Origin of the sequence: Streptomyces rubellus, assembly GCF_036323805.1 — a bacterium.
Classification (GTDB): domain Bacteria; phylum Actinomycetota; class Actinomycetes; order Streptomycetales; family Streptomycetaceae; genus Streptomyces.
In genome coordinates, this window is sequence record NZ_JAZDCX010000003.1 from 286,214 (window position 1) to 343,366 (window position 57,153).

General features: G+C 73.6%; 50 protein-coding genes and 2 tRNA genes (1 of these 52 running past the window's edge). 17 read left to right on the top strand and 35 right to left on the bottom strand.

Annotation, left to right across the window (positions count from 1 at the left end):
• Positions 1–198: 198 nt before the first annotated feature.
• The 6 genes from V1L54_RS05335 to V1L54_RS05360 form a co-directional block, all read right to left on the bottom strand.
• Positions 199–1,707, bottom strand: a complete 1,509-nt coding sequence (locus V1L54_RS05335; RefSeq protein ID WP_330116743.1) for a GAF domain-containing sensor histidine kinase — start codon at positions 1,705–1,707, stop codon at positions 199–201.
• Between the two features lie 471 nt (positions 1,708–2,178).
• Positions 2,179–3,201: an SIS domain-containing protein gene (locus V1L54_RS05340; protein WP_330116744.1), complete on the bottom strand. Its 1,023-nt coding sequence runs from the start codon at positions 3,199–3,201 to the stop codon at positions 2,179–2,181.
• A gap of 193 nt (positions 3,202–3,394) precedes the next feature.
• The gene (locus V1L54_RS05345; RefSeq protein WP_330116679.1) at positions 3,395–4,945 is read right to left on the bottom strand and encodes a glycoside hydrolase family 3 protein; all 1,551 of its coding nucleotides are present in this window, start codon (positions 4,943–4,945) and stop codon (positions 3,395–3,397) included.
• A gap of 9 nt (positions 4,946–4,954) precedes the next feature.
• Positions 4,955–5,866 (bottom strand): carbohydrate ABC transporter permease, encoded by a 912-nt coding sequence (locus V1L54_RS05350; protein ID WP_443076486.1) that lies wholly within the window; start codon positions 5,864–5,866, stop codon positions 4,955–4,957.
• Positions 5,863–6,894: a carbohydrate ABC transporter permease gene (locus V1L54_RS05355; RefSeq protein ID WP_330116680.1), complete on the bottom strand. Its 1,032-nt coding sequence runs from the start codon at positions 6,892–6,894 to the stop codon at positions 5,863–5,865. Before V1L54_RS05355 ends, V1L54_RS05350 begins: the two co-directional genes overlap by 4 nt.
• A gap of 149 nt (positions 6,895–7,043) precedes the next feature.
• Entirely contained in the window at positions 7,044–8,342 is a 1,299-nt protein-coding gene (locus V1L54_RS05360) for a sugar ABC transporter substrate-binding protein (RefSeq protein ID WP_330116681.1), read from the bottom strand.
• Between the two features lie 404 nt (positions 8,343–8,746).
• Here V1L54_RS05360 and V1L54_RS05365 point away from each other — a divergent pair, with 404 nt between their 5' ends.
• From V1L54_RS05365 to V1L54_RS05380, 4 genes are all read left to right on the top strand, one after another.
• A complete protein-coding gene (locus V1L54_RS05365) occupies positions 8,747–9,553 on the top strand; it encodes a GntR family transcriptional regulator (protein WP_330116682.1) in 807 nt (268 codons plus the stop codon).
• Between the two features lie 208 nt (positions 9,554–9,761).
• Entirely contained in the window at positions 9,762–10,052 is a 291-nt protein-coding gene (locus V1L54_RS05370) for a DUF3311 domain-containing protein (RefSeq protein ID WP_330116683.1), read from the top strand.
• Positions 10,049–11,659 (top strand): monocarboxylate uptake permease MctP, encoded by a 1,611-nt coding sequence (gene mctP, locus V1L54_RS05375; RefSeq protein WP_330116684.1) that lies wholly within the window; start codon positions 10,049–10,051, stop codon positions 11,657–11,659. Before V1L54_RS05370 ends, mctP begins: the two co-directional genes overlap by 4 nt.
• 196 nt (positions 11,660–11,855) lie before the next feature.
• Positions 11,856–13,004: a site-2 protease family protein gene (locus V1L54_RS05380; RefSeq protein WP_330116685.1), complete on the top strand. Its 1,149-nt coding sequence runs from the start codon at positions 11,856–11,858 to the stop codon at positions 13,002–13,004.
• 101 nt (positions 13,005–13,105) lie between these two features.
• Here the strand turns inward: V1L54_RS05380 and def are convergent, their stop codons facing one another.
• The 6 genes from def to V1L54_RS05410 form a co-directional block, all read right to left on the bottom strand.
• Positions 13,106–13,738 carry a peptide deformylase gene (def, locus tag V1L54_RS05385; RefSeq protein WP_330116686.1) on the bottom strand — a complete coding sequence of 211 codons (633 nt, stop codon included), beginning with the start codon at positions 13,736–13,738 and terminating at the stop codon, positions 13,106–13,108.
• Between the two features lie 97 nt (positions 13,739–13,835).
• Positions 13,836–14,855 (bottom strand): tetratricopeptide repeat protein, encoded by a 1,020-nt coding sequence (locus V1L54_RS05390; RefSeq protein ID WP_330116687.1) that lies wholly within the window; start codon positions 14,853–14,855, stop codon positions 13,836–13,838.
• A 326-nt stretch (positions 14,856–15,181) separates the two neighbouring features.
• Complete coding sequence (gene rsrA, locus V1L54_RS05395; protein ID WP_330116688.1) at positions 15,182–15,532, bottom strand: mycothiol system anti-sigma-R factor; 351 nt, start codon at positions 15,530–15,532, stop codon at positions 15,182–15,184.
• The gene (locus V1L54_RS05400; RefSeq protein ID WP_330116746.1) at positions 15,529–16,206 is read right to left on the bottom strand and encodes a sigma-70 family RNA polymerase sigma factor; all 678 of its coding nucleotides are present in this window, start codon (positions 16,204–16,206) and stop codon (positions 15,529–15,531) included. Before V1L54_RS05400 ends, rsrA begins: the two co-directional genes overlap by 4 nt.
• A gap of 265 nt (positions 16,207–16,471) precedes the next feature.
• Positions 16,472–17,182, bottom strand: a complete 711-nt coding sequence (locus tag V1L54_RS05405) for an alpha/beta hydrolase family protein (protein ID WP_443076487.1) — start codon at positions 17,180–17,182, stop codon at positions 16,472–16,474.
• A gap of 4 nt (positions 17,183–17,186) precedes the next feature.
• Complete coding sequence (locus V1L54_RS05410) at positions 17,187–18,011, bottom strand: SOS response-associated peptidase (protein ID WP_330116689.1); 825 nt, start codon at positions 18,009–18,011, stop codon at positions 17,187–17,189.
• Between the two features lie 166 nt (positions 18,012–18,177).
• Between V1L54_RS05410 and V1L54_RS05415 the strand changes: the two genes are divergently transcribed.
• The 3 genes from V1L54_RS05415 to rsgA all read left to right on the top strand — a co-directional run bounded on the left by V1L54_RS05415 (position 18,178) and on the right by rsgA (position 21,385).
• On the top strand, positions 18,178–18,891 hold the full coding sequence (locus tag V1L54_RS05415) for a M50 family metallopeptidase (protein ID WP_330116690.1): 714 nt from the start codon (positions 18,178–18,180) through the stop codon (positions 18,889–18,891).
• Between the two features lie 97 nt (positions 18,892–18,988).
• Positions 18,989–20,341, top strand: a complete 1,353-nt coding sequence (gene aroA / locus V1L54_RS05420) for a 3-phosphoshikimate 1-carboxyvinyltransferase (protein ID WP_330116691.1) — start codon at positions 18,989–18,991, stop codon at positions 20,339–20,341.
• A gap of 12 nt (positions 20,342–20,353) precedes the next feature.
• On the top strand, positions 20,354–21,385 hold the full coding sequence (gene rsgA, locus V1L54_RS05425; RefSeq protein WP_330116692.1) for a ribosome small subunit-dependent GTPase A: 1,032 nt from the start codon (positions 20,354–20,356) through the stop codon (positions 21,383–21,385).
• 61 nt (positions 21,386–21,446) lie between these two features.
• On the opposite strand, the gene V1L54_RS05430 is transcribed toward rsgA, so the two are convergent.
• The gene (locus V1L54_RS05430) at positions 21,447–22,115 is read right to left on the bottom strand and encodes a TetR/AcrR family transcriptional regulator (RefSeq protein WP_443076496.1); all 669 of its coding nucleotides are present in this window, start codon (positions 22,113–22,115) and stop codon (positions 21,447–21,449) included.
• A gap of 190 nt (positions 22,116–22,305) precedes the next feature.
• Here V1L54_RS05430 and hisN point away from each other — a divergent pair, with 190 nt between their 5' ends.
• The 3 genes from hisN (at position 22,306) to V1L54_RS05445 (ending at position 24,386) form a co-directional block, all read left to right on the top strand.
• Positions 22,306–23,100, top strand: a complete 795-nt coding sequence (gene hisN, locus V1L54_RS05435; protein WP_330116693.1) for a histidinol-phosphatase — start codon at positions 22,306–22,308, stop codon at positions 23,098–23,100.
• A 194-nt stretch (positions 23,101–23,294) separates the two neighbouring features.
• On the top strand, positions 23,295–23,717 hold the full coding sequence (locus V1L54_RS05440) for a CBS domain-containing protein (protein ID WP_330116694.1): 423 nt from the start codon (positions 23,295–23,297) through the stop codon (positions 23,715–23,717).
• 252 nt (positions 23,718–23,969) lie between these two features.
• Positions 23,970–24,386, top strand: coding sequence for a Fur family transcriptional regulator (locus tag V1L54_RS05445; protein WP_330116695.1), 417 nt, complete (start codon positions 23,970–23,972; stop codon positions 24,384–24,386).
• Positions 24,387–24,518: 132 nt separating this feature from the next.
• Here V1L54_RS05445 and V1L54_RS05450 read toward each other — a convergent pair.
• From V1L54_RS05450 to V1L54_RS05465, 4 genes are all read right to left on the bottom strand, one after another.
• Positions 24,519–24,592 (bottom strand) — tRNA-Met (locus tag V1L54_RS05450).
• A gap of 96 nt (positions 24,593–24,688) precedes the next feature.
• Positions 24,689–26,437: a tetratricopeptide repeat protein gene (locus V1L54_RS05455; RefSeq protein ID WP_330116696.1), complete on the bottom strand. Its 1,749-nt coding sequence runs from the start codon at positions 26,435–26,437 to the stop codon at positions 24,689–24,691.
• 198 nt (positions 26,438–26,635) lie between these two features.
• Positions 26,636–26,709 (bottom strand) — tRNA-Met (locus V1L54_RS05460).
• A gap of 53 nt (positions 26,710–26,762) precedes the next feature.
• Entirely contained in the window at positions 26,763–29,699 is a 2,937-nt protein-coding gene (locus tag V1L54_RS05465) for a UPF0182 family membrane protein (RefSeq protein WP_330116697.1), read from the bottom strand.
• A gap of 114 nt (positions 29,700–29,813) precedes the next feature.
• Between V1L54_RS05465 and V1L54_RS05470 the strand changes: the two genes are divergently transcribed.
• Entirely contained in the window at positions 29,814–30,425 is a 612-nt protein-coding gene (locus V1L54_RS05470) for a PPA1309 family protein (protein WP_330116698.1), read from the top strand.
• 47 nt (positions 30,426–30,472) lie between these two features.
• On the opposite strand, the gene V1L54_RS05475 is transcribed toward V1L54_RS05470, so the two are convergent.
• From V1L54_RS05475 to V1L54_RS05490, 4 genes are all read right to left on the bottom strand, one after another.
• Entirely contained in the window at positions 30,473–31,561 is a 1,089-nt protein-coding gene (locus tag V1L54_RS05475) for a YlbL family protein (RefSeq protein ID WP_330116699.1), read from the bottom strand.
• A 25-nt stretch (positions 31,562–31,586) separates the two neighbouring features.
• Positions 31,587–31,817 (bottom strand): hypothetical protein, encoded by a 231-nt coding sequence (locus V1L54_RS05480; protein ID WP_330116700.1) that lies wholly within the window; start codon positions 31,815–31,817, stop codon positions 31,587–31,589.
• A 228-nt stretch (positions 31,818–32,045) separates the two neighbouring features.
• The gene (locus V1L54_RS05485) at positions 32,046–32,504 is read right to left on the bottom strand and encodes a molybdenum cofactor biosynthesis protein MoaE (RefSeq protein WP_330116701.1); all 459 of its coding nucleotides are present in this window, start codon (positions 32,502–32,504) and stop codon (positions 32,046–32,048) included.
• A gap of 95 nt (positions 32,505–32,599) precedes the next feature.
• A complete protein-coding gene (locus tag V1L54_RS05490) occupies positions 32,600–33,709 on the bottom strand; it encodes an SDR family oxidoreductase (RefSeq protein ID WP_330116702.1) in 1,110 nt (369 codons plus the stop codon).
• Positions 33,710–33,893: 184 nt separating this feature from the next.
• On the opposite strand from V1L54_RS05490, the gene V1L54_RS05495 reads away from it, so the two are divergent.
• Positions 33,894–35,378, top strand: a complete 1,485-nt coding sequence (locus V1L54_RS05495) for a zinc-dependent metalloprotease (protein ID WP_330116703.1) — start codon at positions 33,894–33,896, stop codon at positions 35,376–35,378.
• Complete coding sequence (locus V1L54_RS05500; RefSeq protein WP_330116704.1) at positions 35,375–35,902, top strand: NUDIX hydrolase; 528 nt, start codon at positions 35,375–35,377, stop codon at positions 35,900–35,902. Before V1L54_RS05495 ends, V1L54_RS05500 begins: the two co-directional genes overlap by 4 nt.
• Before the next feature lie 46 nt (positions 35,903–35,948).
• Here the strand turns inward: V1L54_RS05500 and V1L54_RS05505 are convergent, their stop codons facing one another.
• From V1L54_RS05505 to V1L54_RS05520, 4 genes are all read right to left on the bottom strand, one after another.
• Entirely contained in the window at positions 35,949–36,713 is a 765-nt protein-coding gene (locus tag V1L54_RS05505; protein ID WP_330116705.1) for an AIM24 family protein, read from the bottom strand.
• Between the two features lie 16 nt (positions 36,714–36,729).
• On the bottom strand, positions 36,730–37,422 hold the full coding sequence (locus V1L54_RS05510; RefSeq protein ID WP_330116706.1) for an AIM24 family protein: 693 nt from the start codon (positions 37,420–37,422) through the stop codon (positions 36,730–36,732).
• An 11-nt stretch (positions 37,423–37,433) separates the two neighbouring features.
• Positions 37,434–39,068 (bottom strand): TerD family protein, encoded by a 1,635-nt coding sequence (locus V1L54_RS05515; protein ID WP_330116707.1) that lies wholly within the window; start codon positions 39,066–39,068, stop codon positions 37,434–37,436.
• A 69-nt stretch (positions 39,069–39,137) separates the two neighbouring features.
• On the bottom strand, positions 39,138–39,749 hold the full coding sequence (locus V1L54_RS05520; protein WP_443076488.1) for a M48 metallopeptidase family protein: 612 nt from the start codon (positions 39,747–39,749) through the stop codon (positions 39,138–39,140).
• 326 nt (positions 39,750–40,075) lie between these two features.
• On the opposite strand from V1L54_RS05520, the gene V1L54_RS05525 reads away from it, so the two are divergent.
• Entirely contained in the window at positions 40,076–41,257 is a 1,182-nt protein-coding gene (locus V1L54_RS05525) for a ThiF family adenylyltransferase (protein ID WP_330116708.1), read from the top strand.
• Between the two features lie 54 nt (positions 41,258–41,311).
• Positions 41,312–42,724 (top strand): ABC1 kinase family protein, encoded by a 1,413-nt coding sequence (locus V1L54_RS05530; protein ID WP_330116709.1) that lies wholly within the window; start codon positions 41,312–41,314, stop codon positions 42,722–42,724.
• A 154-nt stretch (positions 42,725–42,878) separates the two neighbouring features.
• On the opposite strand, the gene V1L54_RS05535 is transcribed toward V1L54_RS05530, so the two are convergent.
• The 4 genes from V1L54_RS05535 to V1L54_RS05550 all read right to left on the bottom strand — a co-directional run bounded on the left by V1L54_RS05535 (position 42,879) and on the right by V1L54_RS05550 (position 46,419).
• Positions 42,879–43,205, bottom strand: a complete 327-nt coding sequence (locus tag V1L54_RS05535) for a putative WhiB-interacting protein (RefSeq protein ID WP_443076490.1) — start codon at positions 43,203–43,205, stop codon at positions 42,879–42,881.
• A complete protein-coding gene (locus V1L54_RS05540; RefSeq protein WP_330116711.1) occupies positions 43,202–43,564 on the bottom strand; it encodes a WhiB family transcriptional regulator in 363 nt (120 codons plus the stop codon). The genes V1L54_RS05535 and V1L54_RS05540 overlap by 4 nt, the downstream gene beginning before the upstream one ends.
• Positions 43,565–43,694: 130 nt before the next feature.
• Complete coding sequence (locus tag V1L54_RS05545) at positions 43,695–44,009, bottom strand: hypothetical protein (protein WP_330116712.1); 315 nt, start codon at positions 44,007–44,009, stop codon at positions 43,695–43,697.
• A 199-nt stretch (positions 44,010–44,208) separates the two neighbouring features.
• The gene (locus tag V1L54_RS05550) at positions 44,209–46,419 is read right to left on the bottom strand and encodes an ATP-dependent DNA helicase UvrD2 (RefSeq protein WP_330116713.1); all 2,211 of its coding nucleotides are present in this window, start codon (positions 46,417–46,419) and stop codon (positions 44,209–44,211) included.
• 209 nt (positions 46,420–46,628) lie between these two features.
• Here V1L54_RS05550 and V1L54_RS05555 point away from each other — a divergent pair, with 209 nt between their 5' ends.
• Positions 46,629–46,871: a mycoredoxin gene (locus V1L54_RS05555; RefSeq protein WP_330116714.1), complete on the top strand. Its 243-nt coding sequence runs from the start codon at positions 46,629–46,631 to the stop codon at positions 46,869–46,871.
• 60 nt (positions 46,872–46,931) lie between these two features.
• Here V1L54_RS05555 and V1L54_RS05560 read toward each other — a convergent pair whose 3' ends face one another.
• Positions 46,932–47,738 carry a nucleotidyltransferase family protein gene (locus V1L54_RS05560; protein WP_330116715.1) on the bottom strand — a complete coding sequence of 269 codons (807 nt, stop codon included), beginning with the start codon at positions 47,736–47,738 and terminating at the stop codon, positions 46,932–46,934.
• Positions 47,739–47,897: 159 nt separating this feature from the next.
• On the opposite strand from V1L54_RS05560, the gene V1L54_RS05565 reads away from it, so the two are divergent.
• Positions 47,898–48,215 (top strand): hypothetical protein, encoded by a 318-nt coding sequence (locus V1L54_RS05565; RefSeq protein WP_330116716.1) that lies wholly within the window; start codon positions 47,898–47,900, stop codon positions 48,213–48,215.
• 56 nt (positions 48,216–48,271) lie between these two features.
• Here V1L54_RS05565 and nudC read toward each other — a convergent pair whose 3' ends face one another.
• The 5 genes from nudC to V1L54_RS05590 all read right to left on the bottom strand — a co-directional run.
• Positions 48,272–49,207 (bottom strand): NAD(+) diphosphatase, encoded by a 936-nt coding sequence (gene nudC, locus V1L54_RS05570; protein ID WP_330116717.1) that lies wholly within the window; start codon positions 49,205–49,207, stop codon positions 48,272–48,274.
• Positions 49,208–49,216: 9 nt separating this feature from the next.
• Positions 49,217–52,642: an ATP-dependent DNA helicase gene (locus V1L54_RS05575; RefSeq protein ID WP_330116718.1), complete on the bottom strand. Its 3,426-nt coding sequence runs from the start codon at positions 52,640–52,642 to the stop codon at positions 49,217–49,219.
• Positions 52,643–52,734: 92 nt separating this feature from the next.
• Positions 52,735–53,475, bottom strand: a complete 741-nt coding sequence (locus V1L54_RS05580; RefSeq protein ID WP_330116719.1) for a hypothetical protein — start codon at positions 53,473–53,475, stop codon at positions 52,735–52,737.
• A gap of 176 nt (positions 53,476–53,651) precedes the next feature.
• Positions 53,652–54,497, bottom strand: coding sequence for a hypothetical protein (locus tag V1L54_RS05585; protein ID WP_330116720.1), 846 nt, complete (start codon positions 54,495–54,497; stop codon positions 53,652–53,654).
• A gap of 131 nt (positions 54,498–54,628) precedes the next feature.
• Positions 54,629–57,153: the 3' portion of an ATP-dependent helicase gene (locus tag V1L54_RS05590; protein ID WP_330116721.1), read on the bottom strand. The gene runs 805 nt beyond the window's last position; the window shows 2,525 of its 3,330 coding nt (coding positions 806–3,330); its start codon lies off the right edge, out of view — the gene reads right to left on this strand; it ends in the stop codon at positions 54,629–54,631.

The window sequence follows — 57,153 nt, forward strand, 5'->3', positions numbered from 1 at the left end:
CACGGTCCGGGGCTCGACGCCTGTCCGGTCCCCTTCCAGTCCGCGCCCGCCCACAGGCCCCGCTCCCCGGCCCGTTCCGGCACCCGCGCCGGGCCGGAAGGGCCCGCCGGGGAGCCGACGGCGTCCCGGAGCCGGGGGGTGGGACCTCCCCCGGAAGCCGCACGCGGCCCGGCCCCGGCCTTCGGCCGAGACGCGCCGCTAGCGCCGCTCCCGTCCCACGGGGATGTCCAGGAGCACCCGGGTGCCTCCCCCGGGTGCCGGAAGCATGTCGAAGGTGCCGCCCAACTCCCCCTCGACCAGAGTCCGCACGATCTGCAGACCCAGGTTTCCCCCCGCCCGGACGTCGAAGCCCTCGGGCAGGCCGCGGCCGTCGTCCTGCACCGTGACCAGCAGCCGCCCCTCCTCGCGCCGCTCTCCCGGGCCCGCCGGCCGGTCGCTCCGGTCGCCGCGGACGGCGTTCACCTCCACCGTGCCCCGCTCCCCCGGCCGGAAGCCGTGTTCCAGGGCGTTCTGCAGCACCTCGGTGAGCGCCATGGACAGCGGGGTGGCCACCTCCGCGACCAGGATGCCGAAGCGGCCCGTGCGGCGCCCGGTGACCGTGCCCGGGGAGATCTCGGCGACCATCGCCAGCACCCGGTCCACGATCTCGTCGAACTCCACGCGCTCGTCCAGGGTCTGGGAGAGCGTCTCGTGCACGATGGCGATCGAGCCCACCCGGCGGACGGCCTCCTCCAGCGCCTCCCGCGCGTTGCCCCCGTTGCCCGTGCCGATCCGCCGGGCCTGGAGGCGCAGCAGGGCGGCGACGGTCTGGAGGTTGTTCTTCACCCGGTGGTGGATCTCCCGGATGGTGGCGTCCTTGGTGATCAGCTCCCGCTCCCGGCGGCGGAGTTCGGTGACGTCGCGCAGCAGGATGAGCGAACCGATCCGGTCGCCCTTCGGTTTCAGCGGGATGGCCCGCAGCTGGACCACACAGCCGTTGCCCTCGATCTCGGTCTCGCGCGGTGCCCAGCCGCTGGCGAGTTTGGCCAGTGACTCGTCCACCGGGCCGCGGGAGGGCGCCAGTTCGGCGGTGGCCTGCCCCAGGTGCAGCCCGACCAGGTCGGCGGCGAGACCCAGCCGGTGGTAGGCGGACAGCGCGTTGGGGCTGGCGTACTGGACGATGCCCTCCGCGTCGAGCCGGATCAGCCCGTCGCCCACCCGCGGGGAGGCGTCCATGTCCACCTGCTGGTCGGGGAAGGGAAACGATCCGGCGGCGATCATCTGCGCGAGGTCCGAGGCGCTCTGCAGATAGGTCAGCTCCAGCCGGCTCGGTGTCCGTACCGTCAGCAGGTTGGTGTTGCGCGCGATGACGCCGAGGACGCGCCCCTCGCGGCGCACGGGGATGGACTCCACCCGCACCGGCACCTCCTCGCGCCACTCGGGATCGCCCTCGCGGACGATCCGGCCCTCGTCGAGCGCGGCGTCCAGCAGCGGACGGCGTCCGCGCGGCACCAGATGGCCGACCATGTCGTCCTGGTAGGAGGTGGGCCCGGTGTTGGGGCGCATCTGCGCGACGGAGACATAGCGCGCCCCGTCCCGGGTGGGGACCCACAGGACCAGGTCGGCGAAGGAGAGGTCGGACAGCAGCTGCCACTCGGAGACCAGCAGGTGCAGCCACTCCAGATCGGAGTCGGTCAGAGCGGTGTGCTGGTGGACGAGGTCGTTCATGGCGGGCACGCCGCCGAGCCTAACCGGCGGACGGCCGGGACGTTTCCGCGGCCTTGCCGTCCGCGCTCGCGTGCGCCCGGGCGCGCTCATGTGCGCAAGAAGTGACGGCAATCGCTCCTGGCATGCCGTCGGCGCGTTCAAGGCATGGACACAGGGCAGGGGGCGGCCCCAGAATGGAGGAGCAGACTTCTGTCCTCCCCGCACAGGAGGGCGGAACGAGACCGGGCGCTCTCTGCCCTGACTGCGCCAGGTCTTCGATGCTCCGGGCTGCGGTGCCGGGCGGGTTGAGGGTCCCGTCCCGGCGCCGCGGCCCGCGGGTGTTCCGGGGGCCGCCCCCGTGTCCCGGGGCGGCCCGCCGGCCGTCGCGGCCCGTGCGCCCGCCGCGTACGGGAGCCGAACGCACGACTGCCCTCCGCACCCCCTGTCCTCCCCGTCCCGCCGGTCCGGGACCGGACCGGCGGGGGCCGGCGGTCAGCGGGTCTCGGTGACCTTCGCCAGGGCGCGGGGCGCGTCCGGGTCCTGGCCGCGGGCGATGGTCACCTCGTAGGCCAGCAGTTGCAGCGGCAGGATCTCCAGGACGGGCTGGAGCTCCTCGGGCAGTTCCCCGGTCGGCAGGACGAAGCCCGCCGAGGCCCGGGCGACCTCCGCCTCGGGTCCGACGACGACGAGGTCGGCGCCGCGGTCCCGCAGCCGGTCCAGGACGGGCCGCAGCGCCTCGCCGCCCTTCCCCTCGGGGACGACGGCGATCACCGGGGAGACGTTGTCGACCATCGCCAGCGGGCCGTGCAGCAGATCGGCCCCGGAGTAGGCCAGGGCCGGGATGTAGCTGGTCTCCATCAGCTTCAGGGCCGCCTCCCGGGCGGTCGGGTAGCCGTAGCCCCGGGAAGTGAGGACCATGCGTTCGGCGAAGCGGTAGCGGGCGGCCAGCCGCCGCACCTCGTCCCGGCGGGCCAGCACCGTCTCGGCCAGGTCCGGCAGCACCTTGGCCGCGGCCCCGTCCCCGCCGCGCAGACCGTCCACCAGGAGGTAGAGCGCCAGCAGCTCGGCGGTGTAGGTCTTGGTCGCCGGCAGGGCCCGCTCCGGGCCGGCCAGCACGTCGATGTGGAACTCGGCGGCCGCGGCGAGCGGGGAACCGGCGTTGTTGGTCACCGCCAGGGTGACGGCACCGGCCTCGCGGGCGGCCCGGGTGGAGGCGACCAGATCCGGTGAGCCGCCGGACTGGCTGACGGCGATCACCAGGCAGTCGGTGAGGTCCTGGCGGGCCCCGTAGGCGGTGGTGGTGGACATGGAGGTCATCCCGCAGGGCCTGCCCAGCAGGATCTCCAGCAGGTACTTGGCGTAGAGGGCGGCGTTGTCGGAGGTGCCGCGGGCGGTGAGCAGCACGAAGCGCGGGGCGCGGGCCGCGATGCGCTCGGCGGTCTCGCGGATCCGCGGGGCGCCCTCGACGAGGATCCGCCGCAGCACAGCGGGCTGCTCGGCCGTCTCGGCGGCCATGAGCCGGCCCGGCCGGCCGCCGCCTTGCGGGGCGGCCGGATTCGCCGGGGGGTGCGCCGGCTTCACCGGGTCGGCTGCCGGGTTCGTGGCGGACATGCTGGGGGTCTCCCGTCTTCCGTGGTGCCGGTGCGGTCCGGTCGCGATTCCGGGCGCCGGCCGCGGGGTGTGCGTCCGGGTTCAGCCGTCGGCGCCGTCAGCCGCCGGCCTTCCGGCCGGTGATGACCTCGGCGGCGGCCCGTCCGCAGACCCGGGCGGCGCCGTGGGTCGCGATGTGGAGGGCGCCGGACGGCGGTGCCTGGGGCAGTCCCATCTCGACCACGACCGTCTCCGGCCGGGCGGCGATCAGCGCGCGCAGCGCGTCGGCCATCCAGGGATGCCGGTGGACGTCGCGTACCACCACGACGATCCTACGGTCGGCCGCGTCCGCCAGCACCCGTGCGGCCAGCGCGTCCGTGCCCGCCGCGGCGGCCCGGTCGCGGTCCCAGGAGCCGGCCGCGGTGCCCGGGAGGAGTTCCGCCAGCTCGCCGGCGAGCCCCCAGGGGGTCTCGTCGCCGACGGCGATGTTGGCGACGGGAGCGAGGGAGACGACGTACGGCGGCTCGGTCACCGGGACCCAGTCCGCCCCGTCGTCCGCCCCGCCGGTGATCCGCAGGGCGCGGCGGGCGGCGGCCAGTCCGACCCCGGGGTCGGGGGGCACGGCACGGGCGCCGGCGGCCGCCCGCGCGGTCCAGCGGGCGAGCGCGCGGACCCGGTCCGCGGCGTCGGCGAGCCGCTCCTCGGCCAGCTCCCCCTCGGTCACCGCCCTGACCAGGGCGTCGCGCAGGCGCAGCACGGTGTCCTCGTCGGCCAGTCCCCCGCCGACGCAGATGGCGTCCGCGCCCGCGGCGATGGCCAGCACGCTGCCGCGCTCGATGCCGTGGGTGGCCGCGATGGCCCGCATCTCCATGCCGTCGGTGACGATCAGTCCCTCGAAGCCGAGTCCGCCCTCGCCCGCCGGTGCGCGCAGCAGGCCGGTCAGGGCGGCCGGGCTGAGCGTGCCCGGCAGCGCCGGGTCGAGGGCGGGCAGCAGGATGTGCGCGCTCATCACGCACTTGCTGCCCGCGGCGATCGCCGCCCGGAAGGGGACCAGCTCGCGGGCGTGGAGCGTGTCCAGGTCGGCGTCGATGCGGGGCAGGGCGTGGTGGGAGTCGACGGCCGTGTCGCCGTGCCCGGGGAAGTGCTTGGTGCAGGCGGCGACCCCGGCGGACTGCAGTCCCGTCACCCAGGCGGCGGTGTGCCGGGCCACCAGGTCCGGGGCGGCGCCGAAGGCGCGGACGCCGATGACCGGGTTGTCGGGGTTGGAGTTGACGTCGGCCGAGGGCGCCCAGTTGAGGTTGACCCCGCACTCGGCCAGCCGCCGGCCCAGCTCGCGGGCGACGGCACGGGTCAGTGCGGTGTCGTCGACGGCGCCGAGGGCGAGGTTGCCGGGGAAGGAGGACCCGGTGCGCGCCTCCAGCCGGGTGACGTCACCGCCCTCCTCGTCGACGGCCACCAGGACCTCGGAGCGGACCCGGCGCAGCTCCCCGGTGAGCGCGGCGAGCTGCTCGGGGGAGGCGATGTTGCGGCCGAACAGTCCCACCGAGACGAGCCCCTCGTCCAGCCGGCGCAGCAGCCAGCCGGGGGCGGTGGTGCCGGTGAAGCCCGGCTGGAGGACGGCGAGGGCGTTGCGGGTCAGGGTGTCGGTGGCGCCGGTGAGAATCGTCATGGCCGCGCGCTATCCCTTCACTGCGCCGGAGGTGAGTCCCGCCGCCATCTTCTTCTGGACGATCATGAAGAAGATCACCACGGGAAGGGCGATGAGCACGGAGCCGGCCATCAGGGCGCCGTAGTCCGTGCCGCGGTCGGTGGTGAAGTTCATCAGCCACACGTTGAGCGTGTACTTCTCGTTGTCCTGCAGGAGGATGTAGGCGAACAGGTACTCGTTCCACGCGGTGACCAGGGCGAAGATGGACGCCGCCGCGATTCCCGGGGCGACCAGCGGGAAGATCACCCGCCAGAAAGCGCCCATCCGGGTGCAGCCGTCCACCATCGCGGCCTCCTCCAGCTCCCTGGGCACGTTGATCACGAAGCCGCGGATCATCCAGGTGGTGAAGGGAAGTACGGAGACCATGTAGACGACGATCACGCCCCAGTACTCGTTGAGCGCGCCCAGGCTGTTGAGCTGGACGTAGATGGGGATGAGCATCGCGGTCGGCGGCAGCAGCTGGACGAGGATCAGCACCGTCATGAAGGGCCTGCGGCCGTAGAACTCGAAGCGCCCGATGGCGAATGCCGCGATGGTGCCGATGAAGATTGCACCGGCGACCGAGGTGACGCAGATGATCAGACTGCTCTGGATGGCGGTCCAGAAGTTCGGGGCCTCGGTGGCGCGGACGAAGTTGTCGAGGGTGAGGGAGGAGGGCCACAACGTCTGGTCATAGCTGCGGATCTCGCGGTTGGGCCGGAAGGCGCTGACGACCAGCCAGTAGACCGGGAAGGCCATGACGGCGAAGGCCACCAGTCCCAGCACGTCGTACAGCAGCCGGTTCCGCTTCCGGTCCGGGCGCAGCTCGTACGCGGACGGGGTGCCGGAAGCCGCCTCGGGAGCCGCCGCCGGAGCGGCGGCGGTCGGGGTGGAGGTGCTCACTCGACCTCTCCTGTCTTCATCAGCTGACGCAGGTAGTACACGGCCACACCGGACAGCAGCAGCACGGTGATGAGCGCGATGGCGGTGCCCTGGCTGAACGAGGCGCTCTCGAACGCCTTGCTGAACGAGTACAGGCCCAGCAGTTCGTACTCGGGCTCCGGCTTGTTGGCACGCATCAGGAAGATCTGGCCGAAGACGTTGAAGTCCCAGATCACCGAGAGGGTGGCCACCATCTGGAAGACCGGTTTGATGACCGGGAACACGACGCTGCGGAAGACTCCGAGAGCCCCCGCGCCGTCCAGTTGCGCGGCCTCCTCCAGTTCCTTCGGCACCTGGGTGAGGGCCGCGTAGAGAGTGATCACCACGAACGGGATCGCGCCCCAGACCACCACCGCGCCGATGACGGTGAAGCCCTGCCAGGGGTTGAGGAACCAGTTGTGCCCCTGGAAGTCCACTCCGGGAAGCCTGCTGAGCAGGTTGTTGACCACGCCGTAGTCGGAGTCCGACAGCCAGCGGAAGATCGAGGTGGCCACCAGCAGCGGCATCGACCACGCGGCCACCAGCGCGCCGGTGAGCAGCAGCCGCACCCAGGTGGACAGCCGCTGCATCAGCAGGGCCAGCAGCAGACCCAGGCCCATGGTCGCCGTGACGCAGACGACCATGAACAGCACGGTGCGGAACGTGACCGTCCAGAACTCCGGGTCGCCCAGGATGTTGGTGAACTGCTCGAATCCCACCCACGGCGGGGTGGTGCCGCCCCACAGGTGGGTGCGGCGCATGTCCTGGAAGGACATGATCACGGTCTTGACCAGTGGGTAGGCGAAGACGGCGCCGATGGCGACGATCGCCGGGCCGATGAGCAGGTACGGCAGTCCGCCACCCGCCGCGGCGCCGGGGCCCCGGCGCCGCGGGAACGGCCCGGAGCCGCGGGAGTCCCCGGACTCGGGGGACGGCCGGGACGGCTGTGGCGACCCGGTCTGCTGGGACGGGACCGCCGGCGGATCGGCGGCCTTGGTGTCGGCGGTCACGGTGCTGGCCTTCCGTTCGTTGTCGTCACCGAACTGTTCACCGAAGGGGCGCGGCGGGCGGGCCGCCGGGGGCGGCCGTACGCCCGCCCGCCGGGGAGCGGGGAGCGGGCCGGGGGGCGGGGCTCCCCGGCCCGCTCCCCGGCCGCGGCTCAGACCTCGCTGTTGATCAGCTCGTCGATCTCCTTGTCGGCCTTCTCGGTGGCTTCGGCCACCGAGGTGCCCTTGAGGATGTCCAGCAGCATGTTCTCCAGCACGCTCTGGTTCTCGATCGCGGTCCAGCCGGGGGCGATCGGGGTGAACCAGGCGTCGGGCACCGCGTTGGCGATCGGGGCGGTCTCGGGCTTCGCCTTCAGCGGCTCGAGCTGCTTGGTGTTGTTGGGCAGGATGTTCTTGGAGGCCAGGACCTCCATGGACTTCTCACCGGTGAACAGCGAGATCCACTCCTCGGCGAGGTCCTTCGCCTCGGACTTCTGGATCACCGCGAGGTCGGAGCCGCCGATGAAGGACGGCAGGGCCTTCCCGTCGGGGCCGGGCATGCCGGCGGTACCGATCTTGCCCTTCAGCTCCGGGTTGCCGTTCTCGCCCTCGACGACGCTGCCGGCCTCCCAGCCGTTGCCGTAGATCAGGGCGGCCTTCTCGTTCGCCATGACGTTGGCGTGGTCCTGCTCGTCCTTGGTCCGGTCGCCGTTGTTGTACTTCTTCACCAGGCCGATGAAGTGCTCGATGCCCTCCCGGGCCTCGGGGGTGCTCAGGGTGGCCTTCCACTCGCCCTTGCCCTCGTCGTACTCGGCGATCTGCCCGCCGTACGCGGCGACGTAGGACATGGCGGCGTACCAGTAGCGGCCGGGCAGGTAGAGGGGGGAGAACGCCTTGTCGTCGCCGTACTCGGCGGCGACCTCGTCGAGTGCCGCCAGCAGCTCGTCCTCGGTCTTCGGCAACTCCTTGACGCCCGCCCCCTTGTCGAACATCTCCTGGTTGTAGATGGCGACGCGCGCACCCGCGTAGTAGGGGACGCAGTAGAGCTTGCCCTCGTAGGAGCAGGTGTCCTTCAGGCCCTGGATCCAGGTGTCGGAGTTGTCGTACTTCTCCGGGTCGATCTCGGCGAGCGCGCCGTTGAGGATGTAGGTCATGGTCTCGGTGTTGCCGAGCTCGACCACGTCCGGGAACTTGCTGCCGCCCAGCGCGGCGTCGAGCTTCTTGGCCTTGTCGCCCCACTGCTGGTACTGGATGTCGACCTTGACCTTCGGGTACTTCTTCTTGAACTGCGCGTTGACGTCCTTGACCAGTTCCGGCCAGGTGCTCTGCGCGTCGTTCATCAGCCACACGGTGAGCGTCTCGTCGCGCTCCCCGGGGTCCTTGGAGGCGCTGTCCCCGCCGTCCGACCCGCAGGCCACCACGCCGGCCATCATTGCCGCGACACCGACCGCCGCTATGCCCTTGCGCTTCACGTCACTCTCCTCCGGGATGCCAGGAATCTCCCGCCCACCGCCCGAAAAAGCCCCCGTCCACCGCCCGGGAGCTCCGCTCCCGCCGGCCGCGCCGGACGCTCCCCGCCGACGACGCCGTGCTCCGCGGGCACCGGTTTCCGGCCGGTGCCCGACGAGTACTGCCCTTGGGGGCCGGGATGGTCTTTAATGGTGTAGACCAGTTCCCGCAGCTTGGCCTAGACCTAGTCCGGTGTCAACGGTGCACGATTCCCGGCTCCCCTTCCGTTACCGGACCGACATCTGGGCCGGAACGCCGCGGGGAGCGGGTGCCGTGCCACCATGTGAGCCGCCGGAGGCGGGAGCGGGTCGCACATGAGACCGTGACCGATCCGGACGGGTCACGACACGAGTCGGGAAGGCGTGCGATGGAGAACGCGGGCACCCGCGCCGCGGGGGACACCGGGATCGGCGGCGGCGTCGGCAGTGGAGCCGGCGGCGGCACGGGCGGACGCACCGCGCGCGTGCCCAAGTACTACCGCCTCAAGCGCCATCTGCTGGAGATGACCGAGACGCTGCCCCCCGGCTCGCCGGTCCCCCCGGAGCGCACGCTCGCCGGCGAGTTCGACACCTCCCGCACGACCGTGCGCCAGGCGCTCCAGGAACTGGTCGTCGAGGGTCGCCTGGAGCGCATCCAGGGCAAGGGCACCTTCGTGGCCAAGCCCAAGGTCGCCCAGGCGCTCCAGCTCACCTCCTACACCGAGGACATGCGCGCCCAGGGCCTGGAGCCCACCTCCCAGCTGCTGGACATCGGCTACGTCACCGCCGACGACCGGCTCGCCGAACTGCTGGCGATCCCCGCCGGGGGACGTGTCCTGCGCATCGAGCGGCTGCGGCTGGCCAGCGGCGAGCCCATGGCCATCGAGACCACCCACCTCTCCCAGAAGCGCTTCCCCGCGCTGCGTCGCAGCCTGGTGAAGTACGCCTCCCTCTACACGGCCCTGGCCGAGGTCTACGACGTCCACCTCGCCGAGGCCGAGGAGACCATCGAGACCTCCCTGGCCACCCCGCGCGAGGCCGGGCTGCTGGGCACGGACGTCGGGCTGCCGATGCTGCTGCTCTCCCGGCACTCCCGCGACACCGGCGGCGAGCCGGTGGAGTGGGTCCGCTCGGTCTACCGGGGCGACCGCTACAAGTTCGTCGCCCGCCTGCAGCGCCCCGGCCGCGGCCGGTAGCCCCGCACGGCTCGGCTCCGTACGGCCCCGGCCGGCTCCCGTCTCAGGTCCGCCGGGTCCGCCGGGTCCGCCGGACCTGACGGAGTCTCCGGCTCCGGTGGCACGAGCGTCACCCGATGGTGAACTCCCTAGTGACGCGGGCCGATTGACTGCCTTAAATTTCCTCGTCGCAGTCAACGGTGATCGCCTCAGGACGGAGCCCCACGCCATGTCCGCACCACCGGAAAGTCCCCGGCCGCGCCCGGTCGTCACCCCCGCCCGGGTGGTGATCGGCCTGTGCCTGTCCGCCCCCTTCGTCGCGATGCTCTGGGTCGGCTCCTACGCCAAGACCGAGCCGGCCGTCGCCGGAATGCCCTTCTTCTACTGGTACCAGATGCTCTGGGTGCCCCTCTCCGCCGCCCTGACGGCCCTCGCGTACGTACTGGTGCGCCGCGAGCGGACGGCACGGCGCACCGCGGCGGCGGGCGGCGAGCGGCGCACGGGCGGTGAGGAGGGGTGAAGGAGGGAGTCAACGTCGTCGCGCTGGCCGTCTTCGTCTTCTTCTTCGCCCTGGTGACGGTGATGGGATTCCTGGCCGCCCGCTGGCGCCGGGCGGCCAATGCCGAGAACCTCGACGAGTGGGGACTGGGCGGACGGAGCTTCGGCACCTGGATCACCTGGTTCCTGCTCGGCGGCGACCTCTACACCGCCTACACCTTCGTCGCGGTCCCCGCGGCGATCTACGCGGCCGGCGCGGCGGGCTTCTTCGCGGTGCCGTACACCATCCTCGTCTACCCGCTGATCTTCACCTTCCTGCCCCGGCTGTGGTCGGTCTCGCACCGCCACGGCTACGTCACCACCTCGGACTTCGTCCTGGGGCGGTACGGCTCGAAGGGCCTGTCGCTGGCCGTCGCCGTCACCGGCATCCTCGCCACGATGCCCTACATCGCGCTCCAGCTCGTCGGCATCCAGGCGGTGCTGGACGTGATGGGGATCGGCGGCGGCGAGTCGACGCACTGGTTCATCCGGGACCTGCCGATCCTGGTCGCCTTCGGTGTGCTGGCCGCGTACACCTACTCGTCCGGGCTGCGCGCGCCCGCGCTGATCGCGTTCGTCAAGGACACGCTCATCTACCTGGTCATCGCGGTCGCCATCATCTACATCCCGATCAGACTCGGCGGCTTCGACGACATCTTCGCCGCCGCCGACGCGAAGTTCGCCGAGACCGGCACCGGGACGGTGATCCCGGGCGAGGCGGCCCACTGGGGCTACGCGACGCTGGCGCTGGGCTCGGCACTGGCGCTGTTCATGTATCCGCACTCGATCACGGCGACCCTCTCCAGCGGCAGCCGCGAGGTCATCCGGCGCAACACCACCATCCTGCCGCTGTACTCGCTGATGCTCGGCCTGCTGGCGCTGCTCGGCTTCATGGCGATCGCGGCCGGGGTGCGGGTGGAGAACGGCCAGCTCGCCATCCCCCAGCTCTTCGAGAACATGTTCCCCGACTGGTTCGCCGGGGTGGCCTTCGCGGCCATCGGCATCGGCGCGCTGGTACCGGCGGCCATCATGTCGATCGCGGCGGCCAACCTCTTCACCCGGAACATCTACAAGGACTTCGTCAAACCGGACGCGACCCCGGCCGAGGAGACCCGGGTGTCCAAGATCACCTCACTGCTGGTGAAGGTGGGCGCGCTGGTCTTCGTCCTCGGCATGGACAAGACGGTGGCCATCAACTTCCAGCTGCTGGGCGGCATCTGGATCCTGCAGACCTTCCCGGCGATCGTGGCCGGCCTGTTCACCCGGTGGTTCCACCGCTGGGCGCTGCTCGCCGGCTGGGCCGTCGGCATGGTCTACGGCACGGTGGTCGCGTACAACACCTCCAGCCCCACCCAGAAACACTTCGCCACCAGCTCGGACACCATCCCGCTCATCGGGGAGATCGGCTACATCGGTCTGACCGCCTTCGTGCTCAACCTGCTGGTGACGGTCGTGATGACCGTCGTGCTGCGCGCGGTGAAGGCTCCCGAGGGCATCGACCGGACCGCCGCGGACGACTACACCGCGGACGCCGGCGACCCCGGCGTCCAGCGCGAGCTGCCGCCGCCCACGGTGGACGTCCGGCACTGACGTACGGGCGACCGGCCCCGCCGCCCGTACGTCCCGCGCACCCCGCCGGCAGCGGCCGCCGGCCCGACTCGGCCGGTCCGCCGCCGGCGGGGTGCGGCATGACGGCCGCCGAAACCGGGCGGGCGCGGGAGGTGACCGAGGCGCGTGACGCGGTAACCCGGACCCCGACACACGGCCTCACACCTGTGGAGGGTCCATGCGGGAATCCTTCTCCCTCGGACATGTCGCCGGCATACGGATCGGGGTCAACTGGTCCGTACTGGTGATCTTCGCCATCATCGCCTTCGGGCTCGCCGAGGGCCGTCTGCCCCAGGCCCATCCCGACCATCCACGGTTGCTGTACTGGGGCCTGGGGCTGGCCACGGCCGTGGTCTTCTTCGGCTCGCTGCTGGCCCACGAGCTGTCCCACGCCGTCATGGCCCGGCGGCACGGCCTGGAGGTGGGCGGCATCGTCCTGTGGCTGTTCGGCGGTGTCGCCCGGCTCGGCGGGGACGCCCCGAACCCGCGGGCCGAACTGCGCATCGCCGGTGTCGGCCCGCTGGTCAGCCTGCTGCTGGGGCTGGGCTTCGCCCTGATCACCTGGCTGCTCGCCGTGACGACCGGCATCACCCTGGTGTCGGAGGCCTTCGCCTGGCTGGCGGGGATCAACATCCTCCTGGCGCTGTTCAACTCCATACCCGCCGCTCCCCTCGACGGCGGCAGGCTGCTGCGCGCCTTTCTGTGGTGGCGCACGGGCGACCGGCTGCGCGCTGCCTCCGGCGCCTCCAGGGCGGGCCAGTTCACCGGCTGGCTGCTGACCGTCCTCGGCCTGTACCAGGTGCTGCTGGGCCGTGCGTTCGGCGGCATCTGGCTGGTGCTGATCGGCTGGTTCGTGCTGGCGGCCGCCTCGGCGGAGGGCGGCCAGGCGCAGGTGCGCAGGCTGCTGGCCGGGGTGCCGGTGCGGGAGGTCATGAGCTCCGCGCCGGTCACGGTACCGCCGGACCTGCCGGTCGAGGACTTCCTGGCGGCGCCGCCCGCCGGCCGGCGGCACGCCACCTTCCCGGTGACCGCGGACGGCGGCGGGCCGGTCGGCCTGCTGACGCTGGACCGCGCCCGGCGGGTGCCGCCCGGGGAGCGGCGCTCGACGACCGCGGGCGAGGTGATGGCGCCGATGGACCGGGTGGTGACGGCGGGCCCGGACGAGTCGCTGGCGGAGGTGCTGCCGCGGATGGACGGCTCGGAGGAGCGCCGGGTGCTGGTCCTGGAGGAGGGCGGCCTGGTCGGCATCGTCTCCCCGTCGGACATCAGCCGCGCGGTGAACTGGGCGATGTCCTCGGGGGCCCCGGGGCCCTCCGGCATCCGCTAGTGCGGTGACCGGGAAGGTCTGCCGGGGAGTGCCGTGCCCGGACCGCCGGACCGGTGAACCTCCCCGGACACAGCGCCGGGCCCCCGGGGACCGGCCGGCCGTCAGTCGTTGGGCACCGTCTCGTAGCGCGGGGTGCCCTCGGCCATCTGCTTCAGCACGTCCTTGCGCTCCCGCTTGGAGAGCCGGTCGATGTAGAGATAGCCGTTCAGGTGGTCCGTCTCGTGCTGGAGGCAGCGCGCGAAGTAACCGGTGCCCCGCACCCTGATCGGCCTGCCCTGGGCGTCCTGCCCGCGCACGACGGCGTAGTCGGGGCGGGCGAGCGAGGCGTACGCGCCCGGCACCGACAGACAGCCCTCGTTGGAGTCGTCCAGCACCCGGCGCTCGGCGGGCAGTTCCTCCAGGACCGGGTTGCACACGACGCCGACGTGCCGCACCCCGTCGTCGTCCGGGCAGTCGTAGACGAACACCTTCAGGTCGACGCCGATCTGGTTGGCGGCCAGGCCCACGCCCTCGGCCGCGCGCTGGCTGGCGAACATGTCGTCGACCAGTTCCGCCAGCCCGTCGTCGAACTCGGTGACCTCCTTGCACTCCCGGTGCAGCACCGGATTGCCGACGACGGTGATCGGACGGGCGGTGCCGCGCTCGCGGTGGGTCCGCTCGCGCTCCTCGCAGTCCTCCGTGTCGACGATGAATCCCTCGTCGTCCACCCGCTGACCGGTCTCGTGCTCCGCCATCTGAGTCGTACGCCTTCCTCGGTGCTCCACCACGACCCGTACAGAGTACGGGCACGCCGGGACACGATGTGCCCGTTGCCGAACGGCCGGACCGGCCTCAGCAGACCTCTTCCAGATCCCGCCACTCACGGGTGTCCGGGCTGTCGGCGACCCAGCCGTCCAGCAGCCCGCGCACCAGCCCGGCCGGAGCCGCCAGACCGCACTCGCGCTCGGGCACCCACAGCTCGCCGGACGTCATGTGCCCCAGCGGACCCGGACGGCCGGGAACGCTGTGGTCGTGCGGATCGTGCCGGGGCGCGCCCTCGCCCTCGTCGGCGGGCATCCGGCTCTCCGAGCAGGACCGGCACAGCAGCCGCACCGACGAGGACCAGTCCTCGGCCGCGAAGCCGGCGTCCGCCGCCAGCCGCTCCAGCGCGTCCCGGTCCGCCTCGGTCGCCGCCTCCAGCAGCACCACCCAGGTCGGCACCGGGGAGGGCGCCCAGAGTTCTATCTCGTCGAAGACCGGATAGGTGTGACCCGACACGGTGGTCCGCTCGCCGTGCGGTACGCCGTCGTGGAGCACCACCTCGCCCCAGCGGCGCCCGGAGGAGGGCAGCGGAATGCTCTGCACCTCGACGCGGGCCGGGTCCAGCCGGCGGCCCCAGACCACCTCCGCCTCGCCCTCCGGCGACAGGCGGACGGCGGCACTGCCCAGCCGCATACCGGTCGGCGGTCCCGCCGGGCCGCCGTCGTCCCCGGCGCGGGCCGCCTGCTGGGAGTGCGCCGCGTCCGGCACCCGCAGCCCGTACGCCTGCCAGGCGCGCCGGGCCAGCGCCCAGTCCTGCAGGGCGGTGGCCGCGATGCCGACGTTCCACCAGTCGGGTGCGCCGGTTCCCCGTTCCAGCAGCGCGACCGCCCGCAGCCCGGCCGCCCGGGCCTGCTCCCAGTCGTGCCGGAACTTGTGCAGCAGGGCGAGGTTGAACCAGGACTCCGACAGCCACGGCTCCAGGTCGGCGGCACGGGTCAGCAGCTCGCCGGCGTCCTCGTAGCGGCCGTCGCCGATGAGCGTGAACGCGCGGTCGGTGGCCAGCCGCCAGTCGACGGAGGGCCGGTGCCGTGTCCTGCCGAAGATCCTCACGATGTTCCCGCCTGACTCCCGCCTGCTGCTCCGGCCGCCGCCGCGGCCGTTCCCGCGTCCTTCGCGTCTCTCGCGTCCTCGTGTCTCCCGGGTCTTCCGCGGTCACTGCCGCGGTTCCCGGTTCGCATCCAACCATGCCCAGCGGGGTGCCCGCTCATTACCCATCGGTCGTGGAACTCGGACCGGCACGGCGGAGCGCCCCGGCACGGAGACCGGGGCGCTCCGGGGCGGGAACGGCGGTTCGGGGGTGAGGACGGACGGGCGGGGGTGTGCGGGGCCCGGCCCGCGCCGCCCGGTCGGGCCGCCCCCGGTCCGTCTCCGTCCCGTCAGGCGAGGTCGGTCTCGCCCCGGCCCCGGGCGGGAGCGGCCGGACCGGCCACCGGGTCCCCGGACTGCTCCACGGGCTGGTCCGGTACCGCCTGCCCGGTGCGGATCAGCTCGATGCGGCCCATCACCTTGGAGCGGAGGTCGGTCGGTACGTCGTCATGGCCGCAGCAGCGCCGGACGAGCTTCTTCACGGCCTCCTCCAGGCCGTACTTCTCCAGACACGGAGCGCACTCGTCGAAGTGCTCCGCGAACTTCACCCGGTCCCCGTCGGGCATCTCGCGGTCCAGGTACTCGTAGAGGTGCTCCAGGACCTCGGCGCAGTCCGTCTCGTGCGGCTCTCCGCAACTCATGAGCCCGAGCCTTTCCGGTCGTGCGACTCGTCCGGCGCGGCGGCGTTGGCACCCGCCGGGACCAGTCCGCGCTCGCGGGCGTAGTCCTCCAGCATGCCGCGCAGTTGACGGCGACCGCGGTGCAGCCGGGACATCACCGTGCCGATGGGTGTCCCCATGATGTCCGCGATCTCCTTGTACGCAAATCCCTCGACGTCCGCGAGGTAGACCGCTATCCGGAACTCCTCGGGGATGGCCTGGAGGGCCTCCTTGACGTCCGAGTCCGGCAGGTGGTCCAGCGCCTGCGCCTCGGCCGAGCGCAGCCCGGTCGACATGTGCGACTCGGCACGGGCGAGCTGCCAGTCCTCGATCTCCTCGGCCGCGCTGCGCTGGGGTTCGCGCTGCCTCTTGCGGTACGAGTTGATGAAGGTGTTGGTCAGGATGCGGTACAGCCACGCCTTGAGGTTGGTGCCCTCACGGAACTGGTGGAAGGACGCGTACGCCTTGGCGTACGTCTCCTGCACCAGGTCCTCCGCGTCGGCGGGGTTGCGCGTCATGCGCAGCGCCGCCGAGTACATCTGGTCCAGGAAGGCGAGGGCGTCCCGTTCGAAGCGTGCGTTCCGTTCGGCCTCCGTCTCCTCGGGCTGCTGCGGCTTGCTGGGCTCAGCGTCGTCGGTCCCGGCGACCGGACCCACCTCCTCCGATGCGGCTGCGGGTCCGGCTGTGGACCCGCTCGTCTCGGAGAATAGACGACGGGGCTCGCCCCGCGCCGCCCGGAAAGGGGTGTCGTCGACGTGCCCGGCGAGCCTGAGCGTCGCCCAGTCGAGCTGCACCGCCGTGGTGGGGGCGCTCACGGGACGGGACGGGCATGCGATCGAACCCATGTGGGTGGACTCCCTCTCCTCGCGCGTGTGACTGTCCGTGTCCTGCTACAGGTGTGGAACACGGGCCGCGGGGAAGTCATTCCCGGTCCAGCCACTCCTGCACGGAGCCGGTGAGCAGCGCGAGCGCGGCCGTCTGCGCGTCCTGCCCGGCCGGGCCGCCCCGGCCGCCCGCCGCCCGCTTCGGCACGGCGAAGCCGTGGTCGGCGCCGGGCACCTCGACGACCCGGACACCCGCCGGGAACTCCCCGGGCCGGCCGAAGGGATCCCGCCCGCCCTGGACGACCAGGGTGGGCACCCCGGCGCCGAGCAGTTCCGGTGCCCGGGACCGCTCCGGCCGACCCGGGGGGTGGAGGGGGAAGGCCAGCGCGAGCACGGCACGCGCGCCGAGTTCCCCGGCGGTACGGCAGGCCACGCGCGCCCCGGCGCTGCGCCCGCCGGAGACGACCGGCAGCCCGTCCCGGATCAGGGCGGGCCACACCGCCCGCCAGCCGGTGTCCAGGGTCCTCGGCGCGGGCGCGAGCCGTTTCCCGGCCACCAGCCAGGGCTGTTCCACGAGGGCCACGGTGATCCCGCGGGCGGGCAGCTCACGGGCCAGCGCCCGCAGGTCCCGCGCCCCGACGCCGCCCCCGGCACCGTGGCCGAGTGCCAGGACCAGCCGCGGGCGCGCCGCGCGGTGCCATACCACCCGGGCCGCCCCGGCCGGGGTGTCCACCGCCTCCGCCGTCCCCGCCGCCTCCGTCTGCTCCGCCGCTCCGGGCTCCCCGGCCGTCCCGCTGTCGTCGGTCACGGTCTCAGAACAGCGTCCCGGCCTCGGGGCCGTCAAGCTCCGCCAGCAGCTCGGGGCCGTTGTTGCGCACATTGCTGACCCCGGTGCCCACCGGATAGGCCCGCACGGCCTCCGGCGGCGGCGGGACCAGCAGCTCGCGCACCTCGTCCGGGTCGGTGCGGGCCGGGTCCAGCCAGGCGTCCCAGCGGTCGGGGGTGAGCGCCAGCGGCATCCGCGGGTGGATGTCGGCCAGTGACCGCGGACCGTCCCCGTCCCCGCCTCCGGCACCGGCGAACGGTTCGGTCTGTGCCTCCGTGGTGATCACCGCGCAGGTCGCCCACCAGGCCCGCGGATGGTCCTCGGGCAGCGTCCTGTCCCGCCAGAACTCGTAGAGCCCCGCCATCGCCATCACCGAGCCGTCGGCGGGCGTCACGAAGTAGGGCTGCTTGCGCGGCCGCTTGCGCTTCCCCTTCTCCTCCTCCTGCCGCTCGGCCGGCCCGGTGACCCACTCGTAGTAGCCGTCGGCGGGCAGCAGACAGCGCCGGGCGGCGAACGGGCGGCGGTAGGAGGGCTTCTCGTGCACCGTCTCCGCCCGTGCGTTGATCATCTTGACGCCCACGTCCGGGGACTTCGCCCAGGACGGCACCAGGCCCCAGCGCAGCGGCCGCAGCTGCCGTACGGGCCGCTTGCCGCCGCCGTCCTTCGGCGGCCGTTCGAGCACCGCGTAGACCTGCTTGGTGGGGGCCACGTTCCAGTCGGGGGCCAGCTCCTCGGCCGGCTCCCACTTCTCCACGCCGAACAGCCCGGCCAGTTCGCCGGGGCCGCGGCTCGCCGCATACCGTCCGCACATGTCTGCCACCCTGCCACGTCCCACCGACATCGGGGCCGGAAAGGCGGCACCGCGCCCGCCGGCCGCCGGCCCGCGGGACCGGAGCGGCCCGCGCCCGGACCGGCCGTGACACACTGCGAGGCACCGAACGGGGCCGGGGAGGGCCCGGGGGAAGGGAGCGGCCGGGATGGACGTCGACAGCGTCACCGAGGTGTGGGACCGCGTCGTCGGGACGCAGCCCGAACCGGCGCTGCCGATCGTCGTGGCCGCCGGGCTCGCCGCCCTGGCCGTGGTCGCGGTCCGGGGCGTCTGGCAGGTGGCGCGGAACGCGGTGACCATCGCCCACGAGGGGGGACACGGCCTCGTGGCGCTGCTGACCGGCCGGCGGCTGGAGGGCATACGGCTGCATTCGGACACCTCCGGGCTGACCGTCTCCCGGGGCAGACCGTCCGGGATCGGCATGGTGCTGACGGCCGCCGCCGGGTACACCGCCCCCTCGCTGCTCGGCCTGGCCGGGGCCTGGCTGCTGGCCGACGGGCATGTCACCGCGCTGCTGTGGGGGGCCACCGCGCTGCTGCTGGCGATGCTGGTGATGGTGCGGAACGCCTACGGGGTGCTGACGGTCGTCGTCACCGGCGGGACGTTCTTCCTGGTCTCCTGGTTCGCCGGGACCGAGGTGCAGTCGGCGTTCGCGTACGGGGTGGTGTGGTTCCTGCTGCTGGGCGGGGTGCGGCCGGTCTTCGAGCTGCAGCGCAAGCGGCGCCGGGGCGAGGCACCGGACTCCGACGCCGACCAGCTGGCACGGCTGACGCACGCGCCCGCGGCGCTGTGGCTGCTGCTCTTCCACGCCGTGGCGCTGTGCTCGCTGACCGGTGGCGGGCAGTGGCTGCTCGGCCTCTGACGGCCGGTCGGACGCGGCCGTCCGCGGCTTCCCCCGGGTGTCTCGACGCCGACCGCTCATGTCCGCCCCTCCCCGGTGAGCCACTAAAGTTGGGGCCATGACCGACAACACCTCCCTCTGGCCCGCCCCGCTCGCGCCCGGTGCCGTCGACGCGACCGTTCCCGTGCCCGGGTCCAAGTCGGTCACCAACCGCGCCCTGGTGCTCGCCGCCCTCGCCGCCGAGCCCGGCTGGGTGCGCCGGCCGCTGCGCTCGCGGGACACCCTGCTGATGGCCGAGGGGCTGCGCGCCATGGGAGTGGGCGTCGAGGAGACGCTCTCCGCCAACTCCGCCTCCGTGCCCGGTGCCCCCGCCGGCACCGGGGAGGCCTGGCGCGTCATCCCCTCCGGGCTGCGCGGCCCCGCCCAGGTGGACGTGGGGAACGCGGGCACCGTGATGCGCTTCCTGCCGCCCGTCGCCGCGCTGGCCGACGGTCCGGTCCGCTTCGACGGCGACAGGCGCTCCCACGAGCGCCCGCTGCACGGGGTGATCGACGCGCTGCGCGCACTGGGCGCCCGGATCGACGACGGCGGGCGCGGCGCCCTCCCGATGACCGTGCACGGCGGCGGCTCCCTGACCGGCGGCCGGGTGGAGATCGACGCCTCCTCGTCCTCGCAGTTCGTCAGCGCGCTGCTGCTGTCCGGCGCCCGTTTCAACCAGGGTGTCGAGGTGCGGCACACCGGCGGCACGCTGCCGTCCCTGCCGCACATCCGGATGACGGTCGAGATGCTGCGTGCCGCGGGCGCCCAGGTGGACACCCCCGAGTCCGGGGGCGAGCCGAACGTCTGGCGGGTCACGGCCGGCGCCCTGCTCGGCCGGGACCTCGTCGTCGAGCCCGACCTGTCCAACGCCCAGCCCTTCCTCGCCGCCGCGCTCGTCACCGGCGGGCAGGTGACGATTCCCGACTGGCCCCGGCACACCACCCAGCCCGGTGACGCGCTGCGGGAGATCTTCACCGAGATGGGCGGTGTCTGCGAGCTGGACGAGCGCGGGCTGACCCTCACCGGCACCGGCCGGGTGCGCGGCATCGACGTGGACCTGGGTGACGTGGGCGAGCTGACCCCCGGCATCGCGGCGGTCGCCGCGCTCGCCGACTCCGAGTCGCGGCTGCGGGGCGTGGCGCATCTGCGGCTGCACGAGACCGACCGGCTGGCCGCGCTCACCAAGGAGATCAACGGGCTCGGCGGCGACGTCACCGAGACGGGGGACGGTCTGGTCGTCCGGCCGCGTCCGCTGCGCGGCGGGATCTTCCACACCTACGAGGACCACCGGCTGGCCACGGCCGGCGCGGTGCTGGGCCTCGTGGTGAAGGGCGTGGACGTGGAGAACGTCGCGACCACCGCCAAGACCCTCCCCGACTTCCCGGAGATGTGGCAGGCCATGCTGGACGGGACGGCCGGGGAGCGGATGTAGGGGCCCGCCGTCATGCGCCGCTACGGCAAGCACACCGACGAGGACGACATCCGCGTCCGCCCCGGCCGCCGGGGCAGCCGCCCGCGCACCAGCATCCGGCCCAAGCACGAGGACGCCGCCGAGGGGTTCGTCCTCACCGTCGACCGGGGCCGGCTCACCTGCCTGGTGGACGGTCGCACGGTCACCGCGATGAAGGCCCGCGAGCTGGGCCGCAAGGGGGTGGTGGTCGGCGACCGGGTGGCGCTCGTCGGCGATCTGTCGGGGCAGAAGGACACGCTGGCGCGGATCGTGCGGGTCGAGAAGCGCACCTCGGTGCTGCGGCGCACCGCCGACGACAACGACCCCTACGAGCGGGTCGTCGTCGCCAACGCCGACCAGCTCGCCGTCGTCACCGCGCTCGCCGATCCCGAGCCGCGCCCCCGCATGATCGACCGCTGCCTGGTGGCCGCCTACGACGCGGGCCTGGAACCGCTGCTGGTGCTCACCAAGGCGGACCTGGCCCCGCCCGGCCCGCTGCTGGAGACGTACGCCCCGCTGGGGGTGCGCCATGTGGTGACCAGTCGCGACGAACTGGCGGACGGGGGCGCCGACCGGGTCCGCGAGCTGCTGCTGGGCCGTACCACCGTCTTCGTGGGCCACTCCGGGGTCGGCAAGACCACACTGGTCAACGCGCTCGTCCCGGCCGACCGCCGGCGGGCCACCGGCCATGTCAACGCGGTGACCGGCCGCGGCCGCCACACCACCACCTCGGCCCTGGCGCTCCCGCTGCCCGGCGCGGTGTCCTTCCCGCCGCCCTCCCGGGGGGGCTGGGTGATCGACACCCCGGGCGTACGGTCGTTCGGGCTGAACCACGTCGATCCGTCCCGGGTGATCCACGCCTTCCCCGATCTGGTGCCGGGTACGGAAGGGTGCCCGCGCGCCTGCAGCCACGACGAGCCGGACTGCGCGCTGGACGCCTGGGTCGCCGACGGTCACGCCGAGCCCGCCCGGCTGTACTCCCTGCGCCGGCTGCTGGCCACCCGGGAGCACCGGGAGGAGGACTGAGGGGCGACCGGGGCCCCGGCAGGCGGCCGGGTCCTCGCGGGGACCGGCCGGACGGCGGAGGTCAGTCCAGCAGGGCCCGCAGCACCTGGAGGACATGGGCGCCCGCGGCCTCCTCGGTGGCCTCGGGCGGCCCCTCGCAGGGCGCGACGACGTAGGACAGCGCCAGCCGCAGCCCCACCTCGCAGGCGCGGCGCAGCTCGGGCCCGGAGTCGGCGGCGGTGCCGGGGACGGACGTCCGGGCGGCGGCCAGGCCGTCGAGCGTACGGTCGCGCAGCCGCGCCGCCAGCCGGTCCGCCGGTACGTCCGGCAGCGGCAGCCGGGGCTCCCAGCAGCCGGTGAGGGCCGCGCGGACCAGGGGATCGTCGTGCGCCGCGCGCACCACCCCGGCGGCCGCCGCCGCGCAGCCCGCCACGGGATCGGCGCCCTCCCGGACCTCCTCGGCGGCGGTGCGCGCGGTGCGTTCCAGGAAGGTCTCCACACCGTCGGCCACCAGGGCCGCCCCGAGCCCCTCCTTGGAGCCGAACTCGTTGTAGAGGGTCTGCCGGGAGACTCCGGCCGCCCGGGCGACCTCCACCATGCGGATGCGGGGCCAGGGCCGGCCGGCGAGGGCGGCGCGGGCCGCGCGCAGCAGGCGCTGCCGCGCCGGCGGCCTCGCCGGGGACGCCCGGGAGGACCCCCTGGGCCCCCCGGCGGAGGACGGCGCGGGAGATCCGGCCGGGGGTGTCGGCAAGGGCGTCGCCGGGGGCATCGGCGGGGGCATCGCTGAGGACATCCGGCCTCCCCGGGCACGGCGGGTCGCCGCACAGCATCGGCGCGGTGACAGAGGGTGTCAAGGGTGCCGGGCGCGCCGCCCGTTTCCTGCCACCCGGTCGGCCACTCCCGTGTGGCCGGTCCCGGCAGGCCTGGATACTGTTTCGTCCATGCCGGACTACCACGATGACCTGCGCCTGGCCCATGTGCTGGCCGACACCGCCGACGCCACCACCATGGAGCGGTTCAAGGCCCTCGACCTGAAGGTCGAGACCAAGCCCGACATGACTCCGGTGAGCGAGGCGGACAAGGCGGCCGAGGAGCTGATCCGCACCTCCCTGCAACGGGCCCGGCCGCGCGACGCGGTGCTGGGCGAGGAGTTCGGCGGTGACGGGCAGGGGCCGCGCCGCTGGGTGATCGACCCGATCGACGGCACCAAGAACTACGTGCGCGGCGTTCCGGTGTGGGCCACGCTGATCGCCCTGATGGAGCGGGGCGAGGGCGGCGACCGTCCGGTGGTCGGGGTGGTGTCGGCCCCGGCCCTGAACCGGCGCTGGTGGGCGGCGCTGGGCGCCGGTGCGTACACCGGCCGCAGCCTGTCCTCGGCGACCCGGCTGTCGGTGTCCCGGGTGAGCCGGGTGCGGGACGCGTCGTTCGCGTACTCCTCGCTGAGCGGCTGGGAGGAGCGCGGCAGGCTGGGCGGCTTCCTGGACCTGACCCGGGAGTGCTGGCGCACCCGCGGCTACGGCGACTTCTGGCCGTACATGATGGTCGCCGAGGGTTCGGTGGACATGTGCGCCGAACCGGAGCTGTCGCTGTGGGACATGGCGGCGAACGCGGTCATCGTGCAGGAGGCGGGCGGCGCCTTCACCGGTCTGGACGGGCGCGCGGGCCCGCACAGCGGGGACGCGGCGGCCTCCAACGGACTGCTGCACGAGGATCTGCTGTCCTACCTGGGCGGTTAGCGGCACCCGGCGGCGCTCCGGGCAGGCGGCGGTCACGGCCGGGCGGGCGCGTGGCGGTCCGCCGGCCGGCCGACTGCCCCCGCACGCCCCCTTGTTGGGCTCCGGACATCATGTGAACATGAGAATCCCCGCGCTTGTGAGCTTGTGAATTCCTTCTCGTGCGGGGATTCCACCAAGGAGGTGGCACCAACGCCATGCCCACCCTCGTCCGTGACGCCATGAGCACAGTGGTCCTCACCATCGGCCCCGCCCACACACTCCGCCAGGCCGCCCGGCTGATGTCCGCCCGCCGGGTCGGCGCGGCCGTCGTCCTCGATCCCGACGCCGGCGGCATCGGGATCCTCACCGAACGCGACATCCTCAACTCCGTGGGCGCCGGCCAGGATCCCGACCGGGAGCCGGCGCATCTGCACACCACCACCGACGTGGTCTTCGCCGCCCCCGACTGGACCCTGGACGATGCCGCGCGGGCCATGACCCGCGGCGGCTTCCGCCATCTGATCGTGCTGGACGGCCACGAACCGGTGGGGGTGGTCTCCGTCCGCGACATCGTCCGCTGCTGGGCGTCCGCTCCCGGCCACGGACCGATGGCCGCCGCCGACGCGGTACCGGTCTGAGGGCACCGCCCTCCGCCCCGCCGGGGGGCCGCACCGGAGGAACGGGGGGGGCCGCACCGGAGGAAGCCGCGCAGGAGGACCGGGACCCGGCGGCACCCGGCTCCTCCGGAGCGCTCGGGGCCCTCCCGGCCTCGCTCCGCACGGCTGCACACATCTCCTGGACAGGATCTCACCTTGGACACCATCCAGACCGAGAGGAAGGCCAAGATCATATGAAATCCGGCCATGGACGGCCGCTGTTAAGGTGGGAGCATGAGTGACCTGCTTCAACGCCTCCGGGACCGCGGCTGGCGGCTGACCGCCCAGCGGCGGGTCGTCGCCGAGGTGCTCGATGGTGAGCATGTCCACTACACCGCCGACGAGGTGCACGCGCTCGCGGCCGGGAGGCTGCCGGAGATCGCCCGCGCCACGGTGTACAACATCCTCGGCGAACTGGTCTCGCTCGGTGAGGTGCTCGAGGTCAGCACCGACGGCCGTGCCAAGCGGTACGACCCGAACGCGCATCGCGCCCATCAGCACCTGGTCTGCTCGAAGTGCGGGGCGATCCGCGACGTCCGCCCCTCGGGGGACCCCCTGGCCCTGCTCCCCGAGACGGAGCGCTTCGGTTTCACGCTCGACGAGGCGACGGTCACCTTCCGGGGGCTGTGCCCCTCCTGCGCCTCCGCCTAGCCCTCCCTCGGAAGCCCCGTGCCCGGCGCACGGCGAGAACGCGCGTGAGGGAGCGGAGGAGGCACCGGGCGCATACGGCCGACGCATACGACGGTGGCCCGGATCCCTGGGGATCCGGGCCACCGTCCGCAGTAGCGGGGACAGGATTTGAACCTGCGACCTCTGGGTTATGAGCCCAGCGAGCTACCGAGCTGCTCCACCCCGCGCCGTTGTGTTCACAACCTTAACCCCATCCCGGCCACCTGTGCAAATCGCCACTGCCGGGCCCGCGAACACCGAGCGCCCCGGAGCTCCCGGGGCGCTCAGGCCGTCAGCTCCTCGTGGAGTGCCTCGCTCAGCCTGGCCGCGCGCTCCGCGACCTCCGGCGGGCCCAGCTCGACCGCACGGGTGCACCAGTGACGGCCCGCCGCCAGGTCGCCGCGCCGGGCGTTGAGCAGCGCCAGCTGCAGAGCCGCCCGGCCGTGGCCGGCCTCGGCGGCCCGGGTCCACCACAGGGCGGCCTCCGGCTCGCTGCCCTCCCGGGCCAGCAGCAGCCCGAGGTTGAAGGCGCCGTTGCGACTGCCCGCCTCCGCCGCGGTGCGGTACCAGCGGGCGGCCCGCACCACGTCACCGCGCGCCGAGGCGTACATGCCCAGCCGGACCTGTGCGCGCCGGTGCCCCTGCTCGGCGGCCCGCTCGTACCACTCCTCGTACTCGGCGGGCGGGCCCTGCGGATCGAGGGCGTCCGCCGTCGGCATCTGGCGCTCCAGCAGCGCGGCGAGCCGGAAGGCGCCCTCCACGCTGCCGCCCCCCGCCGCGCGGCGCAGATGCCGCTCGGCGGTGTGGGTGTCGCCCTCGTGCAGCAGCGCCATGCCCACCTGGAGCGCGGCCTCGGTGTGGCCGGCCGCCGCCGCCTGCTCGTACCACTGCCTGGCCAGGGCGTCCTCGCCGCGGCCCGCGTGCAGGATGCCGAGGTTGAACGCGGCGTCCACGCTGCCGGCCTCGGCGGCCTTGGAGAACCACGGCTCGGCGCCCGCCGCGTCCCCGCGCTGCAGCAGCAGTACGGCGAGCGCGTTGGCGGCCTCGCGGTGCCCGGCGTAGGCGGCACGGCGGTACCACTGCTCGGCCTGGGCGGTACGGCCCTGGGCGGCGCACAGCAGTCCCAGGTTGAAGGCGCCGTTGATGTCGCCGGCCTCCATCGCGACGCGGTACCAGCGCTCCGCGGACTGCCGCTCGCCGCGCTCGGCGTGCAGTGCGCCCAGGGCGTTGGCCGCGTTGCCGTCGCCGTCCAGGGCGGCCCGGCGCCACCACTCGGCGGCGCTGTCGGTGTCGCCCGCGTCCCGCAGCAGGAAGCCCAGCGCGCAGGCGGCGCGCGGCTCCCCGTCCCTGGCGGCCGTCAGGTACCAGCGGGCCGCCTCCTGGGACTCGCCGCGCTCCTCCAGGAGCTCGCCCAGCCGCAGCGCGGCACGCCGGTGGCCGCGGGCCGCGGCCTGGCGGTACCACTGCCCGGCCTCGGCACCCCCGTCCGGGCGCCGCGCCAGGATCCGGGCGAGGCGGTACGCCGCCTCGCGGTGGCCGCGCTCGGCGGCGGCCCGGAACCACTCCTCGGCGCCGTCCTCGCCGCGGTGCTCCAGCAGGTCGGCGAGGGAGTACGCGCCGAGGACGTGCCCGGACTCGGCGGACTGCCGCAGCCAGTACTCGGCCGCCGTCTCGTCGCCGCGCTCGCGGTGGTGACGGCCCAGGGAGTGGGCCGCCGCGGCCGATCCCGCGAGGGCCGCTATCCGCCACCAGCCCGCGGCCTCCTCGCGCAGGCCGCGCTGGTGGAGCAGGACCCCCAGGTTGTTCGCGGCGGCCCGGTCACCGGCGGCGGTGGCCGCGCGCAGTGGCGGCTCGGCGCCCTCCAGGTCCCCCCGGCGCAGCAGTCGGGCCCCGAGCGCGCTGGCGGCGGCGGTGTCGGCGTCCGTGTCGTGAACCTCGCGGGCGGTGTGAGCGCCATGAGCGGCGCGGGTGTCGGTACGACTCACACCACCACCCACGCCCTCAAGTCTCGCCTTGTCCCCCATGAGGCCCATCGTCGCACCACCCGCAACCCGCGTACACCTGGTATACCGTCGACAGCCAAGTCACTTCAGCGTTTTGTCGACTTCCCGATAGAGCAACCACCCAAACCCAAACGTCCGTTGGGTACATACGTCCTCACATCCCCCACACGGGGGAGAACACACGGAAGAGGGGCCCGGAGTCGATGACTCCGGGCCCCTCTTCGTCAGTAGCGGGGACAGGATTTGAACCTGCGACCTCTGGGTTATGAGCCCAGCGAGCTACCGAGCTGCTCCACCCCGCGCCGTTGTGTTCACAACACTACCACGGCGCGGAGGGAGCCCGCTCACCCCCGGTTCACTCCTCCCGGCGACCCTCTTCGGCGCCGCCGTCCGCGGACTGCTCCGCCTCGGCGGCCCGCTGGAGAGCGTCGTCCAGGTCCTGCTGCGCCTGGCCGTAGGCCTCCCAGTCCTGTTCGGCCAGCGCCTCCTGGCCCGCCTCGAACGCCTCCTGGGCGTCCTGGAGGGCCTCCTGCACGGTCGCGTTCCCGGAGGCCGGAGGATCGGCGGGAGTCTCACCGGGCTGCTCCTCCTCACCGGGGGGCTGCTCCTCCTCGCCCGGGGTCTCCTCCGTCCCGTCGACGCCGAAGACCACGTTCAGCGCCTCGCCGAGGGTGTCCTCGAAGGCGGTCTCCTCGCCGTAGGTCACCAGCACCTTCCGCAGCAGCGGGTAGTTGGTGCCCGCACCGCGGACGTAGACCGGTTCGACGTAGAGCAGTCCGCCCTCCAGCGGCACGGTGAGCAGGTTGCCGTACTCGATCTCCGAGTCACCGCGCTGGAGGATGTTGATCTCGTTCGCGATGTCGGTGTCCGAGTTGAAGCGGCTCTGCACCTGCTGTGGACCGGAGACCGTGGTGTTGGACGGCAGCTTCAGGATCCTGATCGTGCCGTAGTCCTCACTGCGGGCGTCCGCGTTGACCGCCATGAAGGCGCCCAGGGTCTCGCGCCCGCTGGGGTTGAAGGTCGTGGTCAGGGAGAAGGTCTGCTCCTCCTGGTCCGGCATCTTCATGCTGAGGTAGTACGGCGGGACCGCGTTGCCCTTGTGCGTCGGGTCGTCCGGCACCTGCCAGCGCTCACTGCCGCTGTAGAACTGGCTGGCGCTGGTGACGTGGTAGCGGGTCAGCAGCTCGCGCTGGACCTTGAACAGGTCCTGCGGGTAGCGGAAGTGCGCCATCAGCTCGTCGCCGATCTCCCCGCGCGGCTCGACCGTGTCGGGGAAGGCCTTCATCCAGGTCTTCAGGATCGGGTCCTGGGTGTCCCACTGGTACAGCTTCACGTCGCCCGTGTAGGCGTCGACGGTGGCCTTGACCGAGTTGCGGATGTAGTTGACCCGGTTCTGCTGGGCGATGACCGAGCGCTGGCCGTCGGTCAGCGCGTCGGCCGTGGTCTCGCCCAGGGTCGTGCGGGAGGAGTACGGGTACTGGTTGGTGGTGGTGTAGGCGTCGACGAGCCACTGGATGCGCCCGTCCACCTCCGCCGGGTACGGGTCGCCGTCGATGGTCAGCCAGGGGGCCACCGCCTCGACGCGCTCCTTGGGCGTGCGGTTGTACAGGATCCGTGAGCCGTCGCCGATCGCCCCCGAGTACAGGATCTGCGGCTCGCCGAAGGTCACGGCGTAGGCGGCGCGGTTCACCGGGTTCTCCAGGCTGACCCCGCTGTCGCCCTTGTAGCTGTAGGTCTTCTCCTCGCTGCCGGAGATGTAGTCCAGTTCCTTCTGGGGACCGCCGACGATGGAGTACTGCGTGGTCTTCTCGCCGTAGTAGACCCGCGGCTCGTAGTCGCCGAGCTCACCGGTCGGCGGGAGGTTCTTCTCGATGAACTCCGGCGCGCCGGTCGAGGCCACCTCGGTGCCCTTGCCGGCCACGATGCCGAAGCCGTGGGTGTACTTGAAGTGGTCGTTGATCCAGTTGCGCTCGGTGATGCCGTTGATGTTGATCTCGCGCAGACCGATGACGGTGTCCTGCTCCGCGCCGTCCTCGGTGGTGTACCGGTCCACGTCCAGGGTGGCCGGGAACTGGTAGTAGCTGCGGACCTGCTGGAGCTGCTGGAAGCTGGGCGAGACCACGTTCGGGTCGAGCAGCCGGATGCTGGCGGTGGTGTTCGCCGCCTCGCGCAGCTCCTCGTTGCTCGCCTCGCTCTGGCCCTCGTAGTCCGAGACCTCCGAGTCCGCGATGTCGTACGCGTCGCGGGTGGCGTCGATGTTCTTCTTGATGTACGGCGTCTCCTTGGCCTGCTCGTTCGGCTGGACCTGGAACTTCTGCACGATCGCCGGGTAGAGCCCGCCGATGAGGATCGCCGAGAGGACCATCAGGCCGAAGCCGATCACCGGCAGCTGCCAGGTGCGCCGCCACAGGGTGGCGAAGAAGAGCACCGCGCAGATCGCGGCGATGAAGAACAGGATCGTCTTCGCCGGGAGATACGCGTTGGCGTCGACGTACCGCAGGCCCGTCCAGTTGTCGGTCGCCTTGAAGTCGCCGGACTTCACCGCCAGGCCGTAGCGGTCCAGCCAGTACGCCACCGCCTTGAGCGCGACGAAGAGCCCGAGCAGCACCGACAGGTGGCCGGTGGCCTGGGAGGTCGCGCGGGCGCCCGGGGTGGTGAGCCGCAGCCCGCCGTAGAGGTAGTGCACCAGCGCGGCGGCGAGCAGGGAGAGCACGACGGCCGCGAAGCCGAAGCTCAGCAGGAAGCGGTACCAGGGCAGGTCGAACGCGTAGAACGAGACGTCCTTGCCGAACTGGGGATCCTCGGTGCCGAAGGGGACCCCGTTCAACCACAGCAGCCAGGTGCGCCACTGGCCTGCCGCGGAGGCGCCGGCGATCAGCCCGACCAGCGCGGTGACCCCCAGCAGCACCCACTTCTTGTACGGGGCGATGCCCATCCGGTAACGGTCGAGACTCTGCTGCTCCAGCGACATCGCGCTGAGCGGGGGCCGCAGCCGGTGGGCCAGCCAGATGTTGACGCCGACGGCTCCGGCCATCAGAAGGCCGAAGACGGCGAACATGCCGATCTTGGTCCACAGGGTGGTGGTGAAGACATTGGTGTACTGGACCGACCGATACCACAACCAGTCGGTCCAGAAACCGGCGAACATGACGAAAAGCATGGCCAGTACGGCGAGCACGCCCGCTGTCATCAGCAGGGTCTTGGCGCGCCCGGAGGGCCTGCCGACACTGATCCGTGGTCCGGTGGGCCCGCCTGAGCCCCGGTCCGGCATCTGGAAAGCCAAGGTGCGCACCTCGAAAATTCGCAGCGGATGGAACAGGCCCCGAATGCTAGGGCCCCACCCATGCAACTTACTCAAGCTTTACCCGGTTCCCGTTTCCGGGGTGTTCGGCGGCACGATATGGGGATGGACAACATCACCGACGACGGCACACCTCTCGCCGCCAGCCCGCTGACCCGCGCGGTGCTCGAGATCGACGAGTACGCCGCGGGCCTGGGCTGGGACCAGCCCGCCCGCCTGTTCGCCCTGGTGGACACCGACCGGCTGCGCGCCGAGGAACCCGTGCTGGCCGACCGGCTCGGGCTCGGCGGCGAGAGCGGTCAGGATGATCCGGCCGGCCGGGGCGGCGGCAGCGGTGCCGCCCCCGCCTCCCTCACCCCGGTCGAGCAGGACGAGCTGCCCGCCGGAATACCGCTCGACGAGTTCCTCGGCACCATCGCCTGGCCCGACGCGGTCGCCGGATGCGCGATGACGGTGGAGCGGCTGATGCTGCCGCCGTCGGCCGAGACCTCCGTTCCCCGGGAGCTCCAGGAGGAGGGCGCGGAGGAGCGACTGGCGCGCTGGGTCGCCGAGCACCCCGAGCGCCGGGAGGTGCGGATGACCGTGGCGGTGCTGCGGGACGGCGCCCGGGAGACGGCCCTGCGGCTGCGCGAGAAGGACTCGCCGACCGAGGTGCTGACCGGCCCGGACCTGGTGCCGGGGCTCGCCGAGGCGCTGGCCGGCACCTTCACCGACTGAGGACGGGGCAGCGCGGGGAACGGGAAGACGGAGGGGAGGGGGCCGGGTCAGTCCGCCGCGCAGCGCGGCAGGGCGCCGGTGTCCCCCTCCCTGATGTCCGCCAGGGCCGCCAGCGCGTCGTCGATCGTGCCGACCTCCACCAGGGTCAGACCGTCGGGGACGGAGCGGGCGGCGGTGGCGCAGTTCGCCTCGGGGGTGAGGAAGTACTCGGCGCCCTTCTCCCGGGCGGCGATGGTCTTCATCTGGACGCCGCCGATCGGGCCGACCTTCCCCTCGCCGTCGATCGTGCCCGTACCGGCCACGAACTCGCCCCCGGTGAGATCCTCCCGGGTGAGCCTGTCCATGATGCCGAGGGCGAACATCAGTCCGGCGCTGGGACCGCCGACATCGGCGAGCCGGATGTCGATCTCGAACGGGAAGGTGTGGTCGAGGCCCGCCTGGATCCCGACGATGGCCCGCTGGTCGTCCTCGGCCGCGGTGGTGGTGACGGTGACCTCCCGGCCCCCGGTGAGCTCCTCACCCTTCTTCTCGGCCTCCTCCGCGCGCTTGGCCGGAACGACGGTGAAGACCACCTCCTCGCCGGGCCCGTGCTCGGTCACCAGAGCGGCGACGTCGTCCGGCCGTTCCACCGGCTTCCCGTCCACGGCCGTGATCACGTCCCCGGCGTGGAGCCGGCCCTGGGCCGGCGCGCCCTTGACCACGGAGGCGACGACCACCCGTTCGCCGACCGGGATCCCCAGTTCCCGCAGGGCGGCCACCTTGGCGCTCTCCTGCGACTGGCTGAACTCCTCGGCGTTCTCCTCCCGCACCTCCTCGGCCGACTTGTCGTCGGGGTAGAGGGTCTCGTGCGGGACGACCACGCTGTCCTCCGCCAGCCAGCCGTGGACGGCCTCCACGAGGTTCATCCGGTAGTCCGCGCCGGTGACCCGGACGGTGGTCATGTTGAGATGCCCGGAGCTCTCGTACGTCCTTCTGCCCTCGATGCTCAGCACCGGCTTGCCGCCGTGCTCGCCGAGCGTGTTGACCGTGGGCCCGGGGGACATCTCCGCGTACGGGACCCTGATCAGGGCCCCGGCGCAGAGGACGGCTATGAGCAGCAGGGTGGAGGTGAGCATCGTCGCGGTCCTGCGTGGCATGCCACGACAGTACGGGACAGCCCTGTCAGTCGGCTGCCGGGGTGATCGCGGGACGGGGCTCCGCGGCGCCCTCCCGCCGGTGCGCCCGTGCGTCGGGGAGCCCCTGGGGCCGCTCCATGGCCGCGCGGAACGCCTCGTACCCGGCGACCCCCTCGGCGTCCCCGGCGCCGCTGGGTCTCCTGGCGGCCCAGACGGACCAGACGGCCGCCCCGACCGCGGCGGCGAACGGAATCAGCAACCAGGCGAGTGCCGCCACAGTGACCTCCCGATTCCTCGGATAACGCCAAAACCGGCCTATGAGCAGACTAGATCCCCGACGGAAAGACCACTCCGGCGGGGTGGCCCGTGTCCCGGAAGCCGGCCGCTCCCGGTACCGGCCGTGCGGGACCTGTTCCCGGCGACCGGCCGGGCATTCCCGGAGAACGGCGGCGCTACGCGCCGACCCTCCCACCCGTCACCCGGCCACCACCCCTCAAGGACAGCGCTACGCGCCGACCCACTCTTCGGTGCCGTCGGTGAAGGTCTGGTGCTTCCAGATCGGCACCTGGTGTTTCAGGTCGTCGATCAGGCGGCGGCACGCCTCGAAGGCCTCGGCGCGGTGCGCACAGGAGACGGCGACCACCACCGCCAGGTCGCCGATCGACAGGTCACCCACCCGGTGCACCGCGGCGAGCGCCCGGACGGGGAAGTCGGCGGCCACCTTCTCCGCGACCCGGCGGAGCTCGGCCCCGGCCGTCGGATGCGAGGAGTAGGAGAGCCCGGTCACTCCGGTGCCGCCGTCGTGGTCGCGTACCGTGCCGGCGAACAGCGCGGTACCGCCCGCGGCGGAGTCGCCGACGGCCGAGAGGACCTCGTCCACGGAGAGCGGGGTGTCGCGGATCGCGAGCAGCCGGATCGGATCGGACGCCGCCCGTTCGCCCGCATGGTCGTACGTCTGTGGCATGGGGTCATGGTGCCCCACGGACCCGGCACACGGCACGGCGGCTTACCGTCGTGTCCGCACCGGGGCGTGTCCGCCGGGGCGCGGTCACATCGCGGTCACATCCGGCGGCGGGTCCTACGGGCGCGGCGGACCAGGGCGGCGGTGCCCACCAGGGCCACGGTGGCGCCCGCGGCGCCGAGCGTGGTGGCGTCCTTGCGGCCCAGCCGCCGTCCCGCGACGGTGTGCCGTCCGGCCACCTCGTGCAGCAGCTCGGCCAGCACCTGCTCGTTCGTCCACTTCGGCCGCCAGCCCGCCTCGTGCAGCCGGGAGCCACTGACCACCCAGGGGTGCATGGTGTACGCCAGGTCGCCGGCCGGGGAGGGCGTCAGCCCCAGACGGTGCAGCCGGGAGGCCGCGCCGAGCGCCACGGCCGGGGGCAGCTCCATGCGGCGGATCCCGGACAGTTCCTCGACCTCCTCCTGCTCCAGCCAGCCGTCGCAGCCGACCGCCAGCTCGCCCTCGGCCTTCTCCAGGGCCGCGTACTCCAGGGCACTGGCCAGGTCCTCGAGGTGGCAGAACTGCCAGCGGGGCCGGGAGCCGGCCACGACCAGCAGGCGCGGCGACTCGAAGTAGCGGGTCAGGGCGGTGTCCACGCCACCGACCAGCACGGTGGGACGCACCACGGTGACGTTCAGGCCGGGATGCGCGCGGGGCGCGCGCCGGGCGAGGCGCTCGATCTCCAGCAGGTCGCCGACGCCGGTGGCCTCGGCGGTCGCCCGCAGCTCGGCGTCCTCGGCCAGCGGCACGTCGTTGTCGGGCAGCGCCCCGTAGACCATCGCCGAGGTGCACAGCACGACCCGGCGCACCCCCGCGGCGGCCGCCGCGGTCAGCACCGTCTGGGTGCCGCGGACGTTGTAGGCGGTACGGGCGGCGGGATCGGTCTCCAGATCCAGGTCGACGGCGAGATGCACCACGGTGTCCACCGGATCGCCGTCGCAGCGCAGCCGGTCGGCGATGGCGGGGTCCCGCACGTCCAGGAGGTGCCACCGCGCGCCGTCCGTGCCGCCGTGCCGCTCGTCGATGGCGACGACCCGCCCCACCTCGGGGGAGGCCACCAGCCGCTCGGTGAGCAGCGCGCCGATCCCCGACGCGGCACCGGTGACCGCGACGGCGCGGCCCGCGGCACCGTTACGCGGACCGCGAACGTTTGGCTCCTGGGAACTCACCCGGTGTCTCCCCCGGTTGTCTCTGGTACGACGTACGCAGGGTCCATCCTGCACGAGAGGTGTCTAGGCTGGACGTAAGGGTCACCGTCGCGCACCCGCGCCGCGCCCCGTCCGGCCGCGGCTCCACCCGTCCCGCTCCACTCCGTCCATCCCATCCATCCCACCAGCAGAGCCGAGGAACCCCGTGAGTGACATCCCATTCGGATTCGGCCTTCCGCCCGAGGAGCCGGAGGAGGGCGACGACGGCCGGAAGAAGGGCGGCAAGGGCGATCAGGGCGGCCAGGGGTCGGGCCCGTTCGGGTTCGGCGGCCAGGGCGGCGCCGACAACCCGCTCGCGGCGATGTTCGGCTCGCTGGGCGGCGGACCCGGCGGCTTCGACCCGAACGACCTGGGCGCCGCCTTCCAGCGGCTGGGCCAGATGCTCAGCTACGAGGGCGGTCCGGTCAACTGGGACATGGCCAAGGACATCGCCCGGCAGACCGTCGCCGCGGGCACCCCGGACGGCACCAAGGACGCCAGTGTCGGCCCGCAGGAGCGGGTGGCCGTCGAGGAGGCCGTACGGCTGGCCGACCTGTGGCTGGACGGGGTGACCTCGCTGCCCTCCGGGGCGGGCTCGGCGGTCGCCTGGAGCCGCGCCGAGTGGGTGGAGGCCACCCTGCCGGTCTGGAAGGAGCTGGTGGACCCGGTCGCCGAGCAGGTCGGGGCGGCCATGGGCGGTGTGCTGCCCGAGGAGATGCAGGCCATGGCGGGCCCGCTGCTCGGCATGATGCGCTCCATGGGCGGCGCGATGTTCGGCACCCAGATCGGGCAGGCGCTGGGCGTGCTGGCCGGTGAGGTGGTCGGCTCCACCGACATCGGGCTGCCGCTGGGCCCGGCGGGGAAGGCCGCCCTGCTGCCTCTCAACGTCGCGGCCTTCGGCAAGGACCTGGGCGTTCCGCTGGACGAGGTGCGGCTGTACCTGGCGCTGCGCGAGACGGCGCACCAGCGGCTGTTCGGCCATGTGCCGTGGCTGCGCTCGCACCTGTTCGGCGCGGTCGAGGGGTACGCGCGGGGCATCAAGGTGGACACCGCCCGGCTGGAGGACCTCGTCGGGCAGCTCGACCCGTCGCGCCCGGAGGAGCTGCAGGAGGCGCTGCAGGAGGGCATGTTCCGGCCGCAGGACACCCCCGAGCAGAAGGCGGCCCTGGCCCGGCTGGAGACGGCGCTCGCCCTCGTCGAGGGCTGGGTGGACGCGGTGGTGCACGCCGCCGCGGAGCCGCATCTGCCGTCCGCGGCGGCACTGCGCGAGACGCTGCGCCGCCGCCGCGCCACCGGCGGTCCGGCCGAGCAGACCTTCGCCACCCTGATCGGTCTGGAGCTGCGGCCGAGGCGGCTGCGCGACGCCTCCCGGCTGTGGGCCTCGCTCACCGACGCCCGCGGGCTGGACGGCCGCGACGGGCTGTGGGCCCACCCGGACATGCTGCCGACCGCCGAGGACCTCGACGATCCGGACGGCTTCGTCCACCGCGAGCAGCTCGACTTCTCGGAGCTGGAGGGGCTGCTGCGCAAGGACGGCGGGGACGGACCGGACGGCGGCGGGACCGCCGGGGAGCGGGGGGACGGCCGCGGAGACGGACCGGACGACGGGAGCGGGGACGACGGGAGCGGCACCGGCGGCGGCGCCCGGTGAGCCTGCACGAGGACGCGGCGCGGGTCCTGAAGGAGTGGCCCGCGCCGGACGACACACAGCACACGCTGCGGCTGGCGTACGGCGACCATCTGGCCGCCCACCCCGACGGGATGTGGAAGTCCTGTGCGGACGGCCACCTCACGGCGAGTGCCCTCGTGGTGGACCCCCGCCGCGGGCGGGTGCTGCTGACGCTCCACCGCAAGCTGCGGATGTGGCTCCAGACGGGCGGGCACTGCGAGCCCGGCGACACCACGCTCGCCGGTGCCGCCCTGCGGGAGGCCACCGAGGAGTCGGGCATCACCGGGCTCGTCCCGCTGCCGGGCGGCCCGGTGCGGCTCGACCGGCATCTGACGCCCTGCGCCTGGCATCTGGACGTGCAGTACGCCGTCCTGGCGCCCGAGGGCGCCCTGGAAGCGGTCAGCGAGGAGTCGCTGGAGCTGCGCTGGTTCGGCTGGAACGAGGTGGCGGACGTGGCGGACGACTCCGTCGTCCGGCTGGCGGACCGCACCCGCGCGCTGCTGTGAGCCGCTGAGCGGCTTCGGCGCGCGGGCGCGGCCCGTGCCGCCCGGCCTACCGGTTGGTGAAGATGTTGCCCGGGTTCTGGCCGGCCGCGCCCTGCCGGCCCGCGCCGTACTGCGCCCGCACGCCCTGGCCGGTCATCGCGTTCTGCGGGGGGAGCAGCTCGCTGGGCTGGACGAGGGCGAAGCCCTGGCCCATGAAGCTCAGCTCCCAGCCCTCCCCGGTGTTGCCGCGCCGCCGGAACACGCTCTGCGAGCTGGTCTGGGCCTGCATCTGCACCCGCAGCGAGCTGGACCAGGCCACCACCGCGTCGGCGTCGGCGCTGACGTACCGCTCCGGGGTGACCTGGAGCGCCAGCGGCTGGCCGGAGGTCATCAGGGCGACCTTGCCGCGGCCGGTGATGTTGAGGTTGTACGCGCCGGAGCCGGAGATGCCGAACTGGCTGTCCACCGCGATCACCTCCCAGTTCAGACCGGAGTCCAGGGCCAGGACGTAGGAGCTGTCGACCGTCAGGCCCTCGGCGGAGTCCACGTCCATGACGTGGACGTACTGGGCGAGGTTGGCCAGGTAGACCGTGCCCTGCCCGGAGCAGCGCATCAGCTCCAGGTTCTCCCCGGCGCGCGACTGCCTGCGGCGGCGCCCGTGCGACTGGTATTCGCCGTCGAACTCCAGCAGGCCCTCGTAGGCGACCATCGCGCCCTTGCGGGCGAGCACGTCGTCCTGGCCGCCGAGCCGGATCCGCAGCAGCTGCGGGTTCTGCAGGGCGTAGCGCTCCTGACTGGTGACCTCGGTGTACGCGAAGAGCGGACTCTGCATGGTTCTTCCTTCCCCCTCAGCCCCGCACGCGCAGGCGGTCGGTGCTGTCCTCGCTGGGCTGTACGACGACGAAGCCCTGGCCGGAGAAGGCGATCTGGTACGCCTCGCCGCTGCCGCGGCCGATCAGCGCGCTCGCCTTCATGGTGCGCTTGCTCTTGATCTTCAGCCCGCTCGACCAGGCGACCAGGGCGTCGGGGTCGACACAGGTCTCGTCCTCGCCGCGCCCGCAGTCCACCACGATGGGGGTGCCGCGGGAGGTGAGGGCGACCCAGCCGGTGCCGGACAGGCCGACGTTGAACAGGCCCTGGCCGGCGAGCTTCGCCAGCCCCTTGACCCGCTCGACACCCCACTGGAGATGGGCGTCGAAGGCGAGGAGGTTGGTGCCGTTGACGGAGAGGGCCTCGTTGTTCAGGTTGAGGCAGACCACGTCGGCGCCGTAGTCGGCGAGGTAGAGGACACCGTCGCCGCTGCACTTCATCACCGGGGCGCCCTCGCCGGTGAGCCACTGGGAGGCCGCCTGGCGGACGGCCGGGGGGTTGGCCTCGTACTGGATGAAGCCCTCGTAGGCGATCATCGACCCGGTGCGGGCGAAGACGTCCTGGCCGCTCGCCATGGCGATCTTCACCATGTGCGCGCCGTGGTTCTCCATCCGGGCGGCGGGCGGGGTCGGGGCGTAGCCCGAGATCTCCGGGATCACTGGTTGGTTCATGACGGGCTCCCTCAGACCTCGTAGGGCTGGACGACGACGAAGTTGCCGGGCGCGCCGCGGAACTGGAGGTTCACGGTCTCCCCGCTGTGTCCGGGGTAGGCGTTGCGGCGCAGCCGCACCTGGCTGGAGATGATCACCTGGGCGGCGGCGGACCAGGCGACGACGGCCTGGCTGTCCGCGAAGGTGGTCGGGGTGACGGGCAGGACGACCGGGGTGCCCTGCGTCTTGACCACGACGGTGCCGGTGCCCTGGAACTGCATGGTGAACAGGGCGCCGCCGGGGATGCCGTGGCCCTCGATCCGGCGCACCTCGTAGTGGAGGCCCTCGTCGAAGGCGAGCACGTTGTCGGCCGAGACGCAGATGCCGTCGCCCTGGAGCTCGACGGGGTGGACGTGGGCGGCGTTCTCGGCGAAGAACACCTGGCCCCGGCCGGTGCAGCGCATCAGCTGCATCTCCTGGCCGGTGGCGTTGCCGACGATCCGGCCGGCGAACCCGGCGCCCTTGTAGGAGAAGTCGACCTTGCCCTGGTACAGCACCATGCTGCCCTGGCGGGCGAGGACCCCCTGGCCGTCGAGACCGAGGTCGGCCCGGATCAGCGCGGAGTTCTGCGGGGTCCAGCGCCGGCCGGTGGGTGTCTCGCGGTACTTCTCCAGTGCGGCGCCGATCCCGGCCGCCGGGCCCTGGGGCACCGGCGGGAAGCCGCCGGGCGGGCCCCCGGGGTGGCCGGGGGCCTGCCCGAAGGGCTGCTGCTGGTGCTGGTGGGGGGACTGCGGCTGTCCGAAGGGGTTGGGCAGGGGCGCGCCGGGCATCGTGGGGGCGGTGGGCGAAGGCGGGGGCACGGGCGGGCCGGACGGTGCGGGCGGCGGTGTCTGGCCGGGGAGGCCCGGCTGGGTCGGCGGGCCTCCGTACGGGGCCGGAGCGGGCTGTCCGAAGGGCGGGGCGGCGGGCGCGGGAGCCGGGGGCGGGGCCGGAGCGGGCGGCGGCGCCTGCGGGACCGGTGCCGGTGCGGGCTGCGGGGCGGCGGGTGCCGCCGGGGGCGCGAAACCGGGTGCCGGTCCCGCGGGCGGGGCGAATCCGGGCGCCGCGGCGGGGGCGGGTGCCGGGGGCTCCGGCTGCTCCTCCGCGACCTCGCCGCCGAAGTGCTTCAGCAGCGCGTCCAGACCGCCGTCGAAGCCCTGTCCGACGGCCGCGAAGCGCCAGACGTCCTTCAGGTAGAAGTCGCCGAGCATCACGGCGCGCTCGGTGGTGAACTCCGACCCGTCGAACGCGTAGCGCGCCACCTCCTCACCGCCCGCGACGATCCGCAGGTAGCCGGGGTCGATCTGGGACATCTGCCCCGCGCCGTCGATCGTGGCGGTGAAGGACAGCTTCCGGATGTCCGCCGGGATGCGGTCCAGCGTCACCCGGAAGGACTCGGTGTCGCCCGCCTGCGCGCCCAGGAGCTGGATCGACTCCTCCGGCGACCTGGGCTGGTTGAAGAAGACGAAGTAACGGTCGTCGGAGAGCCGCTCGTCGGCGTCGAGGCCGAAGCAGCTGATGTCGAAGGTCAGCCCGGGCGCGGAGATCCGCACGCCCACGTACAGATCCGTTCCGGCTGTCAGATCGCTGATCCTGGCCTTGTGGCCGCGTTGGAATTCCCTGGCCATGCGTAACGACCGTCCCCCATCCGAAGCGGTGAATTGCGTCGCGCCAGGCTAACCGGTACTCCCCCGGTATCACTCGTCCTGGTCACAGGGAAGATTGGGCAGCCGTTCGGCGGCGACCACGCCCTCCAGGAAGCCGCGGGCCCGCTCGGTGCGCGGGTAGGCGTCCAGCAGCCGCCAGAACCGCGGGCCGTGGCCGGGGACCAGCAGATGCGCCAGCTCGTGCAGGAGGACGTAGTCGACGACGTACTCCGGCATGCCCTGGAGGCGGTGGGACAGCCGGATGCTGCGCTCGGCGGGGGTGCACGAGCCCCAGCGGGTGTTCTGGTTGGTGACCCAGCGGACCGAGGCCGGACGGGCGCGGTCCTGGAGGTACTGCCGGGACAGGCGTACGGCGCGCTCGGCCAGCTCGCCGTCGTCGAGCATCCGCCTGCTCTCCTGGGCGGCCAGCTTGTCGAGCATCACACCCACCCAGCGCCGTTCCTCGTCCTCGGACATCCGGGCCGGGATGAGGACGACGGTGCGGCCGCCCTCGCGGTACGCGGAGACCGTGCGCCGCCGGCGCGAGCTGCGGCGCACCTCGACCGCGCCCGGCTCCCGGCCCGCCGCGCCCGGTACCGCGCCCGGGACGGGGCCGGGGCCGTGGTGCGACGGTTCGGGGCTGTTCAGCGGATCGGCGGACACGTCACGACGTTACCCGCTGACATCGGCGGAAGTCCCGCCTCCGGGTGCATCAGGGGGAAACGCCCCCAGGGACGCGCCGGTGTCGCGGTCCCCGGAGCGCGGGATACGTCCGCGCGCCGCGGCACACGCCGGCGCGGCACCGGTCACCGGCACCGGCACCGGCACCGGCACAGCGCCGGTACGACGAGTACGACCGATGCCGCGGCGTGTGGACAACTCCCCGCGGCGGTCACCGGGGGAGCCGCATGCTGGGACCCGTCCGGCAAGCGGCGGGCGCCTCCCACCGGCGCCCGCCGGTGTTCCTCCCACTGGATCCGGGGGTCCGAGTGCATCCGATGATCAAACCGGCGCTGCGGCGCGCCTGGCGGGACCGGCACACCGTGCGGTACGGGGTGACTCCCGCGCACGCGGTGCTGCTGGGCCCGCTGGACACCGCGACCGGCGGCTTCCTGGAGCTGTTCGACGGCACCCGCAGTCTGCCGCAGCTCAGGCAGGCCGCGGAGGGGATGGGGCTGGCGGCGGACACGGCCGACCGGCTGGCGGCCCGGCTCACGGCCGCCGGGCTGCTGGACGACGCCACCGCGCACCGGCGGGACGCGGCCCGGGTGGACGACCGGCTCCGGCCGGACCTGGGTTCTCTCTCGGTGCTCCGGCCGGAGCCGGGCGGTGCGGTGCGGCGGCTGGCGGCCCGGGCGGAGGCCCGGGTGCAGGTGCGCGGCGCGGGCCGGGTCGGGGCGGCGGTGGCGGCGCTGCTGTCGGCGGCCGGGGTGGGGCGGGTCGAAGTGGTGGACGGGGGTTGTGTGGCGCCCTGGGACACCGCTCCGGGCGGTATCGCGGCCGACCAGTGCGGCCGGCGGCGGGCCTCGGCCGCGGACCGGGCGGTGCGGCGGGCGGCTCCCGGGCCCCGGCGGGCCGGGCCGGGGCCCGCGGCACCGGATCCGGGCATCGCCCTGGTGGTGATCGCGCCCCGCGACGGGCTGGCCGCCTACGCCCCGGACCAGGCGGCGGCCGAGGAACTGGTCGGCGGCGGGCGGCCGCATCTGTACGCGGGAGTGGTGGAGGGCACCGGCTTCGTGGGCCCGCTGGTGCTGCCGGGAGCCACGGCGTGCGCGGGGTGCCTGATGCTCGGGTGCGCCGACCGGGAGCCCGCCTGGCCGCTGGTGGTGGCGCAGTGGCGGTCGGCACGGAGTTCGGGGGTGCCCGCCTGCGATGTGGCGCTGTCGGCGGTGGTGGCGGGGGCCACCGCCGGCTGCGCGCTGGACTTCCTGGACGGGGACGAGAGCTGGGTCGCGGACTCCAGACAGCTCTGGGTGCTCCCCCGGCTGCGGTCCGGGACGGAGCCGGTGCCGCCTCACCCGGAGTGCCCGTGCGGTGCGGCTTCCGTGTCCGCTTCCGTGTCCGCCCCCGTGTCCGCCGCTGTTTCCGCGCCCGCTTCCGCCGCGGATTCCGCGCCGGGTGGCCGCCCGCTCTCGGCGGAAGAGGCACGGAGGTCCACAATGGCCCCATGACCGCTGTCCTCGGCGCTGCCACTCGGTCGTGCTGTCGGGAAGTTGGAGGGGCACATGTCGGATCTTCCGCGCAAGGCCGTCACCCGTACCGCCAAGCTGGCCGCACTGCCGCTGGGGATGGCGGGGCGTGCGACCTGGGGACTGGGCAAGCGGATCGGCGGTTACTCCGCGGAACTGGTCGGGAACGAGATGCAGCAGCGCACCGCCGAGCAGCTGTTCAAGGTCCTCGGGGAGCTGAAGGGCGGGGCCATGAAGTTCGGCCAGGCCCTGTCGGTCTTCGAGTCGGCGCTCCCCGAGGAGGTGGCCGGGCCGTACCGCGCGGCACTGACGAAACTCCAGGAGGCGGCGCCGCCGATGCCCGTGACCACCGTGCACGCCGTGCTGGCCGAGCGGATGGGTGAGGACTGGCGGGAGCTGTTCGAGGAGTTCGAGGACAAGCCCTCGGCGGCTGCCTCGATCGGCCAGGTGCACCGCGGCGTCTGGCACGACGGGCGTTCGGTGGCGGTGAAGGTGCAGTACCCGGGCGCCGGCGAGGCGCTCGTGTCGGATCTGAACCAACTGGGGCGCTTCGCCCGGCTGCTGGGGCCGCTCGTGCCGGGCCTGGATGTCAAGCCCCTGATCTCGGAGCTGCGCGACCGGGTCACCGAGGAGCTGGACTACGGCCTGGAGGCACAGGCGCAGCAGGCGTACGCCGAGGAGTTCGCCGGTGACCCGGACGTACGGGTGCCGGAGGTGGTGTACCAGTGCGACCAGGTGCTGATCACCGAGTGGCTGTCGGGAGTCCCCCTGTCCGAGGTGATCAGGGACGGCGGGCAGGCCGAGCGGGACAGGGCCGGACAGCTGCTGGCCCGCTTCCTCTTCTCGGGTACGGCCCGCACCGGACTGCTGCACGCCGACCCGCACCCGGGGAACTTCCGGCTGCTGACCGACGACGCCCCCGACGGCCCGCCGGAGGAGTGGCGGCTGGGGGTGATGGACTTCGGCACGGTCGACCGGCTGCCGGAGGGGCTGCCCCCGACGATCGGCACCGCGCTGCGGATGACCCTCGACGGCGACGCGGCATCGGTCTACGAGCTGCTGTGCGACGAGGGCTTCGTCAAGCCGACGGTCGAGCTGGACCCGGAGGCGGTGATGGACTACCTCCTGCCGATCATCGAACCCGCGCAGGTGGAGGAGTTCACCTTCTCCCGGGGCTGGATGCGGGAGCAGGCGACCCGGATCGCCGATCCGCGTTCCCCCGCCTACCAGCTGGGCAAGCGGCTCAACCTGCCGCCCTCGTACCTGCTGATCCACCGGGTGACGCTCAGCACGATCGGAGTGCTGTGCCAGCTCGGCGCGCAGGTCCGGATGCGTGACGAGATGGAGGAGTGGGTGCCGGGCTTCCTGCCGGAGGAGGACGCCGACCCGGACCTGGACGGCATGGACGACCTGGAGGACGGCGCGGAGATGACGGAGACCACCGCGTAGGCGGATCACGGCGGTTCACGGAGGATCAGGGGCCCGGAAAGGACGACACCGGGAAAGCGGGAAGAAGGGGAGCCGGGGCGGTTCCCCGCCCCGGCTCCCCGGTGCTCCTGCGCCGGTGGCCGGCCCGGCAGTGCCGGACCGGCCACCGCGCGGCTCACTGCATGACGGCCATGGCCAGCGCGCGGCGGGCCCGCAGGGAGGCCCGCTCGGCGCGGCGCTGCATGCGGCGGGCGATGACCACCCGGTGGCTCAGCTGCTCGGTCCGGGCCTCCCGCATCCGCTCCTGTATATGGACACGGGCCATGGCTTCTGGGATGAGTTGCATGTCTCGGTTCCTGTTCTGGCGGGGGACGGCGGTCGCGTCGGGCCGGATGCTCGCGTGGTTCTCGTTGTGAAGGGTCATCGTGGTTTCCGTTTTCCGGAGGGGACGCAGCGCGGGACCGTGCGTCGCAGGGTGGTCGATCGTGCCGGTGGTCCTCATGCCGTGACCGGGTTCTTGCGGGGACGGCCACGCGGCCGCTTGCGGGGCACGACGACGCCCTGGACGAACAGCTCGCCGCCCCAGACTCCCCAGGGCTCGCGGCGGTCCTTGGCCCCGGCGAGGCAGGCCTCGCGCAGCGGGCAGGTCTGGCAGAGGGACTTGGCGTACTCCACGTCCGCGGGCGACTCGGCGAAGAAGACCTCCGGGTCGTAGCTGCGGCAGGGCACGGCCACACCGAGACGCTCGATGGCGTCGTCCAGCTCGGTGAGCGTGGTGAGGGCGGTCAAGGAGTCCTCCGTGGTCTCGGGCGGGCTGATCGGGTCGGGCTGTACGGACGGGGCGTGCGTCTGGGTGTGCACGGCGGTGAGTTCCTCGTCTGTGCGTCGTCTCTTCGACCCGGCTGGTGACCGGGTCACTTGGGAAAACAGAAGGGCCGCGGATCCCGGTGTGGGTTCCGCGGCCCTGGAAGGTGCCGACCTGATCAGCCGATCAGGCTGGATCTCTCCAGGGTTCGAGCCCACGGAAGGCCCACATCGTGTGGTGCTGCGACTGCTTCTGTCCGTTGTCGGCACCGTTGGCCGCGCCGGTAAAGGCATAGGCATCCGCCTGTGCCACCGTCGCTACCGCGGGTGCCTGGGTCGGTCGCTCGCCTGCGACACACTCACGAATCGTCGGAAGGACCGCGAGGGAGACCGGACGGGCGGCCACGACACCGGAGACACCGGTGCCGGACAGGCAGGAACCGAGCAGGCAGGAGGCGACGGCCTCACGGCTGATCAGTTCCCTCTTGGTGATGCTGGCCATTGGTCTCGCCTCCTCTCGGCGTCTTCGGGAACCGGCAGGACGTGCCGGTCCGGATGTTCAAGGGCAAGTACAGCATGGAAGCGGTTGCGGGAGAAGACCTCCCCTCTTCCGTGCCCGTGAAGGCTATGAGGCTTCGCACCGCGCGCGCAAACTATTTTTCCCGCGGTTTCGTAACAGCCGCTGTGACAGATTCCGGAACCTATTCGTCCAGTTGTTCGGCGACCGGTTCGGACCCCTCTCCGGCCTCTCCCCCGTCCGTCCCGACCGCCTCACCCGCGCACAGGGCCAGCACCTCGGCGCCGAACCGCTGGAGCTTCCGCGCGCCCACTCCGGAGATCCGCGCCAGCTCCGCCTCGTTGTCGGGCACGGCCTCGGCGATCGCCATGAGCGTCTTGTCGGTGAAGACGCAGTACGCGGGCTGGCCGAGCTCCCGGGCCTGCTCCGAACGCCACTCGCGCAGCCGCTCGTACAGCTCCTCGTCGAGATCGGAGGGGCAGTCCTCGCAGCGCATCAGCTTCATCTCGCCCGGATCGATGAGAGTGCGCCCGCAGACCCGGCACCGCACCGGCCCGCGGCGTCTGCGCGACCGGCTGCCGCCGCCCTCGACACTCCCGCCACCGCCCGCACGCCCGCCGGCGGCCGGCGAGCCGGGACGGAGGCCGTTCAGGAACCGGCTGGGACGGCGGCTGCCGCGGCCGCCCGGCGACCGGGACAGCGCCCAGGACAGGGAGAGATGCCGCCGGGCGCGGGTGACCCCGACGTACAGCAGCCGGCGTTCCTCCTCGACCTGCTCGTCCGTCTTCGCGTGGGTGATCGGCACCGTGCCGTCGGTCAGCCCGACCAGGAAGACCGCGTCCCACTCCAGGCCCTTGGCGGCGTGCAGCGAGGCGAGGGTGACGCCCTCGACGGTGGGGGCGTGCTGGGCGTTGGCCCGCTCGTCCAGCTCCGCCACGAAATCGCCCAGCGCCGCCGCCGGGCGGGCCCGGGCGAAGTCCTCGGCGAGCCGGGCCAGGGCGGCCAGCGACTCCCAGCGGTCGCGCACCGCGCCCGAGCCCGCCGGGGGCTGCGGCGTCCAGCCCGTGCCGCCGAGCACCGCCCGCACCTGGGAGGGCAGGTCCACGGCGTCGGCCAGCAGCGTGTCGTTGCTCCCGGCGCGCGCGGCGCCGCGCAGGGCGAGCCCGGCCTCCCGCACCTCGGGCCGCTCGAAGAACCGCTCGGCGCCCCGCAGCTGATAGGGCACCCCCGCGTCGGCGAGGGCCTGCTCGTAGACCTCGGACTGGGCGTTGACCCGGTACAGGATCGCGATCTCGCTCGCCGCGACCCCGGCGTCCAGCAACTCCCGGACACGGCGGGCCACCCCCTCCGCCTCGGCGGGCTCGTCGGCGTATTCGGTGTAGACGGGCTCGGGCCCGGCCTCGTGCTGCGAGACCAGCTCCAGCCGGTGCTCGGCGGCCCGCCCCTTCGCCTGGGCCAGCAGCCCGTTGGCCAGGTACACCACCTGCGGGGTGGAGCGGTAGTCGCGCACCAGCTTGACCACCGTGGCGTCGGGATGGCGGGCGCGGAAGTTCAGCAGGTGGTCGGGGGTGGCGCCGGTGAACGAGTAGATCGTCTGGCTGGCGTCGCCGACGACGCAGATGGTGTCCCGCTCCCCCAGCCACAGCTCCAGCAGCCGCTGCTGGAGCGGGCTGACGTCCTGGTACTCGTCCACGACGAAGTGCTGGTACTGCCCCCGCACGGTGTCGGCGATGTCGGGGCGGTCCTGGAGGATGCCCACCGTCAGCAGCAGCACGTCCTCGAAGTCGATCACCGCGCGCTCGCGCTTGAGCTGTTCGTAGAGGCGGTAGATCCCGCTGGTCTCGGCCGGGTCCCGGGGCGGCTCGCGGAAGGACTTCGCCACCGCGGCCGGGTAGTCCTCCGGCACCGTCTGGGTGGTCTTGGCCCACTCGATCTCGCCCGTCACGTCCCGCAGCTCGTTGCGGTCGAGCCGGATGCGGCAGCGGGCCGCGGCCTCCGCGACGAGCTGGACCTTGCGCTCCAGCAGCCGGGGCAGCTCGCCCCCGACCGCCTTCGGCCAGAAGTACTGCAGCTGCCGCAGGGCCGCGGAGTGGAAGGTGCGGGCCTGGACGCCGGCCGCGCCGAGCTGGCGCAGCCGCCCGCGCATCTCGCCCGCCGCGCGGTTGGTGAAGGTGACGGCCAGCACGCTCGCGGGCGGGAGCACCCCGGCGCGCACCCCGTACGCGATCCGGTGCGTGATCGCCCGGGTCTTGCCCGTACCGGCGCCCGCCAGCACGCACACCGGACCGTGCAGCGCCGTCGCCACCTCGCGCTGCTCGGGATCGAGCCCTTCGAGCACCGCGTCCGGGGAGTCGGGGACCGATGGGAACAGAGTGGAGGGCGTTGCTGCTGTCACCCCGCCATGCTGCCAGGTCCGTACGGGAGCCCGTAACCGTTGTCCACAGGCGGTCCGGATTCGTCACACGAAACCCGGGGAGACCCGGGAGCCGCGGGAGCCGGGAAGGACACGGCGGGCCGGGAATGGTCCCGGTCGGCCGGACGTTCCACTGTTGCCCACATCAGTGGAGAAGGCCGACGACCGAGGACGAAGGAGCGCGAGAACCCATGGCGGGAACGGTGACGATGTACAGCACCACCTGGTGCGGCTACTGCCGTCGGCTCAAGGGCCAGATGGACCGCGAGGGAATCGCGTACACCGAGGTCAACATCGAGCACGACCCGGAGGCCGCGGCTTTCGTCGAGAAGGTCAACAACGGCAACCAGCTCGTCCCGACCGTTCTCTTCCCCGACGGCTCGGCCCTCCCCAACCCGTCGATCGCGCAGGTCAGGCAGAAGATCGGCGTCTGACGCCACCCCCCGGGGCGGCCCACCGCGAGCAGGCGGTGGGCCGCCCCGGGCACGTCCGTCTCAGCCGGCCGCGCCGGGCCGCTCCCCGAACGCCCTGCCGAACTCCTCCTGGAGCACCCCCTCCACCAGTGCCCCGACGGCTCCGACGGCCGCCGCCAGGCGCTCCGGACCGGTGTCCAGTCCCGCGAGGACACCGTCCACACCGCGCAGTCCGGCGCGTTCCAGCAACCGCTTCTCGTTCGTCACCCACTCGCCCCGGGCCGCGAGCACCGCGTGCCCCGCCTGGACGGCCGCGGTGGCCAGCGTCCCGGCGACCTCGGTGAGCCGGCCGTGCGGCGCGTGGCCGTACCGGGCGTAGGACAGGGTGAGCCGGGCGGTGTCCCGCCACCGCCCCGCGGCAGCCCGGCGCAGCGCCTCGGGGTACGGCGGACGGGGCAGCACGCCGCGGAGCACCCGGCTCAGGGCCAGCTCGCCGACGACCAGATAACTGGGGATACCGGCCAGGTGGAACAGCAGGGGCTCGATGCGGAAGCGGCCCCGCTCCGCCTCCGTGATCTCGTGCTCCACCACGTCCAGATCCCGGTAGTGCACATCCACCCGGCGGCCGTCGACCGTCAGCCAGGCACCGCCGTTGAACACCCCGCCGCCCCAGCCGCCGAGCTCCGAGACCTCGCCGGGCCAGCCGACCGCCCGCAGGTCCGCGGGGTCGAAGGGGTCGGCGCCGCCCCGGTAGTAGAGCGCGAGGTCCCAGTCGCTGTCCGGCCGGTGGACGCCCTGCGCACGGGAGCCGCCGAGGGTCACGGCCCGGACTCCGGGGAGCGCGGCGAGCCGGTCGGCCACCTGATCGAGGAACACCTGGTCGTCCATCTGCCCGTGGCCCTTCCGTCCGGTGGGTGCCGGCGGTGCCCCGGCACCGTGCGGCGCAGTGTGCCACACCGAGGGGGCCGCTCAGCCGGTGCGGACCGGGCCGGGAGCCGTCACGGCCCCTCCTCCGCCGGGGACGGCCGCCGGGAGCGGGAGGCCAGGGTGAGCAGTTCGTCGGCCGGCCGCTGGCCGCAGACACGCTCGCCGTACCCGGCGACGACACGGCCGCCGAGGGGCGGTCAGGAAATCGGCGGGGAGCGCCGGGTCGTGGTGCTGCGCGGCCTGCTCGGCCACGTCGTCGGGGCGATCCGGCTGGAGCGCCTCGGGCCCCTGGCGGGCGGGAGCCCGGCGGCCGTGCCCGACCTGCCGGAGGCCGAGTTCCCCCAGCTGGCCGCGACCGCGCGGGACGCCCGGCGCGTCGGCGCCGGACGGGAGTTCACCGGGGGGTTCGCCGCGCCGCTGCGCGGTCTGGAGCCCTGAGCGGGCGGCGGGCGCGGGGCCGGAACCGGACCGGCGGCGGGAGACCGTCCTCCCGGTCAGCGCACCGGCAGCGACTCCCCGTACCACAGCTCTATCAGCCGGGCCGCGATCGAGACGCCCGACGGCGGCAGCACCTCGCCGGAGGCGAACGCGGCGCGCAGCTCGTCACGGGAGAACCAGCGGGCCTCCTCGATCTCGTCGCCGTCCACCCGTATCTCGGTGGAGGCGGCGTGCGCCACGAAGCCCAGCATCAGGCTGGAGGGGAAGGGCCACGGCTGGCTGGCGACGTACTCCACCCGCTCGACCGTGACACCGGCCTCCTCGCCCGCCTCCCGCACGACCGCCTGCTCGATGGACTCCCCCGGCTCCACGAAGCCGGCGAGCGTGGAGAAGCGGCCCTTGGGCCAGTGCACCTGGCGGCCCAGCAGCACCCGGCCGTCGGGGGCCTTCACCAGCATGATCACTGCGGGATCGGTGCGCGGGTAGTGCTCGCCGCCGCAGGCCGGGCAGCGGCGGATGTGACCGGCGGCGGCGATGACCGTGCGCTTGCCGCAGCGCGAGCAGAAGCGGTGCATCCGCTGCCAGTTCTCCAGGGCCACCGCGTGCACCAGCAGCTGGGCGTCCCGCTCGGAGAGCAGGGCGCCCGCCTCCCGCAGCCCCGCCGGACGGGCCGCGTCGTCCAGCCGGCCCGGCAGCGCGTCCTTCTGCAGCGCGAAGTAGCGCACGCCCTCCTCGTCGATGCCGAGGAAGTACCGGTGCGCCTCGGTCAGGGGGGCGTCGAAGGACGGCATGGTCACCAGTTCGGCGCGGCCGTCCCCGGTGTCCTCGACCAGCGCCTGCCCGCCGGAGACCACGAAGCAGCGGGTCGTCGGGTGGCTCCAGGCCGCCGCGAGCCATGCCTCGTCCAGCCGGTGGTGGGCGGCGCGGTCGATGCCACCGGTGGCGGTGAGCGCGATCGGGCGGTGTCCGCGAACGGCCGGGGTGGTGCTCATACCCCGAGCCTAGCCGGAGGCCCCGCCCGGCCCGGAATCGGCCGCCGCGCCCTCCCGGCCGTCCGGCCCGGTCCCGTCCGCGGGGCCGCCGGGGGCGGTGGACCCGTACAGCAGCAGCCGCTCCAGTCCGGCCCGGCCCGGCAGGTCCGCGGGACGGACCAGCTCGCCGCTGCGGACATGGAGGAACGCGGCGCGCACCGCCTTCAGCGGCAGCCCGTGCCGCTCGGCCCAGGCCAGGCGGTAGACGGCGAGCTGGAGGGGATCGGCCTGCCCGGAGCGGCCGGTCTTCCAGTCGATGATCTCGAAGCCCCGGCCGTCCTCGTCCCGGTAGACCGCGTCGATCCGGCCGCGGACCACCCGCCCGGCGAGCACGAGCCGGAAGGGCACCTCGACCCGGTACGGGGCGCGGTGCGCGTAGGGGGTGCGGGCGAACGCCTCCTTGAGCGCGGCCAGGTCCTTCTCGTCGGCGATCTCCACGGCGCTCCCGCTCCCGTACGCGCCGGGGTCGTCGTCCGCGCCCGGCAGCTCCTCGGGGTCGAGCAGGGGGAGCTCCAGCTCCTCGAAGCGGGACTCCACCCAGGCGTGGAACCGGGCGCCGCGCCGGGCGGCGGCGGGCCGGGGCGGCTGCGGCATGGGGCGGGCCAGCTCCCGGGCGAAGCCCTCGGGGTCGGCGGCCAGCCGGACGAGCTGGGTGGCGGACAGGGAGTGGGGCAGCGGCACCTCCCGTACGCCCGACCGCGCCCGGCGCAGTTCGGCGGCGAGCGCCTCCAGGTCGCGGTCCCAGGAGGCGACGAGCCGGGCCTCCTCCGGCACCAGTTCCGCCGCCGCGGCCTCCTCCCCCTCGGCCGGTTCCGGTGCCGGGACGTCCGGTGCCGGGACGCCCGGCCCGGCCGGCTCACCGGCGGGCGGTCTCGGGCGCGGCAGCGGCCGGCCGTCCAGCCGGGCCATGACCCGGGCGGCGGCCGCCCGGCGCCGGGCCAGGGCGTCCTCGTCCAGCGGCAGCGGCCAGACCAGCTCCTCGGCCGGTCCGGCCAGGGCCGGGTTCTCCTCGCCCTCCGCCGGGGGCTCGGCCCAGTGCTCGACCTCGCCGTGCCCGGCACCGGACTCGCAGTGCTCGCGCAGCGCGTCGAGGAAGACCGAGGGGCCGCGCGGCGTCTTCTGGCTCGGCCCCCACCAGTGGCCCGAGCCGAGCAGCAGGGAGCGGGGCCGGGTGAAGGTGACGTAGCCCAGCCGCAGCTCCTCGGTGTACTGGTGCTCCTTGACCGCCTCGTCGTAGTCCTTCCTGTCCTTCGCCGTCCAGCCCGCGAGCTCCGGCAGGGTGGCCGCGTCGCCGCGCAGGGCGGGCGGCAGCACCTTGTACTGGGCGAGCCAGGACTCGCGGCCCTGCTCGCTGGGGAAGTGCTTCCGCACCAGCCCGGGGACGGCCACCACGTCCCACTCCAGGCCCTTGGACTTGTGCGCGGTGAGCACCTTGACGGTGTTCTCCCCGCCGGGCAGCGAGCTGTCCAGGCCCTTCTCGTACTCGCCGGCGGCGCGCAGGAAGCCCAGGAACGCCAGCAGGGTGGACTCCCCGTCCAGGGACGCGAAGCCCGCGGCGACGTCCAGGAAGGTGCCGAGGGTCTCCCGGCGGCGGGCCGCCAGCGCGTGCGGGGAGGCGGAGAGCTCCACCTCCAGGCCGGTGACGGACAGCACCCGGTGCAGGACGTCCATCAGCGGGTCGCCGAGCGAGCGGCGCAGCTCCCGGATCTCGGCGGCCAGCCGGGCGAAGCGCACCCGGGCCTCGGCCGAGAAGGGCAGCGGGTCCTGGTGGCCGCCGGGGTCGAGGAAGGTGTCCAGCGCGTCGGCCAGCGAGACCACCTCGGCCGGGTCGGTGCCCTCCACCGCGGCGGCCAGCCGTGCCTCGACGTCCACGTCGCCGCCGGGCGTACGGGGGCCGCGGGGCACCAGCAGCCGGGCGCGGCGCCCCAGCAGGGCCAGGTCGCGCGGGCCGACGCGCCAGCGCGGGCCGGTGAGCAGCCGTACCAGGGCGGCGTTGGCGGTCGGGTCCTGGAGGACCTCGCACATGGCGACCAGATCGGCGATCTCCGGCAGGTGCAGCAGTCCGGACAGGCCGACGACCTCGACGGGGACGTCCCGGGCCACCAGCGCGCCCTGGATCTCGGCGAAGTCGCCGGCGGTGCGGCACAGCACGGCGATCCGGCCGGGCTCGGTGCCGGTGTTCACCAGATGGGCGACGGAGTCGGCCAGCCAGGCGATCTCCTCGGCGTGGGTGCGCAGCAGGGCGCAGCGCACCACCCCGTCGCGTTCGGCGCCGGGGGCGGGACGCAGCGCCTCCACCCCGGCGTGGCGGGCGCGCAGCGGGGCGGCGAGGGTGTTGGCCAGCGTCAGCAGCCGGCCGCCGCTGCGGCGGTTCTCGCTCAGGGCGTGGCGGGGGGCGGGCGTGCCGTCGGCGCGGGGGAAGTGCTCGGGGAAGTCGTCGAGGTTGGCCACGGAGGCGCCGCGCCAGCCGTAGATGGCCTGGCAGGGGTCGCCGACGGCGGTGACGGCGTGCCCGGTGCCCGAGCCGAACAGCCCGGCCAGCAGCACGCGCTGGGCGACGGAGGTGTCCTGGTACTCGTCGAGCAGCACCACGGCGTACTCCTCGCGCAGGATCCGGCCGACCTCGGGGACGTCGCGCGCCAGGCGCGCCGACAGGGCCATCTGGTCGCCGAAGTCGAGCAGTTCGCGTTCGCGCTTGCGGGCCCGGTACTCCTCGACCAGGTCCAGCAGCTCCAGCCGGCCGCGCACGGTCTCGGGCACCTTCCGCAGGGCGGCGTTGGTGAGCCGCACCGCGCCGCTCTCCAGCAGTTCCAGCAGCCCGGTGTCGTACTCCCGCAGCCGCTCGGGCTCCACCAGGTGCTCGGCGAGCTCGGCGTCCAGCGCCAGCAGGTCGCGGACGAGTTCGCCGACGGACTTGGTCAGCGCCCTGAAGGGGCCGGAGGCGGCGCGCAGGACCGAGGCGGCGAGCTGGTAGCGGGTGGCGTCGGCCAGCAGCCGGGCCGAGGGCTCGACGCCCAGCCGCAGTCCGTGCTCGGTCAGCAGCTGCCCGGCGAAGGCGTGGTACGTGGAGATCCGCGGCTCGCCGGGCGCGTGGTCGGGATCGGCCGGATCCGGGTCGAGCACCCCGGCCCGGTGCAGGGCCTTGCGCACCCGGTCGGTCAGCTCGCCCGCCGCCTTGTTGGTGAAGGTCAGACCGAGCACCCGCTCGGGGGCGACCTGGCCGGTGCCCACCAGCCAGACCACCCGGGCGGCCATCACCGTCGTCTTGCCCGAGCCGGCTCCGGCCACGATGACCTGCGGCGCGGGCGGGGCCGTGACGCACTCCAACTGCTCGGCGGTGAACGGGATGCCGAGGAGCTGTCTGAGGTCGTCGGGGCCGGTGAGCTGTGCGGGCACCCGTAAGACGCTAGCGCTCCCCGCCGACAGCCGCCGAGCCGCGGTACCGGCGGGGAGCGCCGGGCCGGCGCTCCCCGCCGGCCCGGAACGCCTTACTGGGCGCCGAGTTCCGCCAGGTCGAGGACCTCGGAGGCGGGCGGCTCGGTGATCTCCACCGGCTTGTTGTGGTCGGTGAGGTCCATCACACCGGGCTCGTCGCTGCCCTCGTTCTCCATCCGCAGGAGGTAGGGCTCGGCGTCGTCGTTGGCGATGTAGACGGTGGTGGTCTCCTTGCCGTCCTCCTCGACCAGCGGGATGGCCTGACGGCCTTCGATCTCCGTCAACTCGCCCTTGGTGGCCTTCGTGGAGGTGTCCGAATCCATGTCCTCGAGCAGCTTGTCCAGGTCGCAGAAGCTGTCGAACCCGGCATCGGCGCCCTGCTCGCCGCCCATCTTCACCCAGCGGCCCTTGAGCATCTCGACGAACGTGCCGGCCTCCGCCTCGCCCTTGCTCTGGGCCTGCCAGAACGCCTCGTCGCCCTTCATGTAGGACGCGGTGCCGTTGTTGAGGACCTCGGCGGTGCCCTCACCCATCGAGATCGTGCCGGTGCACTTGCCGTCCTTGGCGAGTGCCATGTCGAGCTGCAGCCTCTCGCCCCCGCTGTAGATCTGACCGGTCATGCGCACCGAGTCGAGCGCCTTCGTCGCCTCGGCCGCCTTGTCGGTTATCTCCTGCGCGGAGCTCTCCTGCAGCTTGGTGGCGCTGCCTTCCGTCCCACTGCCCCCGTTGGAGCAGCCCGCCAGCCCGGCGGTCGTGGCGAGGACCGCCGTCGCTGCCAGAATGCTCTTCTTCACTCTCACGCTCTCAGCGCCTCTCAGTTGAGCGGTTCGTACCGGAAGATGGGACCACAGAGCACACGCGATCGGTTCCCGGGGGTGAGAAAACCGGAACTCCGGAATCCGATTCCCGGTGTTCTTGCGGTGGTTGACGGCGTTTCGCTGCTTTTCCCGCTCCCGGTACCGGGAGGCCGTCAGACGTCCTCGGAGATGCCCGGTCCCCCGAACTCCTCCGGGTCGATGACCTCGGAGGCGGGCGGCTCGGTGATCTCCACATCCTCGTTGTGGCCGGTGAGGTCGATCACGCCCGGTTCGTCGCCGTCCGCGCTCTCCACCCGCAGGAGGTAGGGCTCGGCCTCGTCGTCGGCGACATAGCCGGTGGTGGTCTCCCCGTCCCTCCGCTCGACCAGCGGGATGGCCTGCCGGCCGCCGATCTCCGTCACGGCGCCCTTGGTGACGCTGTCCGCGCCGGGGTCGTCCAGGCTCTCCAGCATCCTGTCGAGGTCGCAGATGGCACCGAACTCGGCGTCGGCCTCCTCGGGGGGCACCTTCACCCAGCGGTCCTTCAGCAGGTCGACGACCGCGCCGTCCTCCGGGGTGCCGTCGCCCTGGCTCTCCCAGAACCGCTCGTCGCCCTTCATGTACATCCGCTTCTCCGTACGGACGACCTCGGCGGTGCCGCCGTCCACCGTCATCGACCCACTGCACAGGCCGACCTTGGTGAGCGTCACGTCGAGTTCCATCATCTCGCCGTCGACGGTGAGCCTGCCGCTCATCCGCAGCGAGGTGAGGTCCTCCATCGCCTCGGACATCCGCTCGGCTATCTCCGCCGCGGGACGGTCCGACAGCTCCGTCCCGCCCGGATCCCCGCCGGTCCCCGGAACGCCGCCCTCGGCCGGCGGATCCGCCGGAGCCGTCCCGTCCAGGCCCAGGGGAAGTCCGCCCGGCTCCGCCGCGCCGCCACCGCCGGTGCAGCCCGCCAGCCCCGCGGCCAGCACACAGACCGCCAGCGCCGCCAGCGCTCCCTTCCGCACAACCACTCCCCCGCCCCTTCCGGGTACGCCGTACCGTCGGAACATGGGACCACAGGGCACCGACAGCCGGTTCCCCCGGGGCCGGGGAAAGCCGGGGCGGCTCCCCGCCGGTCCGTTCCGCGCGCCGTCCCCGCGGCTCACTCCACGATGTGGCGCCCCTCCGGCCGGGCGCTGCACGCCCCCTTGAAGGAGCAGTTGCCGCAGTGCCGCCCGGGGGAGGGGGTGAACCGCTCGTCCAGGACCCGGCCCGCGGCGTCGGCCAGCAGCCCGCTCACCCAGTCCCCGCTCCCGCCGTCCTCCTCCCCGCCGTACGGCGGGAGGGCCTGCTGCCGCTGCACGGCCGGGAGTTCGTCGCCGCCCTCCTTCTTCGGCGCGCCGATCCGCAGCTGGACCAGTTCCGCGCCGCCGGGCTCCAGCCGTCCGGCGCCGGTGCCGCCGGTGCCGTCGAGGGCGCCCTCGCGCACCGCGAGCTGGTAGACGGCCAGTTGGGCGTGGTGCTCGACCTCGTCGGCGGTCGGCTTGTTCTTCCCGGTCTTGAAGTCGACGACGTACGCCCGGCCGTCCGGTCCGCGCTCCACGCGGTCCATGCTGCCGCGGACCCGGATCCGGTGCTCCCCCGCCCGCAGGGTCACCTCGAAGTCGTGCTCGGTGGCGAGCGTCTCCCGCCCCAGCTCGCGCTCCATGACGTGCCAGCGCAGGAAGCGCTCCAGCGCGGCGCGGGCGTTCTCCCGCTCCTGGCGCGACTTCCAGGGCGCGTCGAAGGCGAGCGAGTCCCACACCTCGTCCAGCCGTTCCAGCAGCACCGACAGGTCCGCAGGGGTGCCGCCGGAGGCGACCTCGTCGGCCAGGACGTGCACCACGTTGCCGAAGCCCTGGGCGGCGGTGGCGGGGGGCTCGGCCTTCACCTCGCGGCCCAGGAACCACTGGAGCGAGCAGGCGGTGGCCAGTTGGTGCAGGGCGCTGCCCGACAGGGTGACCGGCTGGTCGCGGTCGCGCAGCGGCACCTCGGCGCGGGTCGGCTCGTACAGGCCCCACCAGCGGTGCGGATGCGCGGCGGGGACCAGGACGCCCCCCTCGTCGTCGCGCAGGGCGGCCAGCTTCGCCAGCCGGGCGGCGGCGGCCTCCCGCAGCGCGGGGGAGGCCGCCGGGTCGACCGTGGTGGCGCGCAGTTCGGCCACCAGGGCGGCCACCGACAGCGGACGGGGCGGCCGGCCCGTGACGTCCTTCGGCTCGACGCCGAGCTCGGCCAGGAAGCGGGAGGGCTGGTCGCCGTCCTCGGCGGCGGCCTTCACGGCGGTGACGACCAGCCGGTCGGCGGCCCGGGTGACCGCCACGTAGAACAGCCGCCGCTCCTCGGCCAGCAGCGCGCCGGGGGTCAGCGGCTCGGCCAGTCCGTCCCGGCCTATCCGGTCGGGCTCCAGCAGGGAGCCGCGGCGCCGCAGATCGGGCCAGAGCCCCTCCTGCACCCCGGCGACGACCACCAGCCGCCACTGCAGCCCCTTGGCGCGGTGCGCGGTCATCAGCCGTACGGCCTCGGGGCGCGCCGCGCGGGGGGCGACGGTGGTGCCGGCGATGTCCTGGGCGGCCAGTTCCTCCAGGAAGTTGAGCGCACCGCGGCCGCCCACCCGCTCCTCGGCACGCGCGGCGGCGGCGAACAGCGCGCAGACGGCGTCCAGGTCGCGGTCGGCGTTGCGGCCCGCCGCGCCGCCGCGGAGGGCGGCCCGCTCCAGCCGGTCCGGCCAGGGGGTGCCGGACCACAGCAGCCACAGCGCCTCCTCGGCCGTGGCGCCGCCGGCCAGCGCCTCACGCGCCTTGCGCAGCAGCAGGCCGAGCCGCTGGGCGCCGCGGGCGTAGGACGGGTCGTGCGTGACCAGCCGCTCGGGTTCGGCCAGCGCCTCGGCCAGCAGTTCGTCCGAGGGGCGGGGCACGGCCCGGCCCGCGGCCCGCTCCTCCTCGCGCAGGGCGCGGCCCAGCCGGCGCAGGTCGGCGCCGTCCATGCCGCCGAGCGGGGAGGTCAGCAGGGTGAGCGCGGTCTCGGTGCCGGGCCGGCCCCCCGGGGTGCCGGGGTCCGGACCGGGAGCGTCCGGACCGGCGGCGGTGCCGTCGACGGCGTCCGCGGCGGCGCGGGCCGCCACCCGCAGTGCGGTCAGCAGGGGCGCCACCGCCGGCTCGTGCCGCAGCGGTACGTCGTCGCCGTCCAGCTCCACCGGGACCCCGGCCGAGGTCAGCGCCCGCCGCACCGAGGGGAGGGTGCGGTGGCCGGCGCGCACCAGCACGGCCATCTCCCGCCAGGGCACGCCCTCCTCCAGACGGGCGCGGCGCAGCAGGTCGGCGACGTTGTCCAGCTCGGCGCCCGGGGTGGGATAGGTGTACACCTCCACCCGGCCGCCCTCCCGTACGGCCGACAGCTCGCGGTGCGCGCGGACCGCCTCGGCGGGCAGCCGGGTGAGCGGCATGCGGCGGGTGAGCTGCCGGGTGGCCGCCAGCAGCGCCGCGGCCGAGCGGCGGGAGGTGCGCAGCACGGCCACCGGGGCCGGGGAGCCGTCGCGCCGCCGGAAGGTGTCCGGGAAGTCGAGGAGGCCGTTCACGTCGGAGCCGCGGAAGGTGTAGATCGACTGGTCGGGGTCGCCGAAGGCGACCAGGGTGCGGCCCTGTCCGGCCA

What these genes read in the sequence shown, in the direction of transcription:
- V1L54_RS05415 (WP_330116690.1), top strand. Translation starts at nt 18,178, where the DNA reads ATGGACGTCGACAGCGTCACCGAGGTGTGGGACCGCGTCGTCGGGACG.
- nudC (WP_330116717.1), bottom strand. Translation starts at nt 49,207, where the DNA reads ATGAGCACCACCCCGGCCGTTCGCGGACACCGCCCGATCGCGCTCACC.
- V1L54_RS05555 (WP_330116714.1), top strand. Translation starts at nt 46,629, where the DNA reads ATGGCGGGAACGGTGACGATGTACAGCACCACCTGGTGCGGCTACTGC.
- rsrA (WP_330116688.1), bottom strand. Translation starts at nt 15,532, where the DNA reads ATGAGTTGCGGAGAGCCGCACGAGACGGACTGCGCCGAGGTCCTGGAG.
- V1L54_RS05505 (WP_330116705.1), bottom strand. Translation starts at nt 36,713, where the DNA reads ATGCAGAGTCCGCTCTTCGCGTACACCGAGGTCACCAGTCAGGAGCGC.
- V1L54_RS05345 (WP_330116679.1), bottom strand. Translation starts at nt 4,945, where the DNA reads ATGACGATTCTCACCGGCGCCACCGACACCCTGACCCGCAACGCCCTC.
- V1L54_RS05410 (WP_330116689.1), bottom strand. Translation starts at nt 18,011, where the DNA reads ATGTGCGGACGGTATGCGGCGAGCCGCGGCCCCGGCGAACTGGCCGGG.
- V1L54_RS05515 (WP_330116707.1), bottom strand. Translation starts at nt 39,068, where the DNA reads ATGGCCAGGGAATTCCAACGCGGCCACAAGGCCAGGATCAGCGATCTG.
- V1L54_RS05335 (WP_330116743.1), bottom strand. Translation starts at nt 1,707, where the DNA reads ATGAACGACCTCGTCCACCAGCACACCGCTCTGACCGACTCCGATCTG.
- aroA (WP_330116691.1), top strand. Translation starts at nt 18,989, where the DNA reads ATGACCGACAACACCTCCCTCTGGCCCGCCCCGCTCGCGCCCGGTGCC.
- def (WP_330116686.1), bottom strand. Translation starts at nt 13,738, where the DNA reads ATGGCGGAGCACGAGACCGGTCAGCGGGTGGACGACGAGGGATTCATC.
- V1L54_RS05475 (WP_330116699.1), bottom strand. Translation starts at nt 31,561, where the DNA reads ATGCCACGCAGGACCGCGACGATGCTCACCTCCACCCTGCTGCTCATA.
- V1L54_RS05485 (WP_330116701.1), bottom strand. Translation starts at nt 32,504, where the DNA reads ATGCCACAGACGTACGACCATGCGGGCGAACGGGCGGCGTCCGATCCG.
- rsgA (WP_330116692.1), top strand. Translation starts at nt 20,354, where the DNA reads ATGCGCCGCTACGGCAAGCACACCGACGAGGACGACATCCGCGTCCGC.
- V1L54_RS05440 (WP_330116694.1), top strand. Translation starts at nt 23,295, where the DNA reads ATGCCCACCCTCGTCCGTGACGCCATGAGCACAGTGGTCCTCACCATC.
- V1L54_RS05370 (WP_330116683.1), top strand. Translation starts at nt 9,762, where the DNA reads ATGTCCGCACCACCGGAAAGTCCCCGGCCGCGCCCGGTCGTCACCCCC.
- V1L54_RS05380 (WP_330116685.1), top strand. Translation starts at nt 11,856, where the DNA reads ATGCGGGAATCCTTCTCCCTCGGACATGTCGCCGGCATACGGATCGGG.
- V1L54_RS05560 (WP_330116715.1), bottom strand. Translation starts at nt 47,738, where the DNA reads ATGGACGACCAGGTGTTCCTCGATCAGGTGGCCGACCGGCTCGCCGCG.
- V1L54_RS05545 (WP_330116712.1), bottom strand. Translation starts at nt 44,009, where the DNA reads ATGGCCAGCATCACCAAGAGGGAACTGATCAGCCGTGAGGCCGTCGCC.
- hisN (WP_330116693.1), top strand. Translation starts at nt 22,306, where the DNA reads ATGCCGGACTACCACGATGACCTGCGCCTGGCCCATGTGCTGGCCGAC.
- V1L54_RS05455 (WP_330116696.1), bottom strand. Translation starts at nt 26,437, where the DNA reads ATGGGCCTCATGGGGGACAAGGCGAGACTTGAGGGCGTGGGTGGTGGT.
- V1L54_RS05445 (WP_330116695.1), top strand. Translation starts at nt 23,970, where the DNA reads ATGAGTGACCTGCTTCAACGCCTCCGGGACCGCGGCTGGCGGCTGACC.
- V1L54_RS05535 (WP_443076490.1), bottom strand. Translation starts at nt 43,205, where the DNA reads ATGAGGACCACCGGCACGATCGACCACCCTGCGACGCACGGTCCCGCG.
- V1L54_RS05365 (WP_330116682.1), top strand. Translation starts at nt 8,747, where the DNA reads ATGGAGAACGCGGGCACCCGCGCCGCGGGGGACACCGGGATCGGCGGC.
- V1L54_RS05340 (WP_330116744.1), bottom strand. Translation starts at nt 3,201, where the DNA reads ATGGCCGCCGAGACGGCCGAGCAGCCCGCTGTGCTGCGGCGGATCCTC.
- V1L54_RS05530 (WP_330116709.1), top strand. Translation starts at nt 41,312, where the DNA reads ATGTCGGATCTTCCGCGCAAGGCCGTCACCCGTACCGCCAAGCTGGCC.
- V1L54_RS05470 (WP_330116698.1), top strand. Translation starts at nt 29,814, where the DNA reads ATGGACAACATCACCGACGACGGCACACCTCTCGCCGCCAGCCCGCTG.
- V1L54_RS05510 (WP_330116706.1), bottom strand. Translation starts at nt 37,422, where the DNA reads ATGAACCAACCAGTGATCCCGGAGATCTCGGGCTACGCCCCGACCCCG.